Raw genomic sequence first — 57671 nt, forward strand, 5'->3', positions numbered from 1 at the left:
CGCCATGTATCTGCTTTACGGAATCGCCTTTGAGGCGCATCAGCAAAACAGCACGATCCTGTTCGATGAAACCGGCCGTCCGCGAAAACTGCTGATCCGTGATTTCGGTGACGGCCGCAGTTTTGCCCCCCTCTTGAAGGAACGAGGGTACCACCTCAAGCCCTTCACTCGCCCGGGGATCTTACCCACCACATTTGACGACGATATCAGTCTCGTGCGCTCATTCGTCATCGATGCCTGCTTCGTCTGCCACCTTCACGAGGTCGCACTGTGCCTCGACGAACTATATAAAATTTCGGGCACAAGCCTTTGGCGCATCTTCCGCGAAGAGGCCGAGGCAGTTTTCGACGCGCTCAGGCCGCGCATGTTGTCCGACGCGTTCTGGCTGGAAGAACGCAAGGCCTTTCTTGAGAAGCCCTGGCCGAGCCGCTCGGTGCTGCGGATGCATCTGGAGCGTTATCGCGACTATCGGGTTGAGCACGAACTGCCAAATCCACTGGCGGGAGCGGAATGACAAATGCTTCTGCCGCGCTTCGCGGCTTCGGGCCTGTTTTTGTTGTGTTGTTCGGGCTGCAATTCATTTCCATGGGCGCCATGGAAATGAGTGGTCCATTCTGGCCGATCCAGATCAAGGTGTTGAGCCCTTCCGACAGCGTCTTTGGCCTCGCAGGCGTTGCTGTCTACGTTGGGCCGATGGTCGGCATGTCGCTGACCAGCGCCTTTTGGGGGCGAATGGGCGATCGCTACGGCAATCGGCTGATGATGGTTCGGGCGCTTGGCGGCCTAGCAGTCACGCAACTACTTGTCGCCGTCGCACAGGATGTCTGGACAATCATGGCGCTGCGTTTCTTACAGGGCGCCTGCGCCGGGTATATCGCTCCAGCGCAGGCCTATGGCGTGCAGATTACCGGCGGAAAGGATCGCGCCAGCCTCTTCGCCTGGCTTCAGGTTGCCACCAATGTAGGCTCGATGGGCGGCGCTTTCCTAGGCGGGCTCATTCTCGATTCCTTCCCTTTTGCCGCAATAAATCTGACTGCTGGGGCAATTTGTGCGCTGTGCGCTGCCGTTGCCTGGTTGAGCCTGCCGGTGCCGACGCCCGGAGCTGTCGCCGTCAATCCCGGAAATGCGGTTAGCGCAAGGCCTGCGGCGTCGGCAGGTGCCCCGATCGCAGCTCTTCTTGCCTTGATGGGGGTGCTGCTTGCCAGCCGCATGGTCCTGCAGGTTCCTTTCTCACTGTACATGACCCAGGTATTCGGTGCCCGGCACTGGGTCGCTGGTCTCACTTACGGGCTGCTGGCGTGCGGCTTTGTTGTGGCCGCGCCGCTATGGGCGCGGCTCTTCGAGAATCAATCGCCATCCTATGTGCTGGGCGGAAACGTGCTAATTTCAGGTGCGTGCGTTCTGGTTACGCATCTGGCGGGCAGCACGGACTCCGTTGCCGTATTCGCGTTTCTGTACTTCATCTGGGGCATGCTTCTTGGGGGAACGACGCCGATCCTTCTCGCGCTCATTTCGGTTGCCGTGGCTAATGATCGGCAAGGTTTTGTTCTGGGCCTCGCGCAAGCGTCCCAGCAGGGGGCGTCCGCGGGCGGCATCATTGCCGGCGTCGGGGTCACCCAGCTCTTTGGTCTCGAAGCCGCTTTCCCGCTCGTTGCCACGCTTTACGCCTTGTCATTTTTGGCGGCTCTCGGCATATGGCGCAAAATTGCGCACCTCACTCAAAACGGGCGCCGATCATGACCGAACACCGATCGCGGCGGCATGCCGCGGTGACGGTTCTTGTCCTGATCGATTTGCTTCCAACAACAGCACAGACACATGCGCCGCTACCCTCGCGGCGGGTGAGCCGTCGCCGGTGCGATAGGGTCACTCGCTGCGAACGGTGTCATCCTCGCTTGTGGGAGGCATCACCGATGCCACGAGTCGGCATCGAGTCCGGACCTGGAGATCAGCGTATTCTCGACATCAGCTGCGCCCCACCAGACGGGACACTAGTGTCCTGTCTCCGAATTACCGCTACGTTTGCCTCGCACTCGCACGGTAATTCGGAGACATAGGGACACTAGCAAAATCAAAGTGCTAGTGTGGCTTATGTCTCGCAATTGCCTACGAGAGGGTTGCCGCGAAGGTGGTAGGTAATTGCGAGACGCCACACTAGCGTCGATCTGAATTCACGGCCGAAGGTGGAATCGTGACGCTCAGCCCGGAGCGTGGTGGCACCATGAATGCAACCACATTTCGGGTGCCGCCAAACAGACCGAGCAGTTCCGCTTGAAGCGTCATTTCACGCTTTTCGAAGTTTCCAGCCTGGATCGCCGTCCGTTCCATGACGTCGAGACAATTCGTCTGATCGCGGAAACAGAGCGCCGCCCAACCGACCTGCGTGGCAGTTTCGTGCGGCAGGTCCATTACGTTCTGATAGTGCGGGTGGTCTGGACTATAAAAGGCCGCCGCCAGCGCAAGACCATCGTCTCCTCCGACGACCGCCAGCGGGGCTGCTGTCAGCTCGTGCCAATGGCGGGTCAGTTCTTTTGCCGCTTGGTGATAGAAACCCCGTCCCTCCCCATAGCCATAGCTGTTGCGATAGAGCGCGTGAAGGGGCGCGCCGATCGTGGCCGCAACGACGGCGAAGGCGGCAACGAGGACCGTTGCATTTACCGTATAGAACCGCTCGATACGGTGCCTTGCGCCGCACACGACGAGCACAGCGAACAGGAACAGTCCCTGCAAAGCCCACAACGACGGCAAATCGGTGCCGACGGCCAGCGAGGTGATGACGGGCAGCGCAATCGTACCGATCGCGATGTAGTAGAGAAGTTTAAGACTCGGGTTCATCGCGGCGAAATCTCGCGGCAGTCGCCTGATCCGGTGCCCGGCTATCGTGATCCAGGTTACGGCGGATACGCCCATTGCCGCAGCAAGGCCCAACAGGAAGAAGGCGGAATCATGAAGCGACGTCCACATATCGGTGCCGGCATGGGCCAGCGCGTAGTCAAAAGGCGCGGCTCCGGTTGCGGCAAGCCAGTGGAGGTGTGGCGACAACGCAACCAGGCCGGCGGCGGTGGAAATCCAGGGTGAAGGCGAGGTGAAGTAGGCCCGCCGCTGGGGGTGGCTGATCGCGGCAAGCGCAAAGCTCGCGAGCAGAAAGACGGAGTAGTACTTTCCCAACATGGCGATGGCAGCGGTGAGTCCGGCAGCGATGGCCCAGGTCGCGTTTCTCGTCTCGAATGCGCGAAGGAAGCAGTACGTTGCAAGGGGCCAGACCGCCAACAGGACGGCGTTGGCGTTGAAGCGCTGGGCGTGGAACTGGTACGCGGGGGTCAGCATCAGCAGCAGCAGCACGATGACCCGCTTGTCACCGGCGACGAACCGCCGCGTAATCAAGTCGACAAGCCAAAGCGCCAAGGCGGCGTTTGTCATCGCCATCAGGTGCAACGACCAATCCGTCAGCGGAAAGAGCGAGGTCCAGGCGCCAGCAACCCACCCCATCAAGGGTGGATGCTTGGGATAACCCCACGCGAAATGTCTGCCGAGCGTCCATGTCTCCAGCACATCCGGGTGCAGGCCGGAGCCGAGATATGCAATCGACAGATAGGTCAGCCACGCGACCACAAAGCAAATGAGCAGCAACGGCAGCGACCATCCGCCTTCGATTCCCTCGAGCCATCGGATCAAAGGGCGACGCCACGCCGCCGGGCGGCGGTCGGACCGTTTGGCGATCGCCGAGAATGCAAAATCGGCAGTCATGTCGTTCAGGACGGACTGCAACAGGCTTGGGAGAGAGGCGAAAACAGCCGAGACGGACCCCACGCTGGCGGAACGAGAGGTGCGCCAGTCCGAATGGGCTTCGGCTGCTGAGCAGGCATTATCCACGTCGGTCGCTGGGGTCTCGTCGTCGATCATGTCTCGGGTCACCCTGCGCCGGACAAGCCGCATCTCGGCACTCCGGGGGCATGCGTGGGGATCATTACAATAGCCTGACGCGCTCCTGATGAGGAGGGGGAGCCCGCAACAGCACCGCTGACTCGCGCGGCGGCCCGAGGTTTGCTGGTCCAGAATGAGTAATGGCGGCATGGAGCGGCCGATTGAAAATCGGAGATGGAGCGGGGTGTCGCCGATATCAGCCCCGGCAGCGTTTCTCCCATGGCCGGGCTGGTTGCCGGCGACGTACTGTAATCACGTCGGTAGAGGAGTCCGATCACGTACGTCCGACGGAAGTCAAGGAAGCGATGACCCAGCCCTCGTGGCCGCGCGAACGTCAATGCGACATGTTGTCAGCTGTTGACGCTAGTGTCCTGTCTCCGAATTGCCGCTTCATTTGCCTCACCCTCGCACGGTAATTCGGAGACATCAGGACACTAGCAAAATCAAAGCGCTAGTGTGGCTTATGTCTCGCAATTGCCTACGACAGACTGGCCGCAAAGGCGGTAGGCAATTGCGAGACGCCACACTAGTGTGCCGTTTCCAAGGTTCGTATGAGTGCTCGCAGCAAAGGGATACGAACGTTAGAACCGGGACACTGGCATTATTATGATTCTAATGTGGTTTTGGATCTGACGCGCGTATGAAGGGTTCGCTGGGCCGACGCGCAGCGTGTCCCTTGGAGAGGGTTGGATAGCGTACCGAAGCGACCGTGCAACCCTGATCCGAACGAGCGGAGCCTGCCTTTAGCCGCCCCGCTCCATGCCGGCGGCGTTTTGGATGAGCGGCGGGACCGGATGAAACGTTCCGAGGGGCTATGAAAGGACGCTCCTCACGCGCCGCCGTAATCCTATTGTAATCTGTCGGCAATGGTTTGGTCTCGAATGCGGATGGCTCGGGAGAGTGCGGTGCGAATTTTGGTGGTGGAGGACGATCTCCAGCTGGGGCCGTGGCTGCGGAATGCGCTCGCGACAGCTTTCGGCTCGTGCGATATGGTCGCAACGCTCGACGAGGGCCGGGCCGCGCTTGCCGTGCGAAATTTCGAGCTTGTGGTAATCGACCGAGGACTCCCCGACGGAGATGGCCTGGCGTTACTGCCGGACCTGAGGCAACAAAGGCCGAGTCCGGCGACGGTCGTGTTGACCGCGCTCGACGATCCCATCGATATCGCGCGCGCACTCGATGACGGAGCCGACGACTACGTTGCCAAGCCATTTGAACCGATCGAATTTGTCGCAAGGGCAAGAGCGGTGCTGAGGCGCCTGTTCCTGGACAGGGGTGCGGCGGTCAGCATCGGCAACATGAGCTTCGACATCGTCAACCGCGTCGTCTGCATTGATCAGAAGCCGATCGTTATCCCGCGACGCGAATTGGCGATCCTCGAGACCATGGTGCGGCGCACCGGGCGGGTCGTCCTGCGCGAAACGCTCGAAGCGGCGACCTATGACTTCGACGACGAGATCCAATCGAACGCGATCGAGGCGCACGTCTCGCGACTGCGCCGTCGCCTTCGCGAAGCCAACTGTAAGGTCGCGATTCGGCCGGTCCGTGGCCTCGGATACCTGCTGAGCGGCGAGTAACTGTTTTGAAATGGCAAAAGCTCAGGCGTATGCACCGTTCCATAACGGTCCTATCCGCGACGCTCATCGGGTTAGTTACGACCATCATGTTGCTTTGCGCTGCCGCTCTGCTCATCAGATTTGGCGGTGATGATGACGGCACCTGGGGGGCGGTCGATGTGGCCGACGCATTGAAGGAGGCGGTCGCACGAAACGCAGACGGCCAGTTGGTCGTCAAAAAGACCGCACGCCTTGATCAGATCATGCGCGACTTCCCCGCGTTTTGGTACGCTGTGTCGGACAAGAATGAGGAGGTCAGTTATGGCCAGATACCGAAATGGCGGCCGCAGAAGACGCCCATGTCGCAAGACGGGACGAGCTTTGTCGCCTATGCGATCGATGGCCAGACCAGAAATCTCAGGAGAATGGCCGCCGTCAGAAATACCCCCGTCGGTGAGGTCTGGATCGAAACGGGAGGCGTAGCCTACACGGCAACGCAGCTTATGCTCGGGACGCTTACCGACGCAACTGTTGTCGCGCTCCCGATCATCCTTGTCTTGATCGCGACGGCGTTCGCGGCGCTGCTGTTCGTGCCGGCGCTTATCGCGCGGCCGGTTCGCGCCGTTGCATCCGCGGCCGAATTGATCGACGGGGTGCCGGATGGTCGTAGGCTCCCCGAACACCATGCCCCGACTGAACTGCTGCCGCTCGTGGTTGCATTCAATCGAGCGTTGTCCCGTATCGATCTTGCTTCGAAGGCTCAACGATCGTTCCTGTCCAACGCGGCGCACGAACTGCGAACTCCGCTTACCAATGCGCGCACGACACTTGAACAGGTCCAGGATCCCGACCTCCGCGCCAAGCTCATTGCCGAGAATCAAAAGCTGTCGTCGATCGTTACCATGCTCCTGCAGTTGGCGCGCATCGCTGCGGAACCGGTCGATCTCGCCGAACTGGACCTCGTCGCGCTGGCACGCAAAGTCACGGCTGAGCACGTGCCTATGGCCTTGAGTAACGGCATTGAGATTGGGTTCGTCGAGCCGGGGCATTCGGTTTGGGTGCGCGGCTCGGAGGCCGCGATCGCCGTTGCGCTTTCCAATCTGATCCGGAACGCGGTGAGCTATGCGGCAGCAGGCGGTCCTATCCTCATCAAGGTCGGAGCATCCGCGCGCTTGAGCGTTATCGACACGGGACCAGGTCTGCAATCCAGTCAACCCGACCTCCTGCTCGAGCCTTTCAAGCGCGGGGCCACTCGTGTCGACGGCACGGGACTTGGGCTTTCGATCGTTTCTCAGGTCATGACGATGCACAATGGCAGCGTCGCTCTCTCTCACACCCCAGGAGACGGGACGACTGTGGAGTTGCTTTTTCCCATCGTCTGCCGTTAGGCGGATCTTTCGTCAGCTAGTGTCTTGTCTCCGAATTACCGCTCCATTTGCCTCACGCTCGCACGGTCATTCGGAGACAGGACACTGGAATCATCATGATGCTGGTGTCCCTTTGGTTCTAACGTTCGTGGACGTGCTCGCTGCAAGGGAATGCGAACGTTGGAAACGGGACGCTAGTCTTCAGGGAACTGCGGCGATTCGTCGGGCAGGAGATGCTCCTTCACCACCAGGCCGACGATCAACATCGGCGAGGCGAGAACAGCGCCGATCGGGCCCCACAGCCAGGTCCAGAACGAAAATGCGATGAACACCGCCAGGGCGTTGAGTTCGAGACGCCGGCCGATGATGGTCGGCGTGACGAAGTGCCCTTCGAGGAAGGCGCTCACGGCGAACAGCGCGGCGGGCAGAAGGCCGGCGGTCAGGGACGGCGCCACAGCGATTCCGAGCACCACGAGGACCAGAAAGGTGACGATCGGGCCGATGATCGGGATGTAGTTCAGCGTTGCCGCGAGAGCGCCGATCCCCGCCGGATTGGGCAGGCCGGTCGCTGCGCCGATCAGACCGGTGACGACGCCGATCCCGATATTGATCGCCGATACCGTCAGCAGATAGCTGCCGAGACGCTCCTCGATGGCATTGAGGATGCGCAGTGAGCGCAACCGCTTGTCATGGGCAGAGGAGACGAGGATCAGGGAGCGGCGCAGGTCCGGCCAGCTCGCCACGAACAGGACCAGGGTGACGATGAACAGCAGCAGTTCGGTGATCGTGGGCGTAACGAAGTCCACCGTCGGCTGCACCCATTCCAGCTTTGGCAGCGCCAGGGGTACGTCGGAGGGTGCGACGCCGAGCGCTGCCTGCAATTCGTGCCAGAGCGCAATCGGCCGGTCGAAGGCGTGCAGCTTGTCGCGTAGCTGCTCACCGATCTGTGGCAGCTCCGAGCTCCATTGCAGCAGTGGGGCGGACAACAGGGCGGCGAGCACCGCGACGATGCCGAATGCGGCGCCGAAGGTCAGTGTCACCGACAGGCTGCGCGGCAAGCCCAGGCGCTGCAGGACCGCCGCACCCGAAGACATCATCGTGCCGACGATGAAAGCGGCGGCTATCGGCATCAGCAGGGTTCGCGCGATGTAGAGAACCGCGACGATGGCGATGACGAGCAGGCCGATCAAGGCGAACGCGATCATCTCGGTGCGGCGGATGATCGGCGGCCCGCTCTCGGTGGACTCGTCCACCGGGGTCCCGACGCTGTGAAGGGGAATCTCGCGCAACGCCGTATCCTCTCCGCCCGCGGATGCGGCGCCTGGCTCAGACCCGACCGAGCAGCAGCAGCACCAGCGCGATCACCAGAATCGTGGTGACGACGCCTGACGGGCCGTACCCCCATGACGCGCTGTAATTCCAGCGCGGCAGCACGCCGAGCAGAACGAGGATCAACACCACGATCAGGATTGCGCCGAGTGACATGGCTTCATCTCCCCCTCGCCGATGCCGCATGATCGTTGCGCAGAAGAAACCATCCGGCCCCGGCGATTGTTCCCTCCCGGGATCGTGATTGCCACGGCCATTGGCCTCGTGTGCGTCGAGTTCACTCCCCTGTGAGGCGCGCGCGTTCGCGGCCGTCAGCGCGGGAACTTTTTCGGTGGCGATGACGTTGTTTACCGCGTTCAACAAACGTGGCCCTACGATGGTGTGGCAATTCGGGAATTCTGTCCCGGTATTGCTGGTTCTCAACGGAAACGCTGAACCAAACCTGTGTTGGGATCACAGATTTTGTGTGTCCTTCGAGTTACGAAGTTCGCTCGAGATGGACAGCAAGCTCAGGCGAACTTCGGATTCACGAAAGGGCGGGGACATGACCCGGTCGCTTGTTCGACGGTGCTTGCGCGTGCGCGCCCGGCTGGGCATTGCAGCCGCTGCGGTCTTCACCCCGCTTGTTTTTGCTCCGGTCGGCGCTTCGGCGCAGGTGCTGGGCTACGCCGCGGCGGCTCGGGCGCCGCTGTTTTCGGAGGGGGGCGTCGCCGCGCCGGGGGCAGGCCTGGCGGACGATGAAGGTGCGGTGCTGCCGTCGAGGCTGCGACGGCAGGTCGTCGACTACCCGACCCGTGAGGCGTCAGGGACCATCATCATCGATACACCGAACACGGCGCTCTACTACGTTCTCGGCAACAATCGCGCCATTCGTTACGGCGTTGGCGTCGGTCGCGAGGGCTTCACCTGGTCCGGCACCGAAACCATCAGTCACAAGGCCGAATGGCCCGACTGGCACCCCCCGGCGGAGATGATCGCGCGCCAGCCCTACCTGCCTCGCTTCATGGCCGGCGGGCCGGGGAATCCGCTCGGCGCCCGCGCCATCTATCTCGGCTCCAGCGTGTATCGCATCCACGGCACCAACGATCCGTCGACGATCGGAAAATTCGTCTCCAGCGGCTGCATCCGCATGACCAATGCTGATGTCGAGGATCTCTTCAGGCGGGTCGGGATCGGCACCAAGGTGGTGGTGCTGCCTAAATCGGCAGGGCGGTTCGAGGCGCATCGCGGACATCCGGCGCAGAGCAGGGCCGAAGCGGTGGCATTGCGGCGTCAGACCGCTCGGCTCGCGGTCCCCGCCGCTGCCGATTGAGGCGTGGTCGGACCATGTTCGAGAGTGAGCGGCGCCGGGCTCTGAGAGGCGCGAAATCCGCAACGGTGCTGGCGCTGCTGGCCGGCACCAGTGTTTTGCCGGCCCGGGCCCAGGACTTTTTCTCGACCTTGTTCGGCGTCTTCGCTCCGCAGTCGATGGTCCGCCCGGCGCCGGCGCCCGCCGGCTTTCCCGGAGACGGCTCCCCGGCGGCAGGTCCGCGATCGATCAATGCGACGCCGGTCGCCTATTGCGTTCGGACCTGCGACGGCTTCAGTTTTCCGGTACCGGTTGCCGACGGCGAAAGCCGCGCCGCGCTCTGCAGCAAGTTCTGCCCGGCCGGTGGCACCAGGGTTTTCTATGGCAGCGGCATTGATGATGCCGCAACGTCGTCCGGCCGCCCCTACACTGATCTGCCCAATGCTTTCCGCTACCGCAAGGAAGTCGTTGCAGGCTGTACCTGCAACGGCAAGGACGCATTCGGGCTTGCGAGGATCGACATTGCGGACGACAAGACGCTGCGCAAAGGCGACATCGTCGTCGGTAAGGATGGGCTGAGGGTCGCTGCCGGCCGCGACGAAGACGGCCGCATGGCGAAGTTCAGCCCCGCTTCGCCGGCGCTGCGCGCCAAATTCGCTCGTGTGCCAATCGTCGCTGCGGAATAGCCGATCGTTTCAGGCGAGCTACCGCGAAGCGATGCGGCGCAGGCGATGCGCGGCTCATGCCGCCCGGATATTGCCGAGGAATTCGCTGACCTCGCCGCGCAGCTGAATGGCGTGCTGCTCGAGCGTTTCGGCGGCGGTACGAACATTGTGTGCCGCCGAGCCGGTCGCCTCGGCGCCGGCGCTGACTCCGGTGATATTTTCGGCTGCGGCGCGGGTGCCCTGGGCCGCCGCCTGGGTGTTGCGCGAGATCTCCTCGGTCGCGGCGCCCTGCTCCTCGACCGCTGCGGCGATGGCGGTCGCCACCTCGCTGACCTCGGCAATGGTGCCGCCGATCGCCCTGATCGCTTCCATGGCTTCACCGGCGACGTTCTGCACGGCGACGATCTGTTGCGAGATTTCCTCGGTCGCCTTGGCCGTCTGGTTCGCCAGTGATTTCACTTCGGAGGCGACCACGGAGAAGCCCTTGCCGGATTCGCCGGCCCGGGCCGCCTCGATGGTGGCGTTCAGCGCGAGCAGGTTGGTCTGAGTGGCGATGCTGTTGATGAGATCGACCACCTCGCCGATCCGGGCGGCGCTCTGGGCGAGCCCCTGCACCGTACTGTCGGTCGCGCGCGCCTGAGCCACGGCCCGCGCGGCAATGTCGGCGGCATGGGTGACCTGGCGGGAGATGTCGTTGATCGAGCTCGACAGCTCCTCGGATGCGGAGGCGACGCTCTGGACGTTGGCCGAGGCGTTCCCCGAGGCGCGGACCGCCTGCTGAACCTGCGAGGTCGTCCGTTCGGAGACGTCGGACATGCCGCTCGAGGTCTCGCCCATCTGGCGCGAGGCTTCGCCGAGCGCGCTCAAGGTCTCGCGCATCCGCTCTTCGAAGCGGGCGATGTGACGCTCGACGGCCTGCTGGCGCGCCGCCGCCGCCGCCGTACGGTTGGTCTCCTCAACCTCCATGCGACGCTTCTCGACGGCATTCTGGCGGAAGGTCACGAGGGCGCCGGCCAGCGATCCGATTTCGTCCCGCCGCCCCGCACATGGAACCTCTGCAGCGAGATCGCCGCCGGCGACCTTGAGCATGGCGTCACGGATCGCATGCAGCGGCCTGATCACGTGGCCGCGGATCGCGGCCATGCTGAGGCCGGCGAGCGCGATCGCGCCGAACAGCAGCGCGAGTTCTCCCGCGAGCTGCCGGGCGGCCGATGATTGGCCCGCCGCGGCATGGTCCCTGGCGTTGTCGAGTGCCGTCTCGGCCAGAACGACCGCGCTCGCCATCTTGTCCGCTGAGAACGGGCTCCACTCGGTGCCGGGCATTTCCGGTTTGTCGCCGGCCACCAGTGCCTTGATCAGACGGTCACGCAGCGAGGTATATTGCGGGTCGAAATAGCTCGCCTTCGCCTGGGCCAGAGCCGTGCCGATGGCCGGGGGAAGGTCCGCCGCCGAGCCGAGCGAAGCTAAAGCGGCCCCCTCGGCTTGAATGCCGCCGACGAGCTTCAGATAGGTCTGCATGGCGTCGGGCGGCAGCGGTTGGCCGGCGAGCCCCAGCGACACGATCAGCGAGGCTTCGCCGGCGGTGTTGCGCAACAGCCAAGCGGCCTGTTTGACGTTGAAGAGATGGTCGACGATCGGGTCGGCGCGAGCGATCTCCGCGCCGATACGCTCGGAGAGTTGTTCGAGACTTTTCAGCAGCGCCTCGTCGGAATCGCGATAATCCTTGACGAGGTCAGCCTGTCGCGAGGCCTTCGGCTTGTGCAGGGCTTCCCAGCTGGTCGCCTGCAGCGTTTTGACCTTTTCGAAATTACGATTGAGTTCGGAGAGCAGCGTCTCGCGTCCGGCGAAATCGAATTGGGATGACAGGGCGATCGCATTCGCTCCCGAGGTCATCTCGATATTCTGAATCCGCTGGAGATAGCCCGCGGTATCGGCCGCGACAGTCGTCTCGCTGTTGAGCTCGCGCACCATCGCGCTGCGCTCGACCCGCAGATTGTGCATGGCCTTGAAGGCATTGGCCGCGATATCCGATGCCAGGTGGATCCGGTTGGCGGAGCGAAGCTGCTTCCAGGACGTCCAGGCGCCGACGGACAATAGGACCACGAGGCCGCAGGCCATCAGCGCGATGACGGATGTCAACAGCGCCGTCACACTCATACGATTCAGCATCGGTTTCTAAGTCCCCGCCCCTTCGAAAGTCCCCTCTGACCATAGTTGATATTGGTTAACGGCGACCAAACCCGGGCGATTCTCGCCGGCGGGGAGCCTGAGCCGGAATCCCACGTTGCACGTCGGGTTCATCGATCCGAGGACAATCGATGTCGCTGCTGCGGCCCCTGATCGTCTGCAGCGACGGCGCAACGAAAAAGCCCCGGCCGAAGCCAGGGCTTTCTTTCTGGTGCGCCCAGCATGGGCGCCCTCTTATGGGTGCAAGTCCCATCGTGAGTTGATCACAACGAGCGAAGCGAAGCGCAACCGCATGAGGGCGACCGAGTGTGGGGAGGAAGCGTGGAGCGAAGCTGCGGGCCGATGAATAAGAAGCGGATAGAAGGCGTTGCCGACCAGGGCGAGCGGGCCAGTAATCGCGAAGCTCTCGTGATCAAGGGGAAGCGGCGTAGATCCGGCGGTCGTGCAGTGAAGGAGTGCGTTCTTACCTGGGGAGGTCTCGCCTCATGCCCGAAAGGGCGACGGTGTCGAGCCGGAGCGAGAAGTCAGCCGAGGTCGTAGTAGCCGGTGGGAAGGCTGCGAAGCCGTCCCGCAGGCGAAGGGCCGAACGAGAGGGAGTGTTCGAGGCCATGTCGATGTGGCGAGCATTGCATCAGATGCCTGCGCAAGCAGGGCGGTCCGGGGTAGGACGCGGTGAAGCCGCGTGTGGCTCGGGCAGCGATGAAGCTCGTCGCCCGCGGCATGAACCGAAGGGCACAGGGTCGGCGCTGCTTTTGGCGGCTCTGGCGAGAGAGAACCTGCAACGGGCGTGGAAGCGGGTGCGGGCCAACAAAGGCGTAGCCGGTGTGGACGGTCTGGACATTGACCAGACCGCCGCGCAGCTGCGTACGGCGTGGCCGGCGATCCGCGAGCAACTGTTGTCGGGGGCGTACCGGCCCAGTCCGGTGCGACGGGTGGCGATCCCCAAGCCCGAGGGCGGCGAGCGTGAGCTCGGCATCCCGACGGTGACGGATCGTCTGATCCAGCAGGCGCTGCTGCAAGTGCTGCAGCCCATTCTTGATCCGACCTTCAGCGAGCACAGCTACGGCTTCCGGCCGGGCCGAAGCGCGCATGACGCCGTCCTTGCGGCGCAGTCATACGTGCAATCGGGCCGCCGGATCGTGGTGGACGTCGACCTGGAAAAGTTCTTTGACCGGGTCGATCACGACATCCTCATCGACCGCCTTCAGAAACGGATCGGGGACACCGGGGTCATCCGGCTGATCCGGGCGTATCTGAACAGCGGGATCATGGGCGATGGCGTGGTCCGGAAGCGAACGATGGGGACGCCGCAAGGCGGGCCGCTATCGCCGCTGCTGGCCAACGTTCTGCTCGATGAAGTGGACAAGGCGCTGGAACGTCGGGGCCATTGCTTCGTGCGCTACGCCGACGATGCGAACGTCTACGTTCGCAGCCGCCGGGCGGGTGACCGGGTGATGGCGCTGCTTCGGCGGCTCTACGGCAAGCTGCACTTGACGGTCAACGAGACCAAAAGCACAGTGGCCAGCGTGTTTGGTCGCAAGTTCCTGGGCTACAGCCTTTGGGTAGCCCCGGGCGGCGTGATCAAACGCAAGGTCGCCGACAAGCCGCTGAGGACGTTCAAGCAGCGCATCCGGCAACTGACCTGCCGCAGTGGCGGGCGCAGCATGCAGGATGTGGTGGATCGTCTGCGGCCTTACATCCGGGGCTGGAAGGCGTACTTCCGGTTGGCGCAAACGCCGAAGGTCTGGCGCGAGCTCGATCAATGGCTGCGTCACCGGCTGCGCGCCATCCAGCTCAAGCAGTGGAAGCGCGGTACGACCATGCACAGGGAACTGCTGGCGCTGGGAGCCAGGCCTGACGTTGCGCGAAAGGTGGCGGCGAACAGCCGTCGCTGGTGGCGCAACAGCGGCATGCTCCTCAACGCCGTGCTAACCCTGAACTGGTCGGACCGGTTGGGACTGCCCCGTCTCTCATGACCTCAACTTCTCGAACCGCCCGGTGCGGACCCGCATGCCGGGTGGTGTGGCAGGGGAGCAACCCAAAAGGTCGCCCCCTATGCCGATTCTATGTCCTGAAGAGCTTGCCTCAGCCGGCCGCCTTGGCCTCCTTGCGGCGGGCATGCAGGATGAATTCGGTGTAGCCGTTGGGCTGCTCGCGGCCCTTGAACACCAGATCGCACGCCGCCTTGAAGGCGACGCCGTCAAAGCCGGGCGCCATCGGCTTGTAGAGCGGATCGCCGGCGTTCTGGCGATCGACCACCGCGGCCATGCGCTTGAGCGATTCGGTCACCTGGTCCTTGGTGACGACGCCGTGGTGCAGCCAGTTGGCGAGGTGCTGGCTCGAGATCCGCAGCGTCGCGCGGTCCTCCATCAGGCCGACATCGTGGATGTCCGGCACCTTTGAGCAGCCGACGCCCTGGTCGATCCAGCGCACGACATAGCCGAGAATGCCCTGGCAGTTGTTGTCGATCTCCTGACGGACATCGTCCGGCGCCCAGTTCGACTGCGACACCGGGATGGTCAGGATGTCGGCCAGCTTGGCACGGGGCACCGCGGTCTTGATCTCCTGCTGACGCTTGAGCACGTCGATCTGATGGTAATGGAGGGCGTGGAGCGTTGCGGCGGTGGGCGAGGGCACCCAGGCGGTGGTGGCGCCGGCCTGCGGATGGCCGATCTTCTGCGCCAGCATGTCGGCCATCTTGTCGGGAGCGGCCCACATGCCTTTGCCGATCTGGGCATGACCCGGCAGGCCGTCGATCAGGCCCTTGTCGACGTTCCAGTCCTCGTAGGCCTTGATCCAGGGCTGCGCCTTCATGTCGTTCTTGCGGATCATCGGACCCGCTTCCATGGAGGTGTGGATCTCGTCGCCGGTGCGGTCGAGGAAGCCGGTATTGATGAAGACGACGCGCTCCGAGGCAGCCTGGATGCAGGCCTTGAGGTTGACGGTGGTGCGCCGCTCCTCGTCCATGATGCCGACCTTGAGGGTGTTCTTCGGCAAGCCGAGGATCTGCTCGACCCTGGAGAACAGATCGCAGGTCAGCGCCACCTCGTCGGGACCGTGCATCTTCGGCTTAACGATATAGACCGAGCCGGTGCGGCTGTTGCGCGTGCCGGACAGGCCCTTGAGGTCGTGCATGGCGACGAGACCGGCGACCAGCGCGTCGAGGAAGCCTTCCGGAATCTGCGCGCCGGCGCTGTCGAGCACGGCGTCGGTATACATGTGATGGCCGACATTGCGCATCAGCAGCAGGCTGCGACCGTGCAGGCGGATCTCCTTGCCGTCGGGAGAGGTGTAGACGCGATCGGAGTTGAGCTTGCGCTGGAGCGTCTTGCCGCCCTTCTCGAAATCGGCCGAGAGCGTGCCGCTCATCAGTCCAAGCGTATTGCGATAGACGAGGACCTTGTCCTCGGCGTCAACTGCCGCGACGCTATCCTCCATGTCGAGAATGGTGCTGATGGCGGCCTCGATCACCACGTCGGCGACGCCGGCGGGGTCGTCCTTGCCGATGGCATTGCTGCGGTCGATCGCGATCTCGATGTGCAGGCCGTTGTTGACGAGCAGGATCGCCGAGGGCGCGGCGGCATCGCCGCGATAACCGGCGAACTGCGCCGCATTCTTCAGCGCGGTCTTGCCGCCGGCCAGTGCCACCGAGAGCGCGCCACCGGCAACGCTGTAGGCTGTCGCGTCGGCATGGCTGCCGGAAGCGAGCGGCACGGCCTGATCCAGGAACGCCTTGGCCCTGGCGATCACCTTGGCGCCGCGCGCCTTGTCGTATCCCTTGCCGCTTTCCGACGGATCATGCGGGATCACATCGGTGCCGTAGAAGGCGTCGTAGAGGCTGCCCCAGCGCGCGTTGGCGGCATTGAGCGAATAACGGGCGTTGGTCAGCGGCACCACCAGCTGGGGGCCGCAGATCTTGCCGATCTCCTCGTCGACATTGGCGGTGGCGACCTCGGCGGTCGGCGGCTCGGGCCGCAGGTAGCCGATCTCCTGCAGGAATGCGGTATAGGCCTCGAGATCGAAAGGCTTGCCTTTGTTCGTGCGGTGCCAATCGTCGATCTTGGCCTGCAGCTTGTCGCGCAGGTCCAGCAGATCCTTGTTGCGCGGCCCGAGATCGCGGACGATCGCGGCGAGCCCGGCCCAGACCGCGTCCGGCGTCACCCCAGTACCGGGGGCGGCCTCCTTGGCGATGAAATCGGCGAGAGGCGCTGCAATTTTCAGTCCGCTGGCTTCAATGCGCTTCATGATTTTGTCTCACGGAAAAAGAGGTCGGGTGGACGGTCCTGCGACCACCAGAACAGATGGGGGCGCCGCACCGTTCGAAGGACCGTCCGAAGCCGCCCGGTCCGGCGACAGAGCCGCAAAACCGCGCTTTATCAACATCTTGCGCACATCTTGAAGGGCCGTTGCCGGCACATCATCGATGAATTTGATGGCCTGGCGGAACGGGCGCTGTCGGCGGATGCGAACTAGTCCTGGCGGTTTTTAGCGCCAAAGGCCGGGCAAAGAGAAGGGCTTTTCGCCGCAGCGCGGCGAGGTCAGGTGGAGCCGTGGGGGACCCGGCCGAAGCGCTCCAGCACGGCCTTGATGACAATGGTCAGGAGAGCGACCGCCGTGAGCACGGTGGCGGCGGTGAAGGCGCCGACCACGTTATAGTCCTGATAGAGCAACTCGATCTGCAGCGGCAGCGTCGTGGTCTGGCCGCGAATATTGCCCGATACCACCGAGACGGCGCCGAATTCGCCCATGACGCGCGCATTGCAGAGGATGGCCCCGTAGACCACGGCCCACTTCACGTTCGGCAGCGTCACGCGCCAGAAGGTCGCGAAACCCGAGGCGCCGAGGGTGACCGCCGCTTCTTCCTCCTCGGTGCCCTGCACCTGCATCAATGGGATCAACTCGCGCGCGACATAGGGCGCGGTGACAAACAGGCTGACGAGAAAGATCGCCGGCACCGCGAACATGATCTTGATGTCATGGGCCTCGAGAAACGGGCCGAACAGACCCTGGGCGCCGTAGACGAACAGATAGGCGACGCCGGCGACGATCGGCGACACCGAATAGGGCAATTCGATCAGCGCGATCAGCAGCGTCCGTCCGGGGAAGCGGAACTTGCTCACGGTCCACGCTGCCGCGAGGCCGAACAGGATGTTGATCGGCACCACGACGAGCGCGGTGGCCAGCGTCAGCAAGACCGCATGAATCGTGCTCGGTTCGGTGAGGTTGCGCCAGAACACCGCAAGGCCGGACGACAGGCCGGTGACCACGATCAGAGCCAGCGGGGCAATCAGGAACACGGCGGTGAGCAGGAGGACGATGGTCAGCACCGCGCGTCGCGCCACCGGGCCGCCGCCAACCGGGGTATGGATCCAGTCGGCGCGCGCGATCGCCGGATCGCGGCCGCCGCTCGCGCCCGTGTTCGCCGCCGCCATCAGTCTTCTCCGCGCGCCAGGTAGCGCAGGTGCCAGGCCTGCACGCTGTTGGTGATCACCAGCATGACGAAAGCCATCAGCAGCATCACCGTCGCGATCGCCGCCGCGCCCTGATAATTGTACTCTTCGAGGCGGATGAAGGTCAGTAGCGCCACGATTTCGGTGCGCATCGGCTGGTTGCCGGCGATGAAGATCACTGCGCCGAATTCGCCGAGGCTGCGGGCGAAGGCTAGCGAGCAGCCGGCGAGAAACGCCGGGAAGATCGCCGGAAAAATCACCCGCCGCAGGATCTGGAGATCGCTGGCGCCGAGCGAGCGACCGGCTTCTTCGACATCCGAGCCGAGATCCTCGATCACCGGCTGCACGGTGCGGACCACGAAGGGAATGCTGGTGAAGGCCATCGCGATGGCGATGCCGAGCGGGGTATAGGCGACCGGGATTCCGATCGCCTCAAGGGGCCTGCCGAACCAGCCATTCTTGGCGAACAGCGCGGTGAGCGCGAGCCCGGCCACGGCCGTCGGCAGGGCGAAGGGCACATCGACGAGGCCATCGAGCAGGCGCTTGCCCGGAAAATCGTAGCGCGCCAGCGCCCAGGCCAGCAGCAGGCCATAGACGGCATTGAACATGGTCGCGGCGAAGGCCATGGTGACGGTGACCCGGATCGCCGACAATGTACGCGGCGACGACAGGATGTCGATGAGCTGGGAGAGGCCGATTCCGGACGCCTTGAGGAGCAGGGCGCTCAGCGGCAGCAGCACGATGGCCGCGAGGTAGAGCACGGTGGTGCCCAGCGCCAGCCCGAATCCTGGAATCACCCTGCGCCGCACCAAGCCCGTCCGTTGTCGCGTCACCGCCGACATCATGGCCGAAACGATACCGGCGGTTTTCCCGGCCTGATGCCGTTCGGCGATGATCGTGCCATGCATGGCGGACCTCAGACCTATATCAGTTCTGACGCGCGGCGAACAGGCGGTCGAGCTTCGCGCCGGCGTCGAGGTGCTCGCGATTGACGCGGTCCCAGCCGCCGAACGCCTCCTCGACCGTGACGAGTTTCACGTCCGGAAAGCGGTCCTTGAACTGGGCCGCAATGGTCTTGTCGTTCACACGGTTGTACTGCCTGGCGAGAACCGTCTGGCCTTCCGGCGAGTAGAGGAACTCGAGATAGGCCGTGGCGAGCGCGCGGGTGCCGTGCTTGTCGGCGTACTTGTCCACCACCGTCACCGGGAATTCGGCGAGCAGGCTCTGCGACGGCACCACCACCTGGTATTTGTCCTTACCGGCAAGGTCGCGGATGGCGTTGGTTTCGGCCTCGAAGGTGATCAGCACGTCGCCGGTCTGACGCTCGACGAAAGTGGTGGTGGCGGCGCGGCCGCCGGTATCGAACACCGGCACATTCGCGAACAGTTTCTTGACGAACTCATCGGCCTTGTCGTCGCTGCCGTACTTGGCCTTCGCGTAGGCATAGGCGGCAAGATAGGTGTAGCGGGCATTGCCCGAGGTCTTCGGGTTGGGGAAGATCACCTGCACGCCGGGCTTCACCAGATCGTCCCAGTCCTTGATGTTCTTGGGATTGCCGGCGCGCACCAGGAAGGCCGGCAGCGAATAGTACGGCGATGAGTTGTTGGGCAGGCGCTTCTGCCAGTCCGCCGCGATCAGCTTGCCCTTGTCGTAGAGCACCTGCACATCCGTGACCTGGTTGAAGGTCACGACGTCGGCCTCCAGGCCCTCGAGGATCGCCCGTGCCTGGCGCGAGGAGCCGTTGTGGGACTGGTTGATGGTGACGTCCTGGCCGGTCTTGGCTTTCCACGACTTGGCGAAGGCGGCATTGATCTCGACATAGAGCTCGCGCGCGATGTCGTAGGAAACATTGAGCAGCGTATTGGGCGTCTGGGCCTGAGCGGCCGGGAGCGGGGCGAGGCTGACGGCGAGGGCGAAAAGAAAGCGGCGCAAGGTTCGGCTCCGTGAAGCTGTCGGCATGGCGGTCAGTGCTCAGATATTGGCGGCGGCGTCGGCGAGTTCGTCGAACAGAACGCCGTCGCGCAGCAGCAGATCTTCGATTTCCGCGGCGGCATCGGCGATGCTGCGCCCTCGGGTATCGATGGTGAGTTCTGCGGCGGTCGGCGGCTCATAGTCGCGGCCGATCCCGGTGAAGTTCTGGATATTGCCGGCCCGCGCCTTGGCATAATGACCCTTGGGGTCGCGGTCCTCGCAGACGTCCGCGGGCGTCGCCACATAGATCTCGCGGAACAACTCGCCGGCAATCCGCCGCGCATTGGCGCGATCCTCGGCGGCGGGCGATACCGCTGCGACGATGGCGATATGGCCGTTGCGCGCAAGGTGGGTGGCGATTTCCGCCAGGCGTCGAATGTTTTCGGCGCGATCCTTGGGCGTGAAGCCGAGATCGCCGTTGAGCCCGGCACGCAGGGTGTCGCCATCGAGCAGGACCGGAGCGCCGCCGCGGCTGAACAGCTTGCGCTCCAACGCCTGCGCCAAAGTGGATTTTCCGGCGCCAGGCAGGCCGGTGAACCAGACCACGGCACCGCCATGGCCGTAGCGCGCCGAACGCTCCTCCGGCCGCAGCGCCGATTCCACCGGCATGATGTCGACCGGCGCTTCGCGCTGACCGGCCTCGACGCTGAGGACGAGACCGCCGCCTGCGATGCGGCCATTGACCTCGATCACCAGCCGTCCGGTGCGGGCATTGTCGGCGTAAGGGTCGACGGCGATCGGTTGCGCCAGCGAAAGATCGATCTCGCCGACATGGTTGCGGGCGATGGCCTTGCTGCCGACGCTCTCCAGTTCGCCGGGGTCGACCGCATTCTCGATCGCGACCACGGTGGCGCGGCTGTCCTTGGTGCCGAGGCGCACCCTGATGGTGGCGCCGGCCTGCAGCGGCGTGTCGAGCAACCAGAATATCCGCGCCTTCAGGCGCCTGGTGTCGCGCGGCGCTGTGGCCACGTGGGCGATGATGTCGCCGCGCTCGATGAACAGTTGGCGGTCGAGCGTGATGCCGACCGAACGCCCGGCGCCTTGTGCGCCGGTCAGCGGCGTCTTCGGCCAGCCTTCGACGGTGCGGATCCTGGCGATCTTGCCGGCGGGCATGATGACGATCTCGTCGCCGGGCTTGAGCGATCCGGATTCGATCCGGCCGGCGACGATGCGGCGGTCGTCGAACTTGTAGATCGCCTGAACCGGCAGGCGCAGCGGCAGTTCATCGAGACGGCGCGCCGGGGCGAGGTCGTCGAGGGCTTCGACCACCGTCGGACCATCGTACCAGGCGATCGCGGGTGTGCGGGCGGCGACGCCGTCGCCATCGCGGGCCGAAATCGGGATCACCGCGGTGGGAGTGACGCCGAGGCCGGTGAGATGGCCGGTGATTTCGCGGCTGATCTCCTCGAAGCGCTCGCGGGCGAATCCGACGCGGTCCATCTTGTTGATGACGACGGCGACCTGGCGCACGCCGAGCAGGTGCAGCAGATAGCCGTGGCGGCGGGTCTGGTCGCGCACGCCTTCGAGGGCGTCGATGATCAGCACCGCAGCGTCGGCCTGGGAGGCGCCGGTAATCATGTTGCGGAGGAATTCGGCGTGGCCGGGCGCATCGATCAGCACGACTTCGCGCGAAGGGGTGCGAAAGCGAATCTGGGTGGTGTCGATGGTAATGCCCTGGTCGCGCTCGGTTTGCAGCGCGTCGAGCAGGAACGACCATTCGAACGGCATGCCGCGGCGGGCGCTCACCGCCTTGAGCATTTCCAGTTTGCCGTCGGGCAGGCTGCCGGTCTCATGGAGCAGGCGGCCGACCAGGGTCGATTTGCCGTGGTCGACATGGCCGACGATGACGATGCGCAGTTGCGCCCGCTGGGCGTCGGCCGAAGCAGGGACGAGACGGGGTGTGGCGAGATTCATGCGGCGCGCTTTCGAAGTCGATCAGAAATGATCAAAGATAGCCGGACACGCGGAGGCGTTCGAACGCGTCCTCGGTTTCGTGGTCGAGGGCGCGGCCCGCCCGCTCCGGCACTTTCGTGCTGGCGAGTTCACGCAGGATCTCGGGAATGTCGGTGGCGTTTGAAGTCACCGGGAAGGTGATGTCCTGATCGCCGAGCGAGCGGTAGCGCTTGCCGCCCTGGGACAGATAGAGCGGAATGATCGGAATATTCTCGCGCTGGGTGTAGGCCCAGATGTCGGCTTCGGTCCAGTGCAGGATCGGATGCACGCGCAGATGGGCGCCGGGGGGCGGCGAGGCGTTGAACTGGTCCCAGAATTCCGGCGGCTGGTCGCGCACGTCCCAGCCGCCCTCGGTGCCGCGGGGCGAGAAGACCCGCTCCTTGGCGCGGGTCGCCTCCTCGTCGCGGCGGATGCCGGCAATCAGCCCGTCGAAGCCGTGCTTGGCGAGGGCGAGCTTGAGGCCTTCGGTCTTGCGCGCCGCCGAACGGGCGGCCGGCGGCAGGGTCGGGTCGACCGCGTCGATCGGCGGGCAGGGTTCGATGAGCAGGTCGAGACCCCATTCCACGGCGTAATGGTCACGGAAGGCATACATCTCGGGGAATTTCTTCCCGGTGTCGACGTGCATGGCGGCAAACGGGACCTTGCCGAAGAAGGCCTTCCTGGCCAGCCAGATCATCACATTGGAATCTTTGCCGAGCGACCACAGCAGTGCCAGCTTTTTCAGCCGGGCGAAGGCTTCGCGCAGGATATAGATGCTCTGCGCCTCCAGTTCGTCGAGATGATCCATCGTCTGTCCAGTTTGTGTCGGCGGCCGACGGCAGGAGACAATAGAAACTTCGTCTCCCCACCTTGGCGGTGGAAGCACAGAATTCTAAGATTGCGTCGCAATAGAGAAGAAAAAATTTTCTCTTTGCTGGCTTCAATAGATACATATATAGAAAATAATTCCCGTCAACCCCGCTTTTAGGGAACATGTTGCAATGCGTTTCCTGCCGGTCTTCCTCGACCTGCATGCTGGTCCGGTCCTTCTGGTCGGACAGGGCGAGCCTGCGCGGGCGAAGCTGCGGCTGCTGCTCGCCGCGGGTGCCGAGGTGCGCTGGCATGCGCCGGACGGGAACTACGAGACCGGTGTGGCCGATGCCGGCCGCCTGACGGTCCTGCATCAGGATCCGCTCGCCATCGAGCTTGGCGGCATCATCGCGGTCGTTTGCGCCGGGGCCGGCGAACTCGGCCACGCGATGGCAGCGCGGGCGCGGCGCCATGGGCTGCCGGTCAACGTCATGGATGAGCCTGAGCATTCGTCGTTCATTGTACCCGCAATCGTTGATCGTGGCGACGTCGTGGTGGCGATCGGCACCGGCGGCGCCGCGCCAGTGCTGGCGCGGCGGCTGCGCGAAAAGATCGAGACGCTGTTGCCGGCGCGCATCGGCGATCTCGCCGCCTTCATCGGTCGCTGGCGCAAGCCGCTGTCCCGCGAGGTGGCCGATCACGCGCGCCGCCGGTTCTGGGAGCAGGTCGTCGACGGCCCGGTCGGTGCCGCGGTGCTCGAAGGCAGGCAGATCGAAGCGGAGCGCGCGCTGGCCGAACTCGCCGCTGCTCCGGGCGATACGTCGGTGCGCGGCTTCGTCACGCTGGTCGGCGCCGGCCCTGGCGATCCGGATCTTCTCACGGTCAAGGCGCTGCGCGTGCTGCAGGACGCAGACATTATATTCTATGACGAGCTGGTGTCGTCGGCGGTGCTGGACCGGGGCCGGCGGGATGCGACGCGCGTTCTCGTCGGCCGTCGGGTCGGCCGGCCCGGCATCGGCCAGGACGCCATTCATCGCCTGTTGATCGAGGCGGCGCGTTGCGGCCAGCGCGTGGTGCGGCTCAAGGGCGGCGATTCCTTCGTCTTCGGCCGCGGCGGCGAAGAAGTCGCGGCGCTGCGCGACGCGGACATTCCTTATGCGGTGGTGCCCGGCATCACGGCGGCGCTCGGCGCTGCGTCGGCCTTCGAGGTGCCGCTGACCTATCGGCGTCAGGCGCTGCGCATCACCTTCCTCACCGCGCACCAGGAGCGCGACGCCGAGGCGGTCGATTGGGGCGCGCTCACCGACGAGAAGATGACCGTGGTGGTCTACATGGGCATGACCGCCGCGCCGGCGGTCCGCGCCGGGCTGCTCGCCGCCGGCCGCTCGCCGATGACGCCGGTCGGTGTCTTCGCCCGCGTGACGCGGCCGGACCAGCAGGCGGCGGTCGGGGTTCTCGATAACCTGCCCGAGCTCGTCGCCGAGATCGCCGAAGGCCCTGCCATCCTCGTCATCGGCGAGGTCGTCACCCATTCCGCGCCATGGCGCGCCAACAATCCATTTGAACTCCTCTCCAGCCTCGGGATCGCCGCCGAATGACCTCTCCCCTGCAGCAGAAGATCAAGATCGCCGGACCGTCGGTGGTCACCGCCAATCGCACCGGCGACGGTGCGGTGATCTGGCGCACCGCGAGGGGCTGGTCCGACGATCTCGCCGAGGCTGCAGTGGTGCGCTCCGCCGACGAGGCGCGGGCGCTGCTCGCCGCTGCGCTGGGCGACGATCTCGGTGCCGTCGGTCCCTACATCGCTCCCGTTGCGCTCGATGCGAACGGGGCGGTGCTGCCGGGTAATTTGCGCGAGCGCATCCGCCGTGACGGCGTCACCATCGCTCTTCCTGTTTCTGCCTGAGGCCGCCCATGTATGCTTATGACGAAATCGATCGCACCTTCCTGTCGGAACGGGTCGCGGAATTCCGTGACCAGGTGCGCCGCCGCCTCAACGGCGAACTGACCGAGGAGGAGTTCAAGTCGCTCCGCCTGATGAACGGCGTCTATCTGCAGCTTCACGCCTATATGTTCCGCGTCGCCATTCCCTATGGCACCTTGTCGGCGCAGCAATTGCGGCGGCTCGCCCATGTCGGCCGCAAATACGACCGCGGCTACGGCCATTTCACCACGCGCCAGAATATCCAGTTCAACTGGATCAAGCTCGCCGAGCTGCCCGATGCCATGGAAGACCTTGCCGAGGTCGGCATCCATGCCATCCAGACCTCGGGAAACTGCGTGCGCAACATCACCACCGACCAGTGGGCCGGCGTCGTGCCGGGCGAGATCGACGACCCTCGGGTCTGGGCCGAGGTGCTGCGCCAATATACGACCCTGCACCCCGAATTCGCCTTCCTGCCGCGCAAGTTCAAGATCGCGATCAGCGCGGCGGACCACGACCGCGCCGCCATCAAGATCCATGACATCGGCCTGCGCATGCGCCGCAACGATGCCGGCGAGATCGGCTTCGAGGTGCTGGTCGGCGGCGGCCTCGGCCGCAGCCCGTTCATCGCCAAGACCATCCGCGACTTCGTCCACGCCCGCGACATCATCAGCTATGTCGAAGCGGTCCTGCGCGTCTACAACCAGTACGGCCGGCGCGACAACATCTACAAGGCACGCATCAAGATCCTGCTGCATGAACTCGGCGCCGAGCGCTTCGCCAAGGACGTCGAGGCCGAATGGGCGCAGATCCGCGACGGCATGCTCGAGATCGACGATGCGATGGTCGACGATATCCGCTCGCGCTTCCGCTATCCGCGTTATGAGCAGCTCTCCGACACGCCGCAGGAACTCGCCAAGGCCTCCGATCCGCGCTTCACCGCCTGGCTGCAGAATGCCGTCGCGCCGCACAAGGTGCCGGGCTATGCCGTCGTGACGCTGTCGCTCAAGCCGATCGGCGGCACGCCGGGCGATGCGACCGCCGAGCAGATGGACGCCATCGCCGACCTCGCCGACCGCTATTCCTTCGGCGAGCTGCGGGTCGGTCACGAGCAGAATCTGGCGCTGCCCAACGTCGCCAAGCGCGATCTGCCGGCGCTGTGGCGCGCGCTCGACAAGATCGGGGTGGCGACCCCCAACGTCAATTTGATCTCGGACGTCATCTCCTGCCCGGGGCTCGACTACTGCTCGCTCGCCAATACGCGCTCGATCCCGATCGCCCAGGAACTGACGCGGCGCTTCGCCAATCATGACCTCGCCGCCATGATCGGCCGGTTGCACGTCAACATCTCAGGCTGCATCAATGCCTGCGGCCATCACCACGTCGGCCACATCGGCATTCTCGGCGTCGACAAGAACGGCGAGGAATTCTACCAGATCACCATCGGCGGCCGCGCCGACGAAGGCGCCGAGATCGGCACCCTGATCGGCCCCGCGGTGCCCTATGCGGAAGTCGCCGACGTCATCGAGGACATCGTCGAGGCCTATCTCGCACTGCGAGCGGCCCCCGACGAGTTGTTCATCGATACCGTCAAGCGTCTCGGCGTCCAGCCTTTCAAGGAACGCGTCTATGCCACTCGTTAAGTCCGGCGCCATCGTCGCCGATGATTATCTTCATGTTGCCGACGGCGACGCCATTGCCGAGGGTGCGGTGCTGCTGCCGGCGGCCCGCTTCCTCGTCGATCCCGAGGGTGTGCTCAAGCGCAACAGCAAGGTCGGCGTGATCTGGCCGAACAGCAGGAACATTGCCGAGCTGGCGCCTTGGCTGGATCGCGTCGCGGCCGTCGCCCTCGTGTTCCCGACCTTCCGTGATGGCCGCGCCTATTCACAGGCCCGGCTGCTGCGCGAGCGCTATGGCTTCCGTGGCGAGTTGCGTGCCACCGGACAGGTTCTGCGCGACCAGTTCGTGTTCATGCTGCGCTCCGGCTTCGATGCCTTCGAGGTGAAGAAGGACAGCGACGCCGCCGCTTTCACCGAGGTCGCCCGGCGCTATTCGGTGGTCTATCAGCCGACCGGTGACGGTCGTGCCACGGCGGCGGCGCGGCGGCTGTCGCGCCAGAATGCGGAGGCGCGGTCGTGAGCCTCGCGTTCGATGCCGATGTCGCCCTGCCCGAGGCTGCCGATCTCCATCGACGCCTCGCCGATGCATCGCCGGCGGAGGTGATCGCCACGGCGCTGGCGACCGTCGGACGCGACCGGCTCGCGGTAGTGTCGTCCTTCGGCACCGAATCCGCGGTGCTGCTCAAGATCGTCGCCGATGTCGACCCGGCCATCCCAGTGGTGTTTCTCGATACCGGCTGGCTGTTTCAGGAGACCCTCGATTATCGCGACACCCTGACGAGGCGGCTCGGGCTGCGCGACGTCCGCACCGTATCGCCGGATTCGGAACGCCTCGCGGCAACGGATCCGGAGCGCGATCTCTGGTATTCCGACGCAGATGCCTGCTGCCGTATCCGCAAGGTCGAGCCGCTGGCGCGGGCGCTCGCGCCGTTCGCCGGATGGATCAACGGGCGCAAGCGCTTCCAGGGCGGCGCGCGGGCCGCGATCCCGGTGGTCGAGGCCGATGGCGCCCGACTGAAATTCAACCCGCTCGCCGCGGTCAGCGCCGACGAACTCGCCGCCATCTTCAAGCTTGCCGATCTGCCGCCGCATCCGCTCGCCGCTTCCGGCTTCGCGTCGGTCGGCTGCATGCCCTGCACCAGCCGTGCCCAGCCCGGCGAGGATGCCCGCACCGGACGTTGGCGCGGCCGCGGCAAGACGGAATGCGGTATCCACACGATCGCGACATCGTAGCATCTTGATCTGCGATCCCAGCCAAGAATGAAATCCGGTTTCGTTGACTCGAAAGGGTCGATCCCGGACCTTCCCTGCGAGTTGCGGCGATAACGCGTCGCCCCGCACGAGGAGATAGCCATGTTGTTCCGCACCGCCGCCTTCGCCGCCCTCGCCATGATGTGGGGTCAGGTGGCTCTCGCCGCCGACATCACCTTGTTGAACGTGTCCTATGATCCGACCCGCGAGTTCTACGCGGAGTTCAACCAGGCCTTCGCCGCGAGCTACCAGAAGGAGACCGGCAAGAGCGTCGAGGTGAAGCAGTCCCACGCTGGTTCCGGCGCGCAGGCGCGGGCGGTGATCGGCGGTCTGCAGGCGGACGTGGTGACGCTGGCGCTGGCCTATGACGTCGACGCCATCGCCGAGCGCGGGCTGATCGATGCCAAGTGGCAGCAGCGCCTGCCGCAGAACGCCGCGCCCTATACCTCGACCATCGTCTTCCTGGTGCGCAAGGGGAACCCGAAGGGCATCAAGGACTGGGACGATCTCATCAAGCCGGGCGTCAGCGTGATCACGCCCAACCCGAAGACATCGGGCGGCGCGCGCTGGAATTATCTCGCCGCCTGGGCCTACGCCGCGAAGAAATACGGCAGCGAGGACAAGGTTCGCGACTATCTGAAGGCGCTGTTCAAGAATGTGCCGGTGCTGGATACCGGCGCGCGGGGCGCGACCGTCACTTTCGTCGAGCGCGGCACCGGCGACGTGCTGCTGGCCTGGGAGAACGAGGCCTACCTGGCGCTGAAGGAATTCGGTCCGGAGAAATTCCAGATCGTGGTGCCCTCGTTGTCCATCCTGGCGGAGCCCCCGGTCGCGGTGGTCGACAAGGTGGTGGACAAGAAGGGCACGCGCGACGTTGCCGAGGCCTATCTCAAATATCTCTACAGCAAGGGCGGTCAGGAGCTCGCCGCCAAGCATTTCTACCGGCCGCGCGATCCGGAGGTTGCCGCAAAACACGCCGATTCCTTCGCCAAGGTCGAATTGATCACCATCGACGGTGCCTTCGGCGGCTGGTCCAAGGCCCAGAAGGTCCATTTCGGCGACGGCGGCACCTTCGACCAGATCTACCAGAACTGACGGCGCAGCCGCCGCAGCCAGAGGATACCAGCGACGTGACCATCGAAGTCCGCGACCTCGTCAAGACCTTCGGCACCTTCCGGGCGCTCGACCATGTGGACCTCACCGTCGATAGCGGTGAGCTGCTTGCGCTGCTCGGGCCATCGGGCTCGGGCAAGACCTCGCTGTTGCGGATCATCGCCGGATTGGACTGGCCGGACTCCGGCAGTGTCATCTTCGACGGCGAGGACGCGCTGTCGCGCGGCGCCGGCGAACGCAACGTGGGCTTCGTCTTTCAGCACTACGCCTTGTTCCGGCACATGAGTGTGTTCGAGAATGTCGCTTTCGGCCTGCGGGTGCAGCCGCGTGCTTTGCGCAAGAGCGAGGACGAGATTCGTCGCCGGGTCAAGGAACTGCTCGAGCTGGTGCAGCTCGACTGGCTTGCCGACCGCTATCCCAACCAGTTGTCCGGCGGCCAGCGCCAGCGCATCGCGCTGGCCCGGGCTCTGGCGATCGAGCCGCGGATCCTCCTGCTCGACGAGCCGTTCGGCGCGCTGGATGCCAAGGTGCGCAAGGAGCTGCGGCGCTGGCTGCGTCAGCTTCACGACGAGATTCATGTCACCTCGATCTTCGTCACCCACGACCAGGAGGAGGCTCTCGAGGTCGCCAACCGCGTCGTCGTCATGGATCGGGGCCGCATCGAGCAGATCGGTTCGCCTGCGGAGGTCTACGACCATCCGGCCACGGCCTTCGTCCATGGTTTCATCGGCGAATCCATCGTGCTGCCGGTCGAGGTCGTCGAGGGCAAGGTCCGTCTCGGCGATCGCATTCTCGGCATCTCGCCCGACGGCGCCGAGGCGGGGCCGTCCCGCCTGTTCATCCGCCGGCACGACGTCGTCCTCGGAGCGCCGGAGAACAGCACCTTGCAGGGGGCGGTGAAGCGGGTGCGGGCCTTCGGGCCCACCCAGCGCGCCGATATCGCACTGGCCGCCGACAAGGGCGAGACCGTGATCGAGATCGACGCCCCCCGCGACCGTTCGCTGCGGCCGGGCGACATCGTCGGGCTGGCACCGCAGCGCTATCGGATTTTCGCCGCTTAAGACCCTGTTTTTCGAACTTCGTGGCGAGGGTGGAATTCCGCCCGGCGTTCACCTTTCAGCCACGGTTCCCGTGCAACAACCCCCGACGACATGATTTGGCGGTCCGTGGGGCTGCAGGGGAAACGGGATGCGGATTGCCATCACGCCGGTCTTGAGCGCGCTGATGTTGAGTGCCGGGGCACTGGCGCTCGGTGGATGTGCTGCCGAACGCGAATTGCCGCCGGAGCAACCAGCCTTCTATCTCAGCATGGCCCATGGCGGCGCCAAGCTCGACGCGCCGGTCGCCGCCTCGATGATCTCGGGCTATCGCCAGAACAACGGCCTCGGCGCAGTCGAGATCGATCCCGTTCTGATGCAGGTGGCTCAAGCCCAGTCGCAGGCCATGGCGAGCCGCAACAAGCTCGACCACAACGTCACCGGAACGCTCGGCCAGAGAATCAAGACGGCCGGTTACGATGCCAAGATCGCCGTCGAGAACGTGTCGGCGGGCTACCACACGCTGGCCGAGGCCTTCTCGGGCTGGCGCGATTCGCCGCCTCACCGCGCCAATATGCTCCACAACGGTGTCACAAAAATGGGCATCGCCGCCAGCTATGCGCCAAACACCAAATACAAGGTGTTCTGGACGCTCATTCTGGCGGCACCCGACACCCGCGAGCCGCTTGCTGCCGCGGACCGATGACGACATGGTGAGCTGACATCCCCGCGCGCCTTGCGTATTTCTTCCAGGCTTTTTGCTCGCCATGAATTCGACCGCGACTTCCCCTCCAGCCCTTCCGCTCAAGTCTCAGCCCGTTCTGGTGTTGCAGGGCGGCGGTGCGCTCGGCTCGTACCAGGCCGGTGCCTATGCGGCGCTGAGCCGTCATGATTTTGAGCCGGAATGGGTCGCCGGCATATCCATCGGCGCCATCAATGCTGCGATCATCGCCGGCAATCCGCGCGAGGCGCGCGCGAGCCGCCTGCGCGAATTCTGGGACCAGGTGTCGTCGCCGCTTCTCTGGCGGCCGCTGGTCGACGGCGACCATGCGCGTACCGCCTTCAACGAGACCAGCGCCGCCCTGATCGCCGCCTTCGGCGTGCCGGGCTTCTTCACACCGCGCTTTCCGCCGGCGGCGCTTTGGCCGCCGGGCAGCACCCAGTCGCTCAGCTATTACGACACCGCGCCGTTGCGTCAGACCTTGCGGCGCCTCGTCGATTTCGATCTGATCAATTCCGGCGCCACGCGCCTCAGCGTCGGCGCGGTCAATGTGCGGACGGGCAACTTCGTGTATTTCGACAACGCCAAGCAGAGGATCGAGCCGGAGCACATCATGGCCTCGGGAGCGCTCCCGCCCGGTTTTCCGCCGATCGAGATCGACGGCGAGTTCTATTGGGACGGCGGCATCGCCAGCAATACGCCGCTCGATTATGTCCTGACGGAGGAAACCCTGCGCGATCTCCTGGTTTTCCAGGTCGATCTGTTCAGTGCGCGGGGGCGGTTGCCGACCACCCTGCTGGAGGCGAGCGAACGTGAGAAGGACATTCGCTATTCCAGCCGGACCCGCCTCAACACCGATATGAACCGAAAGGTGCACAATGCCCGCAAGGCGCTGCGCAGCCTGATCGCGAAGCTGCCCGACCATATGAAGTCCGATCCGGACGTAGTCTATCTCAACGAGGCGGCGCAGGAAAATGCCGTCACGGTGGTACACCTGATCTACAAGAGCAAGAATTTCGAGACCTCGTCGAAGGACTACGATTTTTCCCAGGTCGCCATGCAGGAGCACTGGGACGCCGGCGAAGCCGATGTCGACCTCTCCATGAGTCATCCGGAGTGGTTGCAGAAACCGCTCAACGGCGAGACCATGGTGACTTACGATCTGACCCATTATGAAGCCACGCCCGGCGATCTCGACCGGCCTGGCAGTTGAAAGAAGGAGCGCGGCGATGGCCAATCTGAAGGGCAAGACGGCGGCGGTGACGGGGTCGACAAGCGGCATCGGGCTTGGGATCGCGCGGGCTCTTGCCAAGGCAGGGGCCAACATCGTCATCAACGGCATGGGTGAAGCGGCGGCGATCGAAAAGGAGCGCTCCGGAATCGAGAGCGAGTTCGGCGTCAAATGCGTCTATTCGCCGGCCGACATGACCAAGCCCGCCGAGATCGCTGCCTTCGTCGCGCTCGGAGAGAGCAGCTTCGGTTCCATGGATATTCTCGTCAACAATGCCGGCATCCAGTTCGTCTCGCCGATCGAGGAGTTTCCGGTCGAGAAGTGGGACGCGATCATCGCGATCAACCTGTCGTCGGCGTTCCATGCCATCCGCGCCGCGGTGCCCGGCATGAAGAAGCGGCAATGGGGCCGGATCATCAACACCGCATCGGCGCATTCGCTGGTGGCCTCGCCCTTCAAGTCCGCCTATGTGGCCGCCAAGCATGGCATCGCCGGGCTGACCAAGACCGTCGCGCTCGAGCTCGCTACGGACAAGATCACCTGCAACTGCATCAGCCCCGGCTATGTCTGGACGCCGCTGGTGGAGCGGCAGATCCCCGACACCATGAAGGCGCGCAACCTGACCCGGGATCAGGTCATCAACGACGTTCTGCTCGACGCACAGCCGACCAAGGAGTTCGTCACGATCGATCAGGTGGCGTCGCTGGCGCTCTATCTCTGCGGCGATGAGGCGAGCCAGATCACCGGCGCCAATCTGTCGATCGACGGCGGCTGGACCGCCGAGTAAGGCGCCGGCATCCATCTTCCGAGCTGCGACGGAGCCTCGGTCCCGAGCGAATCGGGGCCGAGGCTCGCTCTCTCTTGAAAGTGTGTTCCTGGCGCGGACTGGTGGATGCGTCGTTCGGGAATCACGACGCGCGACGCGCGCCAGGCGCGGGTGTCGCCCGGCAAGGCGGCGGCGGGGAGCGGCCGCGTTGCTGGCCCGGGTCCGGTCATTTTGCCAGGAACTTGAACGGCTCGGTCTCGACGAACTTGCCCGACACCTCGCCCGAATAGATCGGGCGGCTGCCGAGATCGAGCCGGCTCGGCTTCGAACCGGCGGAGAGCTTCAGCTTGTCGATGTCGATCCAGAAAATCGAAGGATTGTAGGCCGACTCGAAATAGTAGCGCTTGGCGTGGATGTCGGAGACGGACCGCCAGATTGTGGCGGCGATGTTCGGCTTTCCGGGATTGGAGAGACCGAGCGGCACCGAGATGCTCCTGATCAGCGAGAAGGCGGTGGCGAGGGCGAGGCGCTCGTCCTTCTCCTTCGGCGCGGCATTGAGGCTCCAGCTCATGCGCACGAAGCGGTCGGAGGAGTTGATCGTTCCCGGCAGGAAGGAGAGCCCGTCGATGCTCTTCCAGTAGGTCGAGATCGCCAACTGCTGGTCGAAGGTCGGCGAATTGGTCATCACGGTATATTTCGGGTCGTGGTGGATGACGAGCTTGCCGTTCAGATACTCGAAAATCGCGCTGTCGCCGGTGGCGTCGGCCAGCGAGAGGTGCCCGGCCGCCGCGCTGCCGTCGGGAAGTACCGGAGCGACGACCGCGAAGGGCTCCTTGGCGAGGGCATCGACGGCCTCGGCGACCGTTGCGAAGTTGTCGAGCGCATATTGCGTCCAGGCGCCGACCGAGATCAGCGGCTTGCCCGAGGCCTTCGCGTCGCCATAGTCGGATCCGGCCAGATAGAGCGTGTTGGCGACGAGGCCGGCGTCGTTCATGCCCTCGACGGTCGCGACGTTGTAGAACGATGCGATCACCGAGCCGTGCCTCGACGTCCAGGTGATGGAGCCCTCGCCGAGGCCGCCGTCACGCTTCATCCCTTGCGGGAATGCCCACAGATCGGTTTTCGGGTCCTCCATCCAGTCCATCGTGCGGCCGACGATGAAGCCGTCGGTCCCCGTCTTGTAGATGAAGCGGGTGCAGGCTTCGGTCTCGAAGCTCGTCAGCGAGATCGCGATGCAGGCGATCGCGCCGAGATGGTGAATGTTCTTCACGGGATGGTTCTCCATTGGAGTCAATCAGGGGATCGTCTGGAATGCGCAGTGCGCTCCGCTCAGCCGGGGCTAGAATTTTCCGAACGCGAGCACGTGCAGCCCGAGCCGCCGGCGGGTGATCCAGAACAGCAGCGCGGTCTCGAAGATCAGCGAGGCCGAGGTGGCCGCCGCGGCGCCGTGGCCGCCGAACCGCGGCACCAGCAGCAGGCACAGCACCACGTTCATGGCGAACGCCAGCGCGTAGGCCAGCGCGCAGATATGCTGGTGGCCGAGCATGTTGAGCAGGCGTTCGACCGGCCCGATCGCAGCCCGGCCGACGAGGCCGACGGCGGCAACGAACATGATGCCGTAGCCGTCGGTGAACTGCGGTCCGAACAGCCACAGCAGCGGCTTGCCGATGGCGAGAAGGGCCAGCGTCGCGGCCAGCGACGGCCAGAAGGTCCACTTGATCGCCTCGGCCACATAGGCGGAAAGCCGCGCCCTGTCGCCGGCGGCGTGATATTCGGTGAAGCGATGGGCGGTGGTCGCCGACATCGCGTAGTGAATGAACGAGACCAGCGCCAGCGTCTTCACCACCGCGAAATAGACCCCGACCTCGTCCGACGAGCGGAATTGCTGCAGCATCAACACGTCGGTGTAGGACAGCAGCAGGTAGAAGCTCTCCACCAGCAGGATGGGCAGGGACACCTTGAGCCAGCCGCGCAGATCGTAGGCCTTGGGGCCGGTTTCGACGGCGCTGCCGAGCCGGCGGTTGAGCACGACCATCTGGCCGATCATGGCGATCCAGACCGCGGCCGCGCTCGCCAGCATCGCTTCGGTGGCATCGAGCGGGAGGCCGACGATGAAGGCGACCGCGGTGAGGCTGATGATCAGCCCCTGACGCACCACGAATTGCGGCATCAGCCCGAGGCGCATCCAGTCGTGCGAGCGGGCGAGCCCGTCCTGAACGTTGGCGACGACGAACGCCGGCAGCGTCAGGCAGCCAAGATAGAGCGGCGTGACTTCGGCCGGGTCGAGCCAGGGCGTGGCGAGCCGGACAGCGCCGGCCAGCAGCAGCGCCAGCGCGCCGGAGACCGCAAATGTCAGCCAGCGACTGCCGGCGAGAAAACCGCGCAGCAGCGCCAGGCGCTGACCCGCGCGATATTCGGGAATGATCTTCTGGGCGGACACGGCAATGCCGAAATCCATCATGCTGCCGAGCAGCAGCACCCAGGTCCAGACATAGACATAGACGCCGTAGTCGCTGCTGCCCATCCAGCGCGCCAGCAGCACCTGCGAGACGTAGGCGAGGCCGGCGCTGAAGACGCGAATGACGAAGATCGTGCCGGCGAGGCGCCGGGTGATCGCCGCTTCCTCGGTGCCGCCGGACAGCCGCGCGCGCAGACGCGCCAGCAGGCCCGTCGGGGGCAGGGGGTCGGGGCGGCTTTCGATCACGGCCACGCTGTCGCTCCGCCGCCCGGGTGGCGGCGCGCGCATGGATAGCAACGGAGCGTTAAGATTCGGTTCGGTGGAGGGTGCCGGGTCTTCAACCGGAAAAGCCTCCGCCCCCGAAAAAGGCCTGCTCCTCGACAGTGGTGGTGCGGCCGAGCGCATCGAACAGTGCGACGCTGTCCGTCTGATCGGCCGCGCTCTCCGAATGCACCAGGGGCATGTAGAGGAAGCAGCGAAGGTCGGCCGCCATGCGAGGGTTGCTCAGCCAGCCTGGGCCATCGGCGGCTTCTGGTCGCGCAGTTCGCGGCGCAGGATCTTGCCGACATTGGTCTTGGGCAATTCGGTTCGGAATTCGACCTGCTTTGGCACCTTGTAGTTGGTGAGCTGGGTGTGGGCGAATTTGATGATGTCCTGGGCGGTGAGGTTCGGGTCCTTGCGCACGACGAAGGCCTTGACCGCCTCGGTGGACTTCTCGTCCGGCACGCCCACCACCGCGCATTCCAGCACGCCCGGGTGGCTGGCGATCACCTCTTCCACCTCGTTGGGATAGACGTTGAAGCCCGAGACCAGGATCATGTCCTTCTTGCGGTCCACGATCTTGGTGTATCCGTCGGCATCCATGATGCCGATGTCGCCGGTGCGGAAGAAGCCGTCCGTGGTCATCACCTTGGCGGTTTCTTCCGGTCGCCGCCAGTAGCCGGCCATCACCTGTGGGCCCTTGGCGCAGATTTCGCCGGCTGTGCCGAGCGGAAGTTCGTTGCCGTCATCGTCGCGGATGGAGATGTAGGTCGAGGGCACCGGCAGGCCGATGGTGCCGGTGAAGTGGTCGATGTCGGCGGGGTTGCAGGTCAGCGTCGGCGAGGTTTCCGACAGACCGTAGCCTTCCGACAGCGGGCAGCCGGTGGTCTTCAGCCACTCTTCTGCGACGGATTTCTGGACCGCCATGCCGCCGCCGATCGAGGTCTTGAGCATCGAGAAGTCGACCTTCTTGAACTCCGGGTGATGCAGCAGCGCGTTGTAGAGGGTGTTGACGGCGGGGAAGTTGTTGACCTTGTACTTCTGCAGCTCCTTGATGAAGCCGCCGATGTCGCGCGGATTGGGGATCAGCAGGTTGACGCCGCCGGCGCGCATGCCGAGCAGGAAACAGGCGGTCAGCGCGAAGATATGGTAGAGTGGCAGCGCGCAGACCATGAAGAGCTGGTCGACGATCGGTGGTTTGCGCAGCGCCGGCTGCAGCCAGGCGTCGTTCTGCAGCGTGTTGGCGAGGATGTTGCGATGGAGCAGCGTCGCGCCCTTGGAGGTGCCGGTCGTGCCACCGGTATATTGCAGGAAGGCGACGTCGTCGGGGCCAAGCGCAGGCTTGGCAAGTTCGAGCTTGCGGCCGGCGGCCAGGGCGTCGTTGAAGGTCACCGCCGTGGGCAGCGAGAAGGCGGGCACCATCTTCTTGACCCGCCGCACCACGAAATTGACGATCACGCCCTTGAAGCCGAGCAGATCGCCCATGGTGGCAATGACGACATGGCGGATGTTGGTCCGGGCGATCACCTTTTCCAGCGTGATCGCGAAATTCTCCAGCAGCACGATCGCCTCGGCCCCGGAATCCTTGAGCTGATGCTCGAGCTCGCGGGGCGTGTAGAGCGGATTGACGTTCACCACGGCGCAGCCGGCGCGCAGGATCGCGGCCACCGCGATCGGGTTCTGCAGCACGTTCGGCATCATCACCGCGATGCGGGTCCCCTTGGCGAAACCCTTGCTCTGCACGTAGGCGGCAAAGGCCCGCGACATCTCGTCGAGCTCGCCGTAGGTGATCGCCTTGTCCATGCAGATGAAGGCCTTGCGATCCCGGAATTTGGCGAAGCTCTCCTCGAGGAGCGCGACCAGCGAGGCATACTGGTTGACGTCGATATCCGCGGGTACGCCAGCAGGATAGTTCTTGAGCCAGATGCGCTCCATGGTGCCCCCCTTGTCATTGAATAACCGGCCCGCTCTTGTTGCGCGGGTCCTGCTCGGATTGGTGGGGGAGTATTGGGCGAAGGAGCGCGCGCTGGCAAGCCGCTACGGCAATTTCCCGCTTCCGGCGGGAGCGATATTTGGCAAGATGGTACAGGTGCTTAGGCTGAGCGTTCCGGGCCGCGCGGGCTCTGGACCGCCCCCTCTCAGCCCTTGGGCGCGCCGTCCACGGCGCGCTCGGTGACCGGCTTGGGGTCCTTCTTGCTGTCCTTGCGGGCGGCGGGTTTGGCGGCGCCCTCGGCGTTGGTGCCGGGCTTCACTGCCTTAGGGGCAGGTTTGGCGGCGGGCTTGGCCACCGCTGTCGCGGCGTCCGACTTGGCCTCGGGCTTGGCGGCAGTCGTCACTGCCGGCCTGACCGCCAGCCTGGTGGCCGATGCCGGCTTGGCGGCCGTCTTGGCATCGGACTTCGTCTCTGACTTGGCTTGCGGCTTTGCTTCCGGCTTTGCTTCCGACTTGGCTTCCGGCTTGGCGGCGACCTGCTTGGTGTCGCCGGCCGCCTTGGGCTTGGCGGCGTGCGCCTTCCGCGCCTTCGGCTTCTGGCTTTCGGCTTCCGCGGCATTGGCGGCGATCAGGGCCGTGCCGGTCTTGGTCGGACCGGTGTAGACGATCACCGGCTGCGCCGCCGCGGGGGCCTGCGCCAGCATCTCCGCCGGCTTGAGCTGTCCCGGCTGCAGCCCCGCGAACAGCGACAAAGAGCTGCCTTCGCCGGATGCGGTGGTGGCGTTGTCGTCATCGGATTCCGGCGCCTGCTGGCGCTTGCGGTGCGGGCCGCACATGTCGTCGCGCAGGTTGGGCGGATCGGCATTGACCGGGACCAGCTGGTCCACGGTGCCGAGCGAGGGCGCCAGCCAGGCGAGGCTGACGCCGGAGAAGCCGCGCTCGAGCAGTTGCGCGGCCTTGTAGGCGCGCATGCTGGACGAAGAGGCGCCGAGCACCACCGCGATCAGGCGCTTGTTGTTGCGCGTCGCCGAGGCGACGAGGTTGAAGCCCGACGCGCAGATGAAGCCGGTCTTCATGCCGTCGGCGCCTGGATAGCGGCCAATCAGGCTGTTGAAGTTGCGGGTGATGCGGCGACCGAATTTGATCGCCGGAATGTGGACGAAATATTCGTATTCCGGCAGGTCGTGCAGGATCGCGCGGGCGAGGACGGCGAGGTCGCGCGCCGAGCTGACGTGGCCGTCCGCCGGCAATCCGTTCGGATTGACGAAATGGGACTGGGTCATGCCGAGGCGGGCGGCATTGCGATTCATGTCGTCGGCGAAATCCTCGATCGTGCCGTCGAGCCCTTCGGCCAGTACCACCGCCATGTCGTTGGCCGACTTCACCATCATCATCTTCATGGCATTGTCGACCGTGACCTGGGTGCCCGGCGGCAAGCCCATCTTGGAGGGAGCCTGCGACGCCGCGGTCGGCGAGACCGTCAGCAGGGTGTCGAGCGACAGCCTGCCGTCCCTGACCGCCTTGAGCACGACATAGGCCGTCATCAGCTTGGTCACCGATGCCGGATACCAGGGATAGGTGGCGTTTTCGGCGTGCAGCACCTTGCCGGTATCGGCCTCCACCAGCAGCAGGGATTCGGCATCGGCCTGACGGGCCGTCGACATCACGCCCACGAGCGCGGCGAAGGCGAGGGCCAATAGATGTCGGCTGCAAAGCTTGCGGAGCGGAGCGGTCAGGACTTGCACGTGGCGATTCCGGAAGTTTGAGAGATCATCTGCGACCAGCGGCCGGGTTCTGCTGTCAGACCGGAAGGTTCTGCGAGGAAGATCGTGGATAGTCCCCGGAGCGGCGAGCGCGCCCCGCGCCAGCCAAATCTATACGGTCTTGCGTTGGCAGAACAGTGCCCGGCTGCATCGGCGGCGGGCTCGGAGTCAGGCATGAAAGGGGCCAAATTTCGGCGCTCGCTCGTTTCAGCATTGCAGCGCGTTCTTCAAACGCACCAGATCCAAAACCGCACTAAAATCATATTGATGCTAGTGCCCCTGGTTTCCAACGTTCGTAGAAGCGCCTGCTGCAAAGGAATACGAACGTTGGAAACGGGACACTAGTGTCCTGTCTCCGAATTACCGCTTCATTTGCCTCACCCTCGCACGGTCATTCGGAGACATCAGGACACTAGCAAAATCAAAAAGCTAGTGCGGCTTATGTCTCGCAATTGCCTACAGGGGCTTGCCGCAAAGGGCATAGGCAATTGCGAGGCGCCGCACTAGCCCCTCATCTGTGCCGGTGCCGCCTTGTCCTGCAGCATGAACTGGGCGCGGGCGAGATCGGCGAAGTGCCCGCCGCGGGCGATCAGTTCATCGAAAGTTCCACTTTCGATCACCTTGCTGTCGCTGAAGACCAGGATCCGCGTGGCGTTGCGGATGGTGGAGAGCCGGTGCGCGATGACGAAGGTCGTGCGGCCACGCATGACGGTATCGAGGGCCGTATTGAGGCGCGCCTCGGTCACCGCGTCGAGCGCGCTGGTCGCCTCGTCGAGGATCAGGATCGGCGGGTTTTTGAGCAGCGCCCGCGCGATCGATAGCCGCTGGCGCTCACCGCCGGACAGCATGCGGCCGCGCTCGCCGGCATGGGTGTCGAACTTGTGCTCGGAGCGCTCGATGAAATCCAGCGCCTGGGCCCGGGCGGCGGCCTCGCGCAGTTCCGCATCGGTGGCGTCGGGCTTGCCGACCCTCAGATTCTCGGCGATCGAGCGGTTGAACAGCAGGGCTTCCTGGAACACGACGCCGATATTTCGCCGTAGCGCGGTCAAGGTCATGCCGCGAATGTCCATGCCGTCGATGCGGATGATGCCGGATTGCGGATCGAAGGCGCGATGCAGCAGCGCGATGGCGGTGGACTTGCCGGCCCCGGTCGGTCCGACCAGGGCGATGGTTTCGCCGGGCAGGGCGGTGAAGGAGAGGTCCTGCACCGCGGGCCGCTTGCCGTCATAGGAGAAGGACACGTCGACGAATTCGACGAGGCCCTGCAGCCGGCCCGGGTCGATGGCGTCCCGATGGTCGCGCACTGCGGGCACCGCGTCGAGCACGCCGTAGAACTCCTGCAACCGGGGCGCTTCCAGGAAGATGCTGTTGATGAAGCCCACCACCTGTTCGAGCTTCTGGATCAGCATGGAGGCGAAGGAGACGAACATCACGATCTCGCCGATGCTGGCAAGGCCGTCGCCGTGCAGGACGATGCCGACGACGAAGATCGCGAGAATGGTGATGGTGGTGGAAGCCCGCGTCATCACCGCGACGACCGCCCACCAGGACAGCACCGGAATCTGCACCGAGAGCAGCTTGTCGGCAACGCTGCGCAGGTCCTGGACCTCGGCCTCGACCCGGACATAGCTTTGCACCAGTGCGACGTTGCCGAGGGCGTCGGAAGCGCGCGCGGCGAGGTCGCCGAAGTGATCTTCGACCGCGCTCTGCATGCTGTAGGTCTTGCGCACCACCATCGTGGTCAGCGCCGTGAAGATGACGCACAGCGCGAACAGCAGGATGGCGAGCCGCCAGTTGAGGTAGAGCGACAGCGGCAGCAGCACCAGCAGCGACAGGATGGCGGCGAAGTGTTCACGGAAGAAGCCGAGCCAGAGCCGCCACAGCGCATCCGTGCCTTGCAGCATCACCTTCATCAGCCGGCCGGAATGCACGCCGCTGTGGAAGGTCAGCGGCAATTGCAGGATGTGCTCGAAATAGCTGGTCAGCACGGCCTGGCGCTGGCGATGCGAGAGGCGGTCGGCGTGGAGGGCGACGATCACGCCGCAGCCGATGGTGAACAGACCGAATGCCACCCAGGCGCCGAGCATCGGCCATACCCGTGGCGGAGTACCGGCGAGACCACCGCCTTCCGGCACGGCGGAGAGCGCATCGATGATGCGGCCGAACAGCACGGGTTCGGCGAACTGCGCCACCGCGAGCAGGAGATTGGCGACGGCCAGTATCCAGCCAAGTCTGGCCTCGCGGCCGAGTAGTTGCAGCGCGCGGGTGTAGAGGCGGAGAAAAGCCATGTCCGGCGGCCCCCAAGCGATTTTGGCCGCGATCTTAGCCGGGCGCGGCGGCGGGCGATACTGCCGTGGCGCGTTGTCCGCAACGCTGCTTGCTGCCGTGGGGGGAGCGCATCTCTCCGGGACGGTTGAGCGGTCCGATTCGGCAGGATCGTGCATGAGCCTTGTGCGCGTCGCCGCGGAACCTACATGTTCAAGGGATCGTTGTGATCCGGGCGAGTGTCCTGTTTCCGAAATTCGTGAGTTGGTTGCGGCATCGTCCGGACACGAACTTCGAAAAGCGGGCACTGGTGTCCTGTCTCCGAATTACCGCTCCATTTGCCTCATGCTCGCACGGTCATTCGGAGACATCAGGACACTAGCGAAATCAAAGTGCTAGTGTGGCTTATGTCTCGCAATTGCCTACGAGAGCCTTGCCGCAAAAGCCTTGCCGCAAAGACGGTAGGCAATTGCGAGACGCCACACTGGTGCGGTGGATCTGACGCTCGCATCAGCATTGCAGCGAATTCGTCGTAGACACTGGCGCGAGGAGTTCTCCGATGACCAAGACGCGAGGATTGTGGAAGCCCGCCGGCCGCGTCGTCATGCTGGCGCTGATCGGTGCCATGGCGACGACGGCGATCGAGACGCAGCCGGTGCTGGCCGCATCGACCGCCAGCACCGTGGCGGCGAGCAAGGCCACGGATTTCAGCGCCGCGCGACGGCGCTATGCGCGGCGCTACTATCGCGGCGACGGCGCCGCCGCAGCGGCCGCCTTCGGCAGTTTCATGGGCCTGATGGGCGGCATCATCGCCGAGCAGCAGCGCCGCGATTATTACGACCGCTATTACGGCTACGGCCCGGGCTACTATTACGGGCCACCGCCGGGCTACTACGGGCCGCGCTATTACGGCTGGTGAGATTACGGCTGGTGAGCGGTTCCGGCCGCGTCCGGTGCTGCCGCGGCGCTTGCCGGCTGTCGGCGGGCCGAGGCGTTGATCGCGCGCCCGGGCGCTGTCGTCCGGCGCGCCATTAACACCCCTGACATCTGCTTGCTGTAGCGTTGGTGAAATGAGTGATTCGCTGGAACGACTCTTTGCGGCGGTCATCGAGGCGCGGGATCTTGATCCCGACGTTTCGCGCACCGCGCGCCTGTTGCAGCGTGGGCCGTCAAAAATGGCCAAGAAGCTCGCCGAGGAGGCGATCGAAGTCGCCCTTGATGCGATCAGCGGTACGCCCGAGGCGGTGGTGCGGGAAAGCGCCGATCTGCTCTATCATCTCACGGTGTTGTGGGCCGCTGCCGGCGTGAAGCCGGCGGACATCTGGGCCGAAATGACCCGGCGCGAGGAACTGCTCGGAATCGCCGAGAAGCTCCCCAAAGCCACCGGCAAGGGCGCCAGGCAGGCGCGTCGAGTTGCCGCATCACGTCCGGGCGGCCATGCGGTGGTCGCCATCGGCGGCGGCCGGCTGGGCAAGTAGCGCCGAACCAAAGCGGTTTGCGCCGGCGCGCTTTCGCTTTATACCCACAGCGCCCCGGCCACCCCGGCCTTCTTCAGCCGCATGTCGGCCCGCAGGACCTCGATCACACCTCATGCTGAGACGTATCTACGACTGGTGCATCATTGCCGCCGACCGGCCCTACGCGCTCTGGATCATCGCCGCGGTGTCCTTCGCCGAGAGTTCGTTCTTTCCGGTGCCCCCGGACGTGATGCTGATTCCGATGTCGCTGGCGCGGCCGCAACGGGCCTGGCTCTATGCGGTCATCTGCACCGTCGCCTCGGTCGCCGGCGGCCTGCTCGGCTATGCGATCGGTGCCGTTCTTTACGATTCCATCGGGCAGTGGTTGATCCAGCTGTATGGCTATGGCGACAAGGTCGAGGCCTTCCGGACCGCCTATGCCGAATACGGCGCCTGGATCATCCTGCTGAAGGGGCTGACCCCGATCCCCTACAAGATCGTCACCATCACCTCGGGCTTTGCCGGCTACAATCTGCCGCTGTTCGTCCTGTTTTCGGTGATCGCGCGCGGCGGCCGGTTCTTCATCGTCGCCATCCTGCTCAATCGCTACGGCAGCTGGATCAGGTCGCAGATCGAGGCGCGTCTCGGGATGTGGGTGGCGATCGGCGCTGCGGTGCTGGTCGCGGGCTTCATCATCGCCGTTCGTTTGTTCTGAGGGTTTTCCGTCCGCGCCACCCGGCACGGAATGCGCCATTGCGGTGACCGGGCAAAAGCGGATATCCCTTAATTTCACCCGGCAAGGGCCTTTGCCGCCTGTGAGGTCATGATCGAACCATGTCGCGCCCGGCCATGACGGATCTGCGCCAGAGCGGGATCTCCGGGGATGTTCCCTCCGCCGGGGCATTGTTGCCCGCCGTGATTGCGGTCCTGACCCTTGTCGTGACCAATTTCGCAGCGCTGCCGGCCGCCGCTCAGCAGGCCGTCCCGCCCTCCGAACCACCCCCAGTACTCCGGGCCTTGCCGGATTCCGGTGCCTCGGCCGATCAGACCCGCCCTGATCAAAGTCGCTCCGATCAAGTTGATCCGATGGCGCCGAACCGGCCGGGCTTCATCGACGAGGTTGGCAAATGGCTTCACGCGCCGTCGTGGGGACTGCCCTCGGTCAAATCGCCGCAGCAGACGCTCGAGGAATGGAATAAGAGCACCCGCGAGGCGACCGACAATCTGACGCGAATGTCGCGGCAGCAGGTGGTGAGCGGCCGCGTCAAATGTCCGGTCGCGATCAACGGTGCGCCGGACTGCAAGATCGCGGCGACGAAGATGTGCACTGACAAGGGCTTCAAGGACGGGCAGAGCCTCGATTCCGATTCCGCCGAAAACTGCCCGGCGGCTGTGCTGCTGTCAGGCGACAAGCCCAAGCAGCGGCAGGCCTGTATTCTGGAAAATTTCGTCATACGGGCGCTCTGTCAATAAGGCGCGCTTCGAGCGCCTTCCCCCGGATTGCTTTTCCTGTCCTCCTTCTGGCATCGTGCCGCACCACGAGTAGGCCGCCGGCGCGGCATGGCAGCGCATCGGCGCAAGGTCGCGAATTTGGCGCCTGCTACGCTGCGATCGGAACTTCAGGGGAAGGAATTTCTGCACAATGACCATGCCCGCGCTCTTCAAGGGTCGTCTGACGCTGCCGGTGATCGGATCGCCGCTTTTCATCATCTCCAATCCGGATCTGGTCATCGCCCAGTGCAAGGCCGGCGTGGTCGGCTCGTTTCCGGCGTTGAACGCCCGTCCGGCGGCGCTGCTCGACGAGTGGCTGGCGCGCATCATCGAGGAACTCGCCGCGTACGACCGCGCGCATCCCGAGCGGCCGTCGGCGCCTTTCGCGGTCAACCAGATCGTCCACAAGTCGAACAACCGGCTCGATGAGGACATGGCGCTCTGCGAGAAATACAAAGTGCCCATGATCATCACCTCGCTCGGCGCGCGCGAGGAGCTCAACCAGGCCGTGCATGGCTGGGGCGGCATTACCTTCCACGACGTGATCAACCAGACCTTCGCCCACAAGGCGGTCGAGAAGGGGGCCGACGGTCTGGTGCTGGTTGCCGCGGGCGCCGGCGGTCATGCCGGGCAGCTTTCGCCCTTCGCCTTCGTGGCCGAGACCCGGAAGTGGTTCAACGGCCCGCTCGCGCTGTCGGGAGCGATCGGCAACGGTCGCGCCATCCGCGCCGCCCGGGTCCTCGGTGCCGACTTCGCCTACATTGGTTCTGCCTTCATCGCGACCAGAGAGGCCAATGCGGTCGATGACTACAAGCAGATGATCACCTCCTCGAGCGCCTCCGACATCATCTATTCCAATCTCTTCACCGGCGTGCACGGCAATTACCTCAAGCCCTCCATCGTCGCCGCCGGCCTCGATCCCGACAACCTGCCGGTGTCCGATCCTTCCGCGATGAATTTCGGCACCGATGCCAGCGGCGAGCGCGCCAAGCCCAAGGCCTGGAAGGAGATCTGGGGCAGCGGCCAGGGCATCGGCAGCATCGATGACGTGGTGCCCGCGGCCGAGCTGATCGCCCGCTTCAGGAAGGAATATGCCGAGGCGATCGACCCGCCGTTGTGACGCTAGTGTGGCGTCTCGCAATTGCCTATGCCCTTCGCGGCAAGCCCCAGTAGGCAATTGCGAGACATAAGCCACACTAGCTTTTTGATTTTGCTAGTGTCCCGATGTCTCCGAATTACCGTGCGAAGGTGAGGCAAATGAAGCGGTAATTCGGAGACAGGACACTAGTGTCCCCTTGTTTCCAACGTTCGTATGAGCGCCTGCTGCAATGGGATACGAACGTTGGAAACGCCACACTAGCGCCGTGTCTCGCGGCAGCTCGCCAGTTCGGCCTCTTCCTTCGAGCAGAACCAGCGATCGCCGTTTTCCGGGGCCATGGAGATGCGCGCGTACCAGCGGCCGCCGGGCAGGTGATAGATGCAGGTGCCCGAGCGGTTGACGTGGCCCTTGATGGCGCAATCGGGCGACGGCGGTCTGGAATCCGAGCGGCCGCGCATCAGTGTGACCCGGCTCGCCGGGGTCACGTCGACGCTGCCCAGCACCGGGGCCTGCTTGTTGCGTCGTCGCCATTCGGGCGGGGCGATGAAGGCGCCGGCCCACAGCCCGGCCTTCTCCGTCTTGGCGGCGGCCTCATCCGCCGCGTAATCATGCGCCACCCGGGTCACCGCCACCGCCCAGCCGGACCGCACCAGCCACTTGCCGATATCCTCGCCGTCCACGGTGCATTTCGCCACGGTGCGGCCGTAGCTGTCGGCGCGCAGCGTCTGGCAGCTCCACGGCTTCTTGTCGACATGGCTGGTAAGCTCGTCGCGGGCCGAGAGCCCGCAGGTCCAGCGCGCCCCGGCGGCGTCGAGACACAATTGTTCGGGCGAAGGCGCGGCGACGGCCGCCAGGCGGATATGCGTCTTGCCGATCACGACCGACTCGCCGCTGACGATGTGGGGGATGCCGCTGATCTCGGCGGCGCCGGCCGAGCCGGTCGAAAGACCCGCCAGAACCACGGCCGTCGCGGCGGCGGTCCGTTGCAGCATCGAACTGATCGCCATCTTGGTTCCCGTCGTTGAAAACGCTTGCGCCCTGCCGAGCCGGGGGCTCGAAAGCCGATGCCCGTGTCTCCGGCGGCATGAAATCACCCCTGCAACATGCATTGCAGGGGTGGGGTGGCCGGCGAGTCAAGAGCGGGCGATTCAACAATCGGTGTAGTCGGCCGGCCGGGCGGGCCGTAGCATGCGCATGCGCCGTTAAAGCGAGGCGACCATCTTCTCCATGCCGATGACGCGGGCGAGGCTGATGATCTCGGCTTTCTGGTCGGACCGCATCTGCATCAGGAATGGCAGCGCCGCGGTCTTGAGCCGCTCGACTTCCGGCGTCGTGGTGTCGACCGGCACGGTGGCGCCACGGGCCTTGCGATTGGCCTCGTAGATCTGGTGCAGCACCCCGCGCAGCGCCGCCTCGATCTCCGGCCAGAGCTGCTGCTGGCTCGGGGAGAGCCGCAGCCGCTGCTTCAGCGCGGCGATCTGGTTGTCGTTGAGGAGCACATTGGTCGGCTTCGGCCTGGTCGCTTTGGTCGTGGCGGCGACCGTCCTCCCGGTATTCTGTTGTTCGATGGTTCGCTTGTCTGCGGGCTGCGTCTCGGCGCTCTGCGGTTTGATGCTCTCGTCGGGCGCCGTCTGCAGAGCGGCATAGGCCCGCGCCGTGGTTTCGGCGAGGTTCGGCAAGCCCTGGGCCGCGGCTGCCGTGACAACCGGATCTCTCGGCGCCAGTGCCACGAGCTCCACCGGCAGGCGGTCGCCCTTGCTTTCGGCATTGGCGGCAGGGAATTCCGGAGGGGGCATATCCGCCAGGCGGCGCAGGTCGGAAGCCTGAGGCGGCTGATGGGTGGCGAGGGTATTGGCGAAGGCGATTGCCCCGGCGCCGATGCCGACGCCGGCGCCGGCAAGGGCCAGAAATCCGAAAACAGCTCTCAGGCTCACCCCAAACTCCGTCCGACCGACGAACCGTTCACCCTTCGGCGCGTGTGTCTGCCCGAAACGAGGCGAAGGCACACCGGCGCTCTTGGTCGCAAACACCCGTTACGAGCGCCTTAACCACGACGGATTGCTAAACTTACAATCGGGAGAAGTTGGGGCGGAGCGGTGCCGGGGCCAAGGCTCCGCAGGGTTCCAACGAAGACCGGCGCCCGCCGGCGCCGTCTTGATCCGGCGCGGCCGCCTTCCGGGCGGGTCTCGATACCGCCGAGCGCGATCTCGTCGACGCCCTGATCGTCGCAGCAATGTTTCACATCCGGCGTCATGACGTCGCGATCCGCGGCTCAGGCGAGAGCTTCGTGGCTGTCGGCCGGAACCTGGCCGCGATCGTTCAGGCCGTAGTCCCGCAGCACTGCCGCGACCCGCAGGCGATAGTCGCGGAAGATCCCGGCGCGGCCGGCGGCCTGGCTGCGGCGATGATCGATCTCATTGCGCCAGCGCGCGACAGCGTCCTCGTCCCGCCAGAACGAAAGCGAGACGAGCTTGCCCGGCTCGGTCAGGCTCTCGTAGCGTTCCACCGAAATGAAACCATCGATCCGGCTCAGTTCCTCGCGCAGCCGGGCGGCATGGGCGAGGTAGTCCTCACGACGGCCGTCGGCGGGCCAGACTTCGAAGATCACGGCGATCATGGCTGCCTCACTTTCTGCCCAGAAATGCGTTGGCGGCGCCATAGAGCGCCGCGCGTGCCTGCTCCAGATGCATCAGGTGCGTTCCTTGCGGGATCTTGACGTCGATGCTGTCCGGTCCCGAACCGAGACTGGCGCGCAGGGACGCGGCGTCCGCATCAGTGCACAGACTGTCCCATTCGCCGCGCACGATCGCAATCGGCACGGTCACCGCCGCCGGATTGTAGCCGAGCTTGCCCGACCAGGCCGCCATGATGTCGGCCGCGGGGCCGGTCGGCGTCTTCACCGCGGGCGGTGATCGGGTGAGGCCGTCCTCGTCGCTGGCGAGATAGGTCGCGTTCCAGGATGGCAAGTCAGCCTCGGCCAGCACGCCGGGATGGCCGGGCGGCACGTCCTCGACGAAGCGACGATACTGCTCCTCGAGGGTGATCAGACGCCAAGGCCCGATCGAGGGAACATCGGACAGCGTATGGCGGCGCGCGATCGGTCCGAAGAACACCGCGCGCTCGACCAGCTCCGGATGACGGGTCAGGAACAGGCCGGTGGCGATGGTGCCCCAGGAATGGGCGATGACCGACAGCCGCGATGCGCCCGTTTCGGCCAGGATGAAGCGCGCCGCCCGTTCGATCTGGTCCGCGGCCACGGGCGCCCGGCCGAGCGGCGCGCCAGGCGCAGGTGCGTCGCCTGTCATCTCCGGATAGCGCTCGGAATCGCCATAGCCGGCGAAATCGAGTCCCCAGGCCGAGAAGCCGGCCTCGTTGAGCGCGTCGGCCCAGGAGCGGCCCTCGAAGCGGAACATGATCGAACTGGCGGAGGGAAAGGTGGCGCCGTGGACATAGAGCACCGGACGGCGCCGGTCGGCGTGGCCCAGCGTTTGTTCCCGCAGGGCGAGGCGCGGCCGCCAGCCCGCGTCGGACGAGGCCGGCGATCCCGGCAAAGTGTGGGTGATGGTCTGGGCGTGGAGCATCGGCAATCCTGTGGCGACAACGGCGAGGAGCGTGGCAATCAGGCGCGTCACGTCGGGCTTCCTTCGACTGAAGGCCGACGCCATAGCCGCCGAGACCGATGCGACGCTTCGGCCGTTGCCGAAGCGTCGACCGGATTGCTGTGCTAAAATGAATCCATGCGGGAAGGACCAGACATCGCGGGCGTGGCGGCGCTGCTCGGCGATCCGGCGCGTGCCAGCATCCTCGGCGCGCTGATGGCGGGCCAGGCTCTCACTGCGGGCGAGCTCGCCACGACCGCCGGCGTGATGCCGCAGACCGCCAGCGGTCACCTGGCGCAATTGCGCGAGGCGGGGCTGATCGCGGTCGAGCAGCAGGGGCGCCATCGCTACTACCGGCTGGCGGGGGCCGACGTCGCCGCGGCGATCGAGGCGCTGATGGATCTCGCCGCCCAGGCCGGACGGCGGCGAACCCGGCCCGGGCCGCGGGACCCGCAATTGCGCGCGGCGCGGGTCTGTTACGATCATCTCGCCGGCGCCAAGGGTGTCGATCTGTTCGCCCGTCTTTGCCGCAACGGCCTCGTCGCCCTCGATGGCGGCGCGATCGATATCACTGCTGCCGGCGCGGTGCGCTTCGAGCGATTCGGCGTCGACGTCGCCGGTCTGCGTCGCGCCCGCCGTCCGCTCTGTCGTACCTGTCTCGACTGGAGCGAACGCCGGCCGCATCTCGCCGGCGCGCTCGGCGCGGCGCTGCTGTCGCGCCTCTATGCGCTCGGCTGGGCGCGGCGCATCGACCAGACCCGCGTCATCGCCTTCTCGCCGCGCGGCGAGGCGGAGTTCGCCAGGCTGTTCGGCTGAACCTCGTCTGCAGGCATTGACTTAAATCCCGGCGCATTCACGAGGGGCGGCAGGTCCATCGCTTGACCTCGATCAATCAGGCCCGCGTTGTCGTCCTGCTATTGTTCGCGCGGCCGTTGAAGACATCAGGGGTTCCGCAATGAAACCGCATCGTTCTCCGTTCGCCAAAACCGCTCTGTTGCTGCTCGTTGCCGGTGCGGCGACCGTGGCGCAGCCGGCGGCGTATGGCTGCACGCGGCTGGTCTATCTCGGTGCTCAGAACAACGTCGTCACCGCGCGGTCGATGGACTGGAATAGCGACATCGCCACCAATCTGTGGATCTTTCCGCGCGGCATGTCGCGGAACGGCGAGGCCGGCGCCAATTCGATCCGCTGGACCTCGAAATACGGCAGCGTGATCGCGTCGGCTTACGACATCTCGACGTCGGATGGCATGAACGAGGCCGGCCTGGTCGCCAATATCCTGTGGCTGACGGAATCGGAATATCCGAAATTCGACGGCTCGAAGCCGGGCCTGTCGATCGCCGCCTGGGCGCAATATGTCCTCGACAACTTCGCCACCGTCGACGAGGCGGTCGCGGCGCTGGCGCGCGAGCCCTTCACCGTCGTCACCGCCAAGGTGCCCGGTCAGCAGCTGCTCGCGACGCTGCATCTGTCGCTCTCGGACGCCAGCGGCGACAGCGCCATCATCGAGTATATCGGCGGCAAGCAGATCATCCATCACGACCGCAAGTACCAGGTGATGACCAATTCGCCGACCTTCGACCAGCAGCTCGCGCTCGATGCCTATTGGCAGGAGATCGGCGGCACGGTGATGCTGCCGGGCACCAACCGCGCCGCGGATCGCTTCGCGCGGGCCTCCTTCTACGTCAACGCCATCCCCAAGGCGGAAGATCCCGACCGCGCGCTGGCGAGCGTGTTCGGCGTCATCCGCAACGTCTCGGTGCCCTACGGCATCTCGACGCCGGACCAGCCCAATATCTCGTCGACCCGCTGGCGCAGCGTCGTCGACCACAAGCGCAAGCTCTATTTCTTCGAATCGGCGCTGACGCCGAACACCTTCTGGGTCGATCTGGCGGCGATCGATTTCTCCGCCGAGAAGGGCAAGGTGAAAAAGCTCGATCTCGGTCCCGATCAGAGCCGGACCTATTCCGGCGACACCACCGGGGACTTCCGCGAGGCGGCGCCATTCAAATTCGAGGGGCTGCCGTAGCGCGATCGGCACCCCTGCAGGCGCGGCCGTCAACCGGCTTGGACGGAATGTCCAATCCCGGCATTGGGCTCGAGCCGCTATCTGCCCCTCACGAATTATTTCTCTGGGAGGGGCGGGGTGATGGCGCGCGCGAGGAAATGGCTGCAAGGCGTCTCGGACTGGCTTGAGGCAGGAGCTCACCGGGCCACCATCGTGAATGTGGTCATGCTGTCGGCCATTCTCGCGATCGCCGACAGCGCAGCCCTCTACATGATGGTCGGCGGTGGGATCGTCCTGCTCGCGGGAGGCCGCTTTTTCCTGGGTGCGGTGGGCCGAACCTATGCCTGCCGCCGTGCGATGAATCCCTATCAGCTCGCGCTCATCTGGATTCCGGGAGGGCTTGCGGTCTGTCTTGCCGTCGCCGCGCTCGGCCTCGTCACGGCCGATTCGGCGCCCCGGCTCGCCTATGGCCTCGGTGCGCTTCTGTTCGCCGTCGAGAATGCGATGCTGACCCTGGCGGGGGCGGAACTGTCCGCCGAGCCCGCCCCCGGCACCGCCGTCGGGGAGGCCGCCTGATGGATTTCCCGGTCTTCCATCTCGATCTCGTCGGCAATCGCTGGCTGGTTGCGACGATCGCGATCCTGCATGTCCTCGTCAATCACGGCCTCGCCGTCGGCATGATGCCGCTCGTCGCGGCCATGGAATGGTACGGGCACAAGAAGCACGACCCGCGCTGGGACGCCCTGGCCTACCGGATCCTGTTCTTCTGCTTCCTCATCACGACGACCGTCGGGGCGCTGACCGGCGTCGGCATCTGGCTGTCGGTCTCGCTGGTCAATCCCTATTCGATCGCCAGCCTCATCCGGGTCTTCTTCTGGGCGTGGTTCACCGAATGGCTCGTCTTCATCACCGAAGTCTGCCTGATCCTCGCCTATACACTGACCTGGAAGAAGTGGAGCGCCGGCGGCGCGCGGACGAAGGTGAGGCATATCCGACTCGGCTTCGCGCTGGCGCTCTTCTCCTGGGTGACGATGGCGATCATCGTCGCGATCCTCGGCTTCATGATGGATCCCGGAAACTGGCTGACCGATCATGCCTTCTGGACCGGAGTGCTCAACCCCCTTTACCTGCCCCAGCTCGCCTTCCGCACGCCACTCGCCGCGGCCATGGCCGGTGTCGTCGCCATGTTCCTCATCCTCTTCTTTACGAGGAAGACGGATGGCTTCCGGCACGAAGCGCTTCGTGCGGTGGGGCTGTGGACCCTCGCCTTCGCGCCGTTCGTGCTGGTCGCGGGCTGGTGGTACTATACGTCCGTGCCGGTCGTGATGCTCAACAATCTCGGCGTCTCCCTGGCGACGCTCCAGTTCAGCGACTGGCAGGATACCTTTCTCAAGGCCGCCGTGGTCACGGTCGTGACGATCCTGATCGTCGTGCAGTTCGCGATTGCGCGACCGAACCTGCTTCCCCGTATCGCCCTCGTCGTCCCCTTCGCCGCCATCCTGTGGATGACCGGCCATTTCGAGCGGGTGCGCGAATTCATCCGTAAACCCTACGTCATCGGCAGGTACATGTATGCCAACGGCATCCGCGTGAGTGATTACGCGCTGCTGCAGCGGGACGGCATTCTCGCTTACGCGGCCTATTCGAACCCGCTGACCGAGGCGGAGACGGTCGGGCTGCCGGAGGGACTGTCGAACGAGGAGCGGGCGGCGCGTCTCGATCGCATTCAAAAGGGCAAGGATGTCTTCATGGACGCCTGCTCGCGCTGCCACACCGGGCATGGCGTCAACAGCATCACCAGCCACCTGCAGCGGATGTTCGGCGATCAGCCCTGGACCCCTGAACTGACGGCCGGCTACATCGAGGGAATGCACGATGCGCAGCCCTACATGCCGCCGTTCCCCGGCAACAAGAACGAGTTGCAATTGCTCGGCGCCTATCTCGAGCACCTCCAGCACAACAAGGCGCCGGTCCCGGGCGCGCAGACCGCGGGCATCCTCGTCAATGGCGATGCCGCGCCACGCGTCGCCGCCTCCGGCAACCGGGAAGAGGCCGCCGCGCGATGAACCAGATCCCCGTTCCCCGAGACATTCCGCTTCCCCTGCCGGCGCCGGAACCGGTGCTGGTCGCCGTGCTGGTCGTCTTCTTCCTCATGCACATCGTCTTCGTGAATTTCATGGTCGGCGGCGCCCTGCTGACGCTCTATTACGAACTGCGCGGCCTCAAGGAGAAACGCAACGACGATCTCGCCTATGAGATCGCGTCGACGATCACGGCCAATAAATCCATTGCCGTCGTCCTCGGCATCGGCCCGCTGCTCGCGATCAATACCATCTACACGGTCTACTTCTACACGGCGAATGCGCTGACCGGGGTCTTCTGGATCAGCATCATTCCGCTGGTCGTGCTCGCCTTCGTGCTGACTTACATCCACAAATATCTCTGGCACCGGATGGCGCGGGCGAAGGGGCTCCACATCGGCATCGCCGTCGTCGTCTGTCTGCTCTTTCTGTTCATCCCGCTGATCTTCCTGGCCAACATCAACCTGATGCTGTTCCCGGAGGCGTGGGGAACGGTGAGGGGCTTCTTCGCCGCGCTTGCGCTCCCGAACGTCTTCCCGCGCTACATCCACTTCGTTCTGGCCTGCCCGGCGATGACCGGCCTGTTCCTGGTCTGGCTGTTCCGCAGGCGGAGCGCGGAAGAGATCGCCGCGACCGGGTTCGAGCGTGCCGAACTGATCCGGAAGGGTTACCGCTGGGCGCTGTGGCCGACCATGGCCCAGTTCGTCGTCGGCCCGGCGGCCGTGCTCACGCTGCCGCACACGCAGGTGGCCATTCATTCCGTCTGGGCGGTCTTCGCCGCGGCAACGCTGATTTCGCTCTGGATGGTGCATCTGATGTTCGTCGAGACGCGGCGGCCCGCGGCAACCATCGGCAGGAGCTTCGCCCCGATCTGCGCGCTGATGCTCGTCGTCGTCGCGCTGATGGGGGTCGGGCGGCATCTCTATCGCGAAGCTGCCGTGGCTCCGCATCGTGAGCTGGTTCGCGCCAAGACCCAGGACTACATGCGGAAGGTCGACGAAGCCAACCGCGAAGCGGCGGCCGGAGGAGGCAAGGCGCGATGATCCCCGGATCGTTGGACACCGGCGAGCCTCTGGACATCGCGGGCCTCTTTCGTCATTTCAGGCTTCGGATGCGGCGCCATCTATGGTCCCGGATCGCCGTTCTGGTGTTCGGCGGGAGGGCGCGGCATCGCTAGTGTCCCGTCTCAGAATTACCGCTTCGTTTGCCTCGCGCTCGCACGGTAATTCGGAGACATAGGGACACTAGACAGGCCGCCTCGCCGCGCCGTGCGATGCGGGGAGGAAGGAAGAAGCGGGGACGGGTGCGAGATACGACCAACAAGACCAATCTCCGGCTGCTCATTCAGTTGCGCTGGCTGGCGGTGGGAGGCCAGGTGGCGACGATCCTGTTCGTCCACTATCGGCTCGGCATCGACCTGCCGCTGGCGCAGATGGTTGCCGTCGTCGCCTTCCTCGTCGGGCTGAACGCCGTCAGTCTTCTGCGTCATCGCAAGCAGGATGCCGTCACCAATTCGGAGCTCTTCCTCGAGCTGCTGCTCGATGTCGCGGCTCTCACCGTCCAGTTCTATCTCAGCGGCGGAGCGTCGAACCCGTTCATTTCCCTCTACCTCCTCCAGGTCATTCTCGGCGCGGTGCTTCTCGACGTCTGGTCGGCCTGGGCCCTCGTCATGATCACGAGCGGCTGCTTCGTCTGGTTGACGACGAGCTACCGCGAGATCGCCATTCCGCATGCGCATCGAGGCGACCTGTTCAACCTGCATATCCAGGGAATGCTGATCTGTTTCGTGCTGGCCGCGGGTCTGCTGGTGTTCTTCGTCACGCGAATCCAGCGCAATCTGCGGGCCCGTGACGCGCATCTGGCGGAGCTGCGCCAGCAGGCGGCCGAGGAGGATCACATCGTTCGCATGGGGTTGCTGGCGTCCGGCGCCGCCCACGAGCTCGGCACGCCGCTTGCGACCCTCTCGGTCATCGTCAACGACTGGCAGCGGATGCCGTCCTTCACGGCCGATCCGGAAATCGCCCAGGACATGGCGGAGCTGCAGAGCCAGCTGGAGCGATGCAAGGCGATCGTCTCCGGCATTCTGATGTCGTCGGGCGAGGCGCGGGGCGAAGGCACGGTCAGGACGAGCGTCAGGACGTTTCTCGACGAACTGGTCGGCGATTGGCGCGCCAGCCGCTCGCCGTCGGGATTGGACTACAAGAACCTGTTCGCTCCCGACGAGACGATCGTCTCGGACGCGGCCCTGAAGCAGGTCATCGTCAACGTTTTCGACAACGCTCTGGAGGCGTCGCCGAACTGGGTTGGAATCGCCGTCGGTCGGCAGGTCGACAAGCTCGTCATCGTCGTCAGCGATACCGGCCCCGGCTTCACGGAGGACATGCTCGCCGGGTTCGGCCGGCCCTATCGTTCGAGCAAGGGGCGTCCCGGCGGCGGCCTCGGCCTCTTTCTCGTCGTCAACGTCGTCCGCAAGCTCGGGGGGACGGTCAGGGCCGACAACGGCGCCGCCGGCGGCGCCTGGGTGACGCTGACCCTGCCGCTTGCGGCGTTGTCGCTCGGGGGAGACCATGAAGGTTAGGAGGTCGATCCTGATCGTCGAGGATGACGCATCCTTCGCGCGCGCGCTGCGCCGCTCGTTCGAGCGTCGGAATTATGAGGTCCATCTCTGCGACGGTCTTGATGGCGTCAGGACCCTGCTAAAGACCGTGTCGCCGGAATATGCCGTGGTCGATCTGAAGCTCGCAACCGGCTCCGGGCTTGAATGCGTCAAGACGCTCCACGGCCACGACCGCCGGACGAGGATCGTGGTTCTCACCGGCTTCGCCAGCATCGCCACCGCGGTGGAGGCGATCAAGCTGGGGGCCTGTCACTACCTTCCGAAGCCCTCCAACACCGACGATATCGAGGCGGCCTTCGGCAAGGCGGAAGGCGATGCGTCGGTCCCGGTGACCGCCCGCGCCACCTCGATCAAGAATCTCGAATGGGAGCGGATTCACGAAACGCTGGTGGAGACGCAGTTCAACATCTCCGAGACCGCGCGGCGTCTCGGCATGCACCGCCGAACGCTCGCCCGCAAGCTCGAGAAGCGGCGGGTGACGTGAGCGCCGTCGTCGGTGCGTTGTGTGGGAGCGGGAGTAATGGTGCCCTGGCAGGGATCGAACTGCTACGAAAAATGCCGTAAAATAGGGCTTTTTACGAACCACTCCGGGCGCGTACTCTCAGTGTTACTCGCGCAATTTTGGTCTCAAGTCCGGGCTGGTTCGGTTCAAATTCTATCCGCGATCGCCCGGATTCGCTGATGGCCTGCAGGAACTCAAGGGATGTCTTCCTCGTTGCGGATCGGCGCCATCACGGAGGGCCTTCGTTGTCGCCGTGTCCAAGCCGACCTAGATTTCGATGACCCGGCGCAAGGCGTCAAGCTGTGTGCGGTAACGGCGCACAACGCGATCGAAGAGGTCGGGCACGCTTCGCCCGTGACCGAAACTACCAGCACATATTTCAGCTTCGGCGACCGCGTGTCGTTGTGCCGCTCGAAACGCACATTGTAGTGGATGTCGAAGATTGGCGCGTTGAGCGAACGCGCGCGAGGCGCGAAAAAGAAATCGTCGTTGATCTGGCGTGACACGGCGCTGGCCCTCGCGCTTTTCTATTTCTCGCCCGGTTGGGCGGGTCCGAGGGCCTGTCGAAGCCGGGAGCGCTCGGCAGTCAGCGGCGACTCACCATGAATGAGCGGAAGTGGACGACATTCGCCGGCGCCGGTTTGCCGTCCTTAATCCAGTGTTTCGCAGCCATCCGGACGTATACCTCGGAATTCATCGAAGCATTGACGAGGCAGCCGCACCCCATCCAGTCGGGGTTGTTCTCATCGCAATAGAAGGATGCCCAGGCGACCCCGCGCCGCACCAACCGGAGAATGCCCTTTCGAGCATCGGGGTTACCGACATCGCGCCCATAGAAATTGTACACGTTCTGGCGGCCTTCTGTCAGGATCGTGCTCCCTCGACTGCAGATCGCGCGGAAGCCGTCGTCTTCGTCTCGCTCGGTGCCCACGTATGGCGAGCCGCCGTGCACGTCGAAGGCCGGATGATCCGGTTGCCGGCCCTCTCCTGGCTTGTTTTGAAAGGCCCCTGGATTAACATTGATGGCACAGAGTTCCAGCGTCGTTCCCTGGGCCGGTTTGCTGACGTCGAACTCGACTTGCACTTCGAAATCGCCACGCACCGGCCACGCCAACACGAGGCCGGCCCCCGAATAGCTGCCCCCCTGACACACCTCCACGCGAAATCCGTCCAGCGTGCAACTCCATGTCGTGTCTGGGTTCGACCGCGAGTATCCTGCCACCCAGTGCTGCCTGTCGAGGCAGCCTTCGCGGAGCGAATCGGCAAAAAGCTCCCCCCGCAGTGGCGGGCATACCGCCGTGTTCATTAGATCCGAGCATCCTATGCCCCACACTGAGGGAAGCGTCTGCAATCTTGCGAGGGTTGCGGAAGTCGTGCGCTGGTCCCGCCCCGGCACCACCACGAGATCGCCTGCCCCAGGGAACGAGGTATTCCCAACTGGCGCCGAAGGAGCCCCGCGGATTGCGGCCAACGCTTCGTCGTACGAGACCAATACCGGCATCCCCCCTGCTAGGGCTCGGTCACGGACGTCCGGCAGATTGCCGCCCGACGGACATATGAGGACCGGAGTGGCATGCGGGCAACGGGTACGCACCTCCGCCACCCCTGCCTCGTCAGTCGCCACCCCAAAATTGGGCGCGAGGTCGAACTGATCCGTCAGCTTGGCCAGCCGATCGAGCGCAGTCTGCCTGGCGTTTCCGGGCGCGATGTCCAGCCGCGCGATCACGGGCATTACTCCCTCGAGCTGCAACAACACCTCGAAAACAGTTGCCAGCGAGGTTACTGGCTGGCGACCGTGCCGAATCCAGGGGGTGTCCTGGCCGGCGACCACCGACTCCCCCTGTTCAAACCGGCCCTGAAAGCCGAGCCCCGCGTCCAAGGCCTTGATCTCTTCCAAGCTCAGGTCTCCCAAGGCTTGGTGCACTCCCATTCGCTGGAGGGCACGCGCTCCGCCGGCTACGAGTTCGCCGTCCTTGGTTATCCCGAGGTCCAAGAGC

Annotated in this window: 51 protein-coding genes (2 of these 51 running past the window's edge); 29 read left to right on the forward strand and 22 right to left on the reverse strand. The window is 64.9% G+C overall.

The annotated features are described in order from the left end of the window. Both DB459_RS11620 and DB459_RS11625 read left to right on the forward strand, forming a co-directional pair. On the forward strand, positions 1–514 hold the end of the coding sequence (locus DB459_RS11620) for an IucA/IucC family siderophore biosynthesis protein (RefSeq protein ID WP_253713016.1). Its footprint begins 1376 nt before the window's first position; 514 of the gene's 1890 nt are visible here — the last part of the coding sequence; the start codon falls outside the window, past its left edge; it ends in the stop codon at positions 512–514. Further along, on the forward strand, positions 511–1740 hold the full coding sequence (locus DB459_RS11625; RefSeq protein WP_253713018.1) for an MFS transporter: 1230 nt from the start codon (positions 511–513) through the stop codon (positions 1738–1740). The genes DB459_RS11620 and DB459_RS11625 overlap by 4 nt, the downstream gene beginning before the upstream one ends. A gap of 414 nt (positions 1741–2154) precedes the next feature. Here DB459_RS11625 and DB459_RS11630 read toward each other — a convergent pair whose 3' ends face one another. Beyond that, positions 2155–3747, reverse strand: a complete 1593-nt coding sequence (locus DB459_RS11630; RefSeq protein WP_253713529.1) for a glycosyltransferase family 39 protein — start codon at positions 3745–3747, stop codon at positions 2155–2157. Between the two features lie 1082 nt (positions 3748–4829). Here DB459_RS11630 and DB459_RS11635 point away from each other — a divergent pair. Both DB459_RS11635 and DB459_RS11640 read left to right on the forward strand, forming a co-directional pair. Further along, positions 4830–5501 (forward strand): response regulator transcription factor, encoded by a 672-nt coding sequence (locus DB459_RS11635; protein ID WP_253713019.1) that lies wholly within the window; start codon positions 4830–4832, stop codon positions 5499–5501. Positions 5502–5530: 29 nt separating this feature from the next. Next, entirely contained in the window at positions 5531–6868 is a 1338-nt protein-coding gene (locus tag DB459_RS11640; RefSeq protein ID WP_253713021.1) for a HAMP domain-containing sensor histidine kinase, read from the forward strand. A 173-nt stretch (positions 6869–7041) separates the two neighbouring features. Here DB459_RS11640 and DB459_RS11645 read toward each other — a convergent pair whose 3' ends face one another. Together DB459_RS11645 and DB459_RS11650 are read right to left on the reverse strand one after the other, a co-directional pair. Further along, positions 7042–8136, reverse strand: coding sequence for an AI-2E family transporter (locus DB459_RS11645; protein ID WP_253713022.1), 1095 nt, complete (start codon positions 8134–8136; stop codon positions 7042–7044). A 37-nt stretch (positions 8137–8173) separates the two neighbouring features. Further along, positions 8174–8332 (reverse strand): DUF3309 family protein, encoded by a 159-nt coding sequence (locus tag DB459_RS11650; RefSeq protein ID WP_253713024.1) that lies wholly within the window; start codon positions 8330–8332, stop codon positions 8174–8176. A gap of 388 nt (positions 8333–8720) precedes the next feature. Between DB459_RS11650 and DB459_RS11655 the strand changes: the two genes are divergently transcribed. Together DB459_RS11655 and DB459_RS11660 are read left to right on the forward strand one after the other, a co-directional pair. Further along, positions 8721–9488 carry a L,D-transpeptidase gene (locus DB459_RS11655; RefSeq protein ID WP_253713530.1) on the forward strand — a complete coding sequence of 256 codons (768 nt, stop codon included), beginning with the start codon at positions 8721–8723 and terminating at the stop codon, positions 9486–9488. 14 nt (positions 9489–9502) lie between these two features. After that, positions 9503–10150 (forward strand): DUF2865 domain-containing protein, encoded by a 648-nt coding sequence (locus DB459_RS11660; protein ID WP_253713026.1) that lies wholly within the window; start codon positions 9503–9505, stop codon positions 10148–10150. 54 nt (positions 10151–10204) lie between these two features. Here the strand turns inward: DB459_RS11660 and DB459_RS11665 are convergent, their stop codons facing one another. Beyond that, positions 10205–12298 (reverse strand): methyl-accepting chemotaxis protein, encoded by a 2094-nt coding sequence (locus tag DB459_RS11665; protein ID WP_253713027.1) that lies wholly within the window; start codon positions 12296–12298, stop codon positions 10205–10207. A 614-nt stretch (positions 12299–12912) separates the two neighbouring features. On the opposite strand from DB459_RS11665, the gene ltrA reads away from it, so the two are divergent. Beyond that, entirely contained in the window at positions 12913–14292 is a 1380-nt protein-coding gene (gene ltrA, locus DB459_RS11670) for a group II intron reverse transcriptase/maturase (RefSeq protein WP_253713028.1), read from the forward strand. A gap of 109 nt (positions 14293–14401) precedes the next feature. Here the strand turns inward: ltrA and DB459_RS11675 are convergent, their stop codons facing one another. The 6 genes from DB459_RS11675 to cysD form a co-directional block, all read right to left on the reverse strand. Continuing rightward, complete coding sequence (locus DB459_RS11675) at positions 14402–16561, reverse strand: malate synthase G (protein ID WP_253713029.1); 2160 nt, start codon at positions 16559–16561, stop codon at positions 14402–14404. Positions 16562–16854: 293 nt separating this feature from the next. After that, on the reverse strand, positions 16855–17748 hold the full coding sequence (cysW, locus tag DB459_RS11680) for a sulfate ABC transporter permease subunit CysW (protein WP_253713030.1): 894 nt from the start codon (positions 17746–17748) through the stop codon (positions 16855–16857). After that, on the reverse strand, positions 17748–18575 hold the full coding sequence (cysT, locus tag DB459_RS11685) for a sulfate ABC transporter permease subunit CysT (protein ID WP_253713531.1): 828 nt from the start codon (positions 18573–18575) through the stop codon (positions 17748–17750). Before cysT ends, cysW begins: the two co-directional genes overlap by 1 nt. A gap of 118 nt (positions 18576–18693) precedes the next feature. Next, positions 18694–19698: a thiosulfate ABC transporter substrate-binding protein CysP gene (gene cysP / locus DB459_RS11690; RefSeq protein ID WP_253713031.1), complete on the reverse strand. Its 1005-nt coding sequence runs from the start codon at positions 19696–19698 to the stop codon at positions 18694–18696. Between the two features lie 39 nt (positions 19699–19737). Further along, positions 19738–21651, reverse strand: coding sequence for an adenylyl-sulfate kinase (gene cysC / locus DB459_RS11695; protein WP_253713032.1), 1914 nt, complete (start codon positions 21649–21651; stop codon positions 19738–19740). Positions 21652–21682: 31 nt separating this feature from the next. Next, a complete protein-coding gene (gene cysD / locus DB459_RS11700; protein WP_253713033.1) occupies positions 21683–22477 on the reverse strand; it encodes a sulfate adenylyltransferase subunit CysD in 795 nt (264 codons plus the stop codon). A gap of 193 nt (positions 22478–22670) precedes the next feature. On the opposite strand from cysD, the gene cysG reads away from it, so the two are divergent. The 10 genes from cysG to DB459_RS11750 all read left to right on the forward strand — a co-directional run bounded on the left by cysG (position 22671) and on the right by DB459_RS11750 (position 32162). Beyond that, positions 22671–24077 carry a siroheme synthase CysG gene (gene cysG / locus DB459_RS11705; RefSeq protein ID WP_253713034.1) on the forward strand — a complete coding sequence of 469 codons (1407 nt, stop codon included), beginning with the start codon at positions 22671–22673 and terminating at the stop codon, positions 24075–24077. Further along, positions 24074–24385: a DUF2849 domain-containing protein gene (locus DB459_RS11710; protein WP_253713035.1), complete on the forward strand. Its 312-nt coding sequence runs from the start codon at positions 24074–24076 to the stop codon at positions 24383–24385. The genes cysG and DB459_RS11710 overlap by 4 nt, the downstream gene beginning before the upstream one ends. Positions 24386–24393: 8 nt before the next feature. Next, entirely contained in the window at positions 24394–26046 is a 1653-nt protein-coding gene (locus DB459_RS11715; protein ID WP_253713036.1) for a nitrite/sulfite reductase, read from the forward strand. Further along, a complete protein-coding gene (locus DB459_RS11720) occupies positions 26033–26542 on the forward strand; it encodes a DUF934 domain-containing protein (protein WP_253713037.1) in 510 nt (169 codons plus the stop codon). Before DB459_RS11715 ends, DB459_RS11720 begins: the two co-directional genes overlap by 14 nt. After that, positions 26539–27255, forward strand: a complete 717-nt coding sequence (locus tag DB459_RS11725; protein WP_253713038.1) for a phosphoadenylyl-sulfate reductase — start codon at positions 26539–26541, stop codon at positions 27253–27255. Before DB459_RS11720 ends, DB459_RS11725 begins: the two co-directional genes overlap by 4 nt. A gap of 120 nt (positions 27256–27375) precedes the next feature. Then, positions 27376–28368, forward strand: coding sequence for a sulfate ABC transporter substrate-binding protein (locus tag DB459_RS11730; protein ID WP_305884159.1), 993 nt, complete (start codon positions 27376–27378; stop codon positions 28366–28368). A gap of 35 nt (positions 28369–28403) precedes the next feature. Then, a complete protein-coding gene (locus DB459_RS11735) occupies positions 28404–29447 on the forward strand; it encodes a sulfate/molybdate ABC transporter ATP-binding protein (protein WP_253713039.1) in 1044 nt (347 codons plus the stop codon). Positions 29448–29574: 127 nt separating this feature from the next. Beyond that, complete coding sequence (locus DB459_RS11740) at positions 29575–30129, forward strand: CAP domain-containing protein (protein WP_371926926.1); 555 nt, start codon at positions 29575–29577, stop codon at positions 30127–30129. Between the two features lie 61 nt (positions 30130–30190). Further along, on the forward strand, positions 30191–31357 hold the full coding sequence (locus tag DB459_RS11745) for a patatin-like phospholipase family protein (protein ID WP_253713040.1): 1167 nt from the start codon (positions 30191–30193) through the stop codon (positions 31355–31357). A 16-nt stretch (positions 31358–31373) separates the two neighbouring features. Next, on the forward strand, positions 31374–32162 hold the full coding sequence (locus tag DB459_RS11750; RefSeq protein ID WP_253713041.1) for a 3-hydroxybutyrate dehydrogenase: 789 nt from the start codon (positions 31374–31376) through the stop codon (positions 32160–32162). A 205-nt stretch (positions 32163–32367) separates the two neighbouring features. On the opposite strand, the gene DB459_RS11755 is transcribed toward DB459_RS11750, so the two are convergent. The 6 genes from DB459_RS11755 to DB459_RS11780 all read right to left on the reverse strand — a co-directional run bounded on the left by DB459_RS11755 (position 32368) and on the right by DB459_RS11780 (position 40843). Next, positions 32368–33411 (reverse strand): linear amide C-N hydrolase, encoded by a 1044-nt coding sequence (locus DB459_RS11755; protein ID WP_253713042.1) that lies wholly within the window; start codon positions 33409–33411, stop codon positions 32368–32370. A 69-nt stretch (positions 33412–33480) separates the two neighbouring features. Continuing rightward, positions 33481–34851: an oligosaccharide flippase family protein gene (locus tag DB459_RS11760; protein WP_253713043.1), complete on the reverse strand. Its 1371-nt coding sequence runs from the start codon at positions 34849–34851 to the stop codon at positions 33481–33483. Positions 34852–34936: 85 nt separating this feature from the next. After that, positions 34937–35092: a DUF924 family protein gene (locus DB459_RS11765; protein ID WP_253713044.1), complete on the reverse strand. Its 156-nt coding sequence runs from the start codon at positions 35090–35092 to the stop codon at positions 34937–34939. A gap of 11 nt (positions 35093–35103) precedes the next feature. Continuing rightward, on the reverse strand, positions 35104–36795 hold the full coding sequence (locus DB459_RS11770; protein ID WP_253713045.1) for a long-chain fatty acid--CoA ligase: 1692 nt from the start codon (positions 36793–36795) through the stop codon (positions 35104–35106). Positions 36796–36998: 203 nt separating this feature from the next. After that, positions 36999–38456, reverse strand: a complete 1458-nt coding sequence (locus DB459_RS11775; protein WP_253713046.1) for a serine hydrolase — start codon at positions 38454–38456, stop codon at positions 36999–37001. 602 nt (positions 38457–39058) lie between these two features. Next, on the reverse strand, positions 39059–40843 hold the full coding sequence (locus DB459_RS11780; RefSeq protein ID WP_253713047.1) for a glucan ABC transporter ATP-binding protein/ permease: 1785 nt from the start codon (positions 40841–40843) through the stop codon (positions 39059–39061). Positions 40844–41379: 536 nt separating this feature from the next. Between DB459_RS11780 and DB459_RS11785 the strand changes: the two genes are divergently transcribed. The 5 genes from DB459_RS11785 to DB459_RS11805 all read left to right on the forward strand — a co-directional run bounded on the left by DB459_RS11785 (position 41380) and on the right by DB459_RS11805 (position 44888). Next, positions 41380–41739, forward strand: coding sequence for a hypothetical protein (locus DB459_RS11785; protein ID WP_253713048.1), 360 nt, complete (start codon positions 41380–41382; stop codon positions 41737–41739). 151 nt (positions 41740–41890) lie between these two features. Continuing rightward, positions 41891–42298, forward strand: coding sequence for a phosphoribosyl-ATP diphosphatase (hisE, locus tag DB459_RS11790; RefSeq protein WP_253713049.1), 408 nt, complete (start codon positions 41891–41893; stop codon positions 42296–42298). A 112-nt stretch (positions 42299–42410) separates the two neighbouring features. Then, positions 42411–42992, forward strand: a complete 582-nt coding sequence (locus tag DB459_RS11795) for a YqaA family protein (protein ID WP_253713050.1) — start codon at positions 42411–42413, stop codon at positions 42990–42992. A 119-nt stretch (positions 42993–43111) separates the two neighbouring features. After that, positions 43112–43750 carry a hypothetical protein gene (locus tag DB459_RS11800; RefSeq protein ID WP_253713051.1) on the forward strand — a complete coding sequence of 213 codons (639 nt, stop codon included), beginning with the start codon at positions 43112–43114 and terminating at the stop codon, positions 43748–43750. A gap of 169 nt (positions 43751–43919) precedes the next feature. After that, a complete protein-coding gene (locus DB459_RS11805; RefSeq protein WP_253713052.1) occupies positions 43920–44888 on the forward strand; it encodes a nitronate monooxygenase family protein in 969 nt (322 codons plus the stop codon). Between the two features lie 236 nt (positions 44889–45124). On the opposite strand, the gene DB459_RS11810 is transcribed toward DB459_RS11805, so the two are convergent. The 4 genes from DB459_RS11810 to DB459_RS11825 all read right to left on the reverse strand — a co-directional run bounded on the left by DB459_RS11810 (position 45125) and on the right by DB459_RS11825 (position 48499). Beyond that, entirely contained in the window at positions 45125–45859 is a 735-nt protein-coding gene (locus tag DB459_RS11810; RefSeq protein WP_253713534.1) for a thermonuclease family protein, read from the reverse strand. Positions 45860–46069: 210 nt separating this feature from the next. Beyond that, positions 46070–46801 carry a hypothetical protein gene (locus DB459_RS11815; RefSeq protein ID WP_253713053.1) on the reverse strand — a complete coding sequence of 244 codons (732 nt, stop codon included), beginning with the start codon at positions 46799–46801 and terminating at the stop codon, positions 46070–46072. Positions 46802–47139: 338 nt separating this feature from the next. Next, positions 47140–47484: an antibiotic biosynthesis monooxygenase gene (locus tag DB459_RS11820; protein WP_253713054.1), complete on the reverse strand. Its 345-nt coding sequence runs from the start codon at positions 47482–47484 to the stop codon at positions 47140–47142. Between the two features lie 7 nt (positions 47485–47491). Then, positions 47492–48499: an alpha/beta hydrolase gene (locus DB459_RS11825; protein WP_253713055.1), complete on the reverse strand. Its 1008-nt coding sequence runs from the start codon at positions 48497–48499 to the stop codon at positions 47492–47494. A gap of 105 nt (positions 48500–48604) precedes the next feature. Between DB459_RS11825 and DB459_RS11830 the strand changes: the two genes are divergently transcribed. The 7 genes from DB459_RS11830 (at position 48605) to DB459_RS11860 (ending at position 55656) form a co-directional block, all read left to right on the forward strand. Beyond that, positions 48605–49282, forward strand: coding sequence for a helix-turn-helix transcriptional regulator (locus tag DB459_RS11830; RefSeq protein ID WP_253713056.1), 678 nt, complete (start codon positions 48605–48607; stop codon positions 49280–49282). A 139-nt stretch (positions 49283–49421) separates the two neighbouring features. After that, complete coding sequence (locus DB459_RS11835) at positions 49422–50495, forward strand: linear amide C-N hydrolase (RefSeq protein WP_253713057.1); 1074 nt, start codon at positions 49422–49424, stop codon at positions 50493–50495. A gap of 120 nt (positions 50496–50615) precedes the next feature. Next, positions 50616–51050 carry a hypothetical protein gene (locus DB459_RS11840; protein ID WP_253713058.1) on the forward strand — a complete coding sequence of 145 codons (435 nt, stop codon included), beginning with the start codon at positions 50616–50618 and terminating at the stop codon, positions 51048–51050. Further along, positions 51050–52540 (forward strand): cytochrome c, encoded by a 1491-nt coding sequence (locus tag DB459_RS11845; protein WP_253713059.1) that lies wholly within the window; start codon positions 51050–51052, stop codon positions 52538–52540. The genes DB459_RS11840 and DB459_RS11845 overlap by 1 nt, the downstream gene beginning before the upstream one ends. Next, positions 52537–53598: a hypothetical protein gene (locus DB459_RS11850; RefSeq protein ID WP_253713060.1), complete on the forward strand. Its 1062-nt coding sequence runs from the start codon at positions 52537–52539 to the stop codon at positions 53596–53598. The genes DB459_RS11845 and DB459_RS11850 overlap by 4 nt, the downstream gene beginning before the upstream one ends. A gap of 260 nt (positions 53599–53858) precedes the next feature. After that, on the forward strand, positions 53859–55133 hold the full coding sequence (locus DB459_RS11855; RefSeq protein WP_253713061.1) for an ATP-binding protein: 1275 nt from the start codon (positions 53859–53861) through the stop codon (positions 55131–55133). Next, complete coding sequence (locus tag DB459_RS11860; protein WP_253713062.1) at positions 55123–55656, forward strand: response regulator transcription factor; 534 nt, start codon at positions 55123–55125, stop codon at positions 55654–55656. The genes DB459_RS11855 and DB459_RS11860 overlap by 11 nt, the downstream gene beginning before the upstream one ends. Before the next feature lie 212 nt (positions 55657–55868). Here the strand turns inward: DB459_RS11860 and DB459_RS11865 are convergent, their stop codons facing one another. Together DB459_RS11865 and DB459_RS11870 are read right to left on the reverse strand one after the other, a co-directional pair. Beyond that, positions 55869–56180: a hypothetical protein gene (locus tag DB459_RS11865; RefSeq protein ID WP_253713063.1), complete on the reverse strand. Its 312-nt coding sequence runs from the start codon at positions 56178–56180 to the stop codon at positions 55869–55871. 80 nt (positions 56181–56260) lie between these two features. Continuing rightward, positions 56261–57671, reverse strand: partial view of a glycerophosphodiester phosphodiesterase family protein gene (locus tag DB459_RS11870; RefSeq protein ID WP_253713064.1) — the 3' portion only. The gene runs 113 nt beyond the window's last position; only the last 1411 of its 1524 coding nucleotides appear in the window; the start codon falls outside the window, past its right edge; the stop codon is at positions 56261–56263.

It is taken from the genome of Bradyrhizobium sp. WD16 (assembly GCF_024181725.1).
In the GTDB taxonomy this organism is placed as follows: Bacteria; Pseudomonadota; Alphaproteobacteria; order Rhizobiales; family Xanthobacteraceae; genus Bradyrhizobium_A.

Bases quoted from the DNA above. Each gene is read 5' to 3' on its own strand.
- DB459_RS11625 (WP_253713018.1), top strand. From the start codon at position 511: ATGACAAATGCTTCTGCCGCGCTTCGCGGCTTCGGGCCTGTTTTTGTT.
- DB459_RS11630 (WP_253713529.1), bottom strand. From the start codon at position 3,747: ATGACTGCCGATTTTGCATTCTCGGCGATCGCCAAACGGTCCGACCGC.
- DB459_RS11640 (WP_253713021.1), top strand. From the start codon at position 5,531: ATGCACCGTTCCATAACGGTCCTATCCGCGACGCTCATCGGGTTAGTT.
- DB459_RS11650 (WP_253713024.1), bottom strand. From the start codon at position 8,332: ATGTCACTCGGCGCAATCCTGATCGTGGTGTTGATCCTCGTTCTGCTC.
- DB459_RS11655 (WP_253713530.1), top strand. From the start codon at position 8,721: ATGACCCGGTCGCTTGTTCGACGGTGCTTGCGCGTGCGCGCCCGGCTG.
- DB459_RS11660 (WP_253713026.1), top strand. From the start codon at position 9,503: ATGTTCGAGAGTGAGCGGCGCCGGGCTCTGAGAGGCGCGAAATCCGCA.
- DB459_RS11665 (WP_253713027.1), bottom strand. From the start codon at position 12,298: ATGCTGAATCGTATGAGTGTGACGGCGCTGTTGACATCCGTCATCGCG.
- DB459_RS11675 (WP_253713029.1), bottom strand. From the start codon at position 16,561: ATGAAGCGCATTGAAGCCAGCGGACTGAAAATTGCAGCGCCTCTCGCC.
- cysW (WP_253713030.1), bottom strand. From the start codon at position 17,748: ATGGCGGCGGCGAACACGGGCGCGAGCGGCGGCCGCGATCCGGCGATC.
- cysC (WP_253713032.1), bottom strand. From the start codon at position 21,651: ATGAATCTCGCCACACCCCGTCTCGTCCCTGCTTCGGCCGACGCCCAG.
- cysD (WP_253713033.1), bottom strand. From the start codon at position 22,477: ATGGATCATCTCGACGAACTGGAGGCGCAGAGCATCTATATCCTGCGC.
- cysG (WP_253713034.1), top strand. From the start codon at position 22,671: ATGCGTTTCCTGCCGGTCTTCCTCGACCTGCATGCTGGTCCGGTCCTT.
- DB459_RS11710 (WP_253713035.1), top strand. From the start codon at position 24,074: ATGACCTCTCCCCTGCAGCAGAAGATCAAGATCGCCGGACCGTCGGTG.
- DB459_RS11715 (WP_253713036.1), top strand. From the start codon at position 24,394: ATGTATGCTTATGACGAAATCGATCGCACCTTCCTGTCGGAACGGGTC.
- DB459_RS11720 (WP_253713037.1), top strand. From the start codon at position 26,033: ATGCCACTCGTTAAGTCCGGCGCCATCGTCGCCGATGATTATCTTCAT.
- DB459_RS11730 (WP_305884159.1), top strand. From the start codon at position 27,376: ATGTTGTTCCGCACCGCCGCCTTCGCCGCCCTCGCCATGATGTGGGGT.
- DB459_RS11740 (WP_371926926.1), top strand. From the start codon at position 29,575: ATGCGGATTGCCATCACGCCGGTCTTGAGCGCGCTGATGTTGAGTGCC.
- DB459_RS11745 (WP_253713040.1), top strand. From the start codon at position 30,191: ATGAATTCGACCGCGACTTCCCCTCCAGCCCTTCCGCTCAAGTCTCAG.
- DB459_RS11750 (WP_253713041.1), top strand. From the start codon at position 31,374: ATGGCCAATCTGAAGGGCAAGACGGCGGCGGTGACGGGGTCGACAAGC.
- DB459_RS11765 (WP_253713044.1), bottom strand. From the start codon at position 35,092: ATGGCGGCCGACCTTCGCTGCTTCCTCTACATGCCCCTGGTGCATTCG.
- DB459_RS11770 (WP_253713045.1), bottom strand. From the start codon at position 36,795: ATGGAGCGCATCTGGCTCAAGAACTATCCTGCTGGCGTACCCGCGGAT.
- DB459_RS11775 (WP_253713046.1), bottom strand. From the start codon at position 38,456: ATGTCGACGGCCCGTCAGGCCGATGCCGAATCCCTGCTGCTGGTGGAG.
- DB459_RS11780 (WP_253713047.1), bottom strand. From the start codon at position 40,843: ATGGCTTTTCTCCGCCTCTACACCCGCGCGCTGCAACTACTCGGCCGC.
- DB459_RS11785 (WP_253713048.1), top strand. From the start codon at position 41,380: ATGACCAAGACGCGAGGATTGTGGAAGCCCGCCGGCCGCGTCGTCATG.
- hisE (WP_253713049.1), top strand. From the start codon at position 41,891: ATGAGTGATTCGCTGGAACGACTCTTTGCGGCGGTCATCGAGGCGCGG.
- DB459_RS11795 (WP_253713050.1), top strand. From the start codon at position 42,411: ATGCTGAGACGTATCTACGACTGGTGCATCATTGCCGCCGACCGGCCC.
- DB459_RS11800 (WP_253713051.1), top strand. From the start codon at position 43,112: ATGTCGCGCCCGGCCATGACGGATCTGCGCCAGAGCGGGATCTCCGGG.
- DB459_RS11805 (WP_253713052.1), top strand. From the start codon at position 43,920: ATGACCATGCCCGCGCTCTTCAAGGGTCGTCTGACGCTGCCGGTGATC.
- DB459_RS11810 (WP_253713534.1), bottom strand. From the start codon at position 45,859: ATGCTGCAACGGACCGCCGCCGCGACGGCCGTGGTTCTGGCGGGTCTT.
- DB459_RS11820 (WP_253713054.1), bottom strand. From the start codon at position 47,484: ATGATCGCCGTGATCTTCGAAGTCTGGCCCGCCGACGGCCGTCGTGAG.
- DB459_RS11830 (WP_253713056.1), top strand. From the start codon at position 48,605: ATGCGGGAAGGACCAGACATCGCGGGCGTGGCGGCGCTGCTCGGCGAT.
- DB459_RS11835 (WP_253713057.1), top strand. From the start codon at position 49,422: ATGAAACCGCATCGTTCTCCGTTCGCCAAAACCGCTCTGTTGCTGCTC.
- DB459_RS11840 (WP_253713058.1), top strand. From the start codon at position 50,616: ATGGCGCGCGCGAGGAAATGGCTGCAAGGCGTCTCGGACTGGCTTGAG.
- DB459_RS11845 (WP_253713059.1), top strand. From the start codon at position 51,050: ATGGATTTCCCGGTCTTCCATCTCGATCTCGTCGGCAATCGCTGGCTG.
- DB459_RS11850 (WP_253713060.1), top strand. From the start codon at position 52,537: ATGAACCAGATCCCCGTTCCCCGAGACATTCCGCTTCCCCTGCCGGCG.
- DB459_RS11860 (WP_253713062.1), top strand. From the start codon at position 55,123: ATGAAGGTTAGGAGGTCGATCCTGATCGTCGAGGATGACGCATCCTTC.